This is a genomic window from Streptomyces sp. NPDC002669, from assembly GCF_042889165.1.
Lineage (GTDB): Bacteria > Actinomycetota > Actinomycetes > Streptomycetales > Streptomycetaceae > Streptomyces.
Genome location: NZ_JBIAQQ010000040.1, coordinates 1 through 57,671 on the forward strand (window position 1 = coordinate 1; position 57,671 = coordinate 57,671).

46 protein-coding genes and 1 pseudogene (1 of these 47 running past the window's edge) are annotated in these 57,671 nt (G+C 72.2%); 25 read left to right on the forward strand and 22 right to left on the reverse strand.

Features of this window, described 5'->3' with window-relative positions:
• Positions 1-293 precede the first annotated feature (293 nt).
• The 3 genes from ACFYW1_RS35870 to thyX all read right to left on the reverse strand — a co-directional run bounded on the left by ACFYW1_RS35870 (position 294) and on the right by thyX (position 3,898).
• Entirely contained in the window at positions 294-1,979 is a 1,686-nt protein-coding gene (locus ACFYW1_RS35870) for a ribonuclease J (protein ID WP_389003215.1), read from the reverse strand.
• 129 nt (positions 1,980-2,108) lie between these two features.
• Complete coding sequence (gene dapA / locus ACFYW1_RS35875) at positions 2,109-3,008, reverse strand: 4-hydroxy-tetrahydrodipicolinate synthase (protein WP_389003218.1); 900 nt, start codon at positions 3,006-3,008, stop codon at positions 2,109-2,111.
• A gap of 152 nt (positions 3,009-3,160) precedes the next feature.
• Positions 3,161-3,898, reverse strand: coding sequence for an FAD-dependent thymidylate synthase (thyX, locus tag ACFYW1_RS35880; protein ID WP_389003221.1), 738 nt, complete (start codon positions 3,896-3,898; stop codon positions 3,161-3,163).
• 186 nt (positions 3,899-4,084) lie between these two features.
• On the opposite strand from thyX, the gene ACFYW1_RS35885 reads away from it, so the two are divergent.
• Positions 4,085-4,324 (forward strand): hypothetical protein, encoded by a 240-nt coding sequence (locus ACFYW1_RS35885; RefSeq protein WP_389003224.1) that lies wholly within the window; start codon positions 4,085-4,087, stop codon positions 4,322-4,324.
• Positions 4,325-4,418: 94 nt separating this feature from the next.
• Positions 4,419-4,970 carry a hypothetical protein gene (locus tag ACFYW1_RS35890; protein WP_389003227.1) on the forward strand — a complete coding sequence of 184 codons (552 nt, stop codon included), beginning with the start codon at positions 4,419-4,421 and terminating at the stop codon, positions 4,968-4,970.
• Between the two features lie 112 nt (positions 4,971-5,082).
• Here ACFYW1_RS35890 and ACFYW1_RS35895 read toward each other — a convergent pair whose 3' ends face one another.
• The 6 genes from ACFYW1_RS35895 to eccD all read right to left on the reverse strand — a co-directional run bounded on the left by ACFYW1_RS35895 (position 5,083) and on the right by eccD (position 12,240).
• The gene (locus tag ACFYW1_RS35895) at positions 5,083-5,541 is read right to left on the reverse strand and encodes a tetratricopeptide repeat protein (RefSeq protein WP_356936673.1); all 459 of its coding nucleotides are present in this window, start codon (positions 5,539-5,541) and stop codon (positions 5,083-5,085) included.
• A gap of 12 nt (positions 5,542-5,553) precedes the next feature.
• Positions 5,554-6,306 (reverse strand): 4-hydroxy-tetrahydrodipicolinate reductase, encoded by a 753-nt coding sequence (dapB, locus tag ACFYW1_RS35900; protein WP_389003230.1) that lies wholly within the window; start codon positions 6,304-6,306, stop codon positions 5,554-5,556.
• Positions 6,307-6,331: 25 nt separating this feature from the next.
• Positions 6,332-7,711, reverse strand: coding sequence for a M16 family metallopeptidase (locus tag ACFYW1_RS35905; RefSeq protein WP_389003233.1), 1,380 nt, complete (start codon positions 7,709-7,711; stop codon positions 6,332-6,334).
• Entirely contained in the window at positions 7,708-9,921 is a 2,214-nt protein-coding gene (locus ACFYW1_RS35910; RefSeq protein WP_389003236.1) for a polyribonucleotide nucleotidyltransferase, read from the reverse strand. Before ACFYW1_RS35910 ends, ACFYW1_RS35905 begins: the two co-directional genes overlap by 4 nt.
• 332 nt (positions 9,922-10,253) lie before the next feature.
• Positions 10,254-10,544: a 30S ribosomal protein S15 gene (gene rpsO / locus ACFYW1_RS35915; protein WP_093548425.1), complete on the reverse strand. Its 291-nt coding sequence runs from the start codon at positions 10,542-10,544 to the stop codon at positions 10,254-10,256.
• A gap of 193 nt (positions 10,545-10,737) precedes the next feature.
• Positions 10,738-12,240, reverse strand: a complete 1,503-nt coding sequence (gene eccD / locus ACFYW1_RS35920; RefSeq protein WP_389003241.1) for a type VII secretion integral membrane protein EccD — start codon at positions 12,238-12,240, stop codon at positions 10,738-10,740.
• Between the two features lie 233 nt (positions 12,241-12,473).
• On the opposite strand from eccD, the gene eccCa reads away from it, so the two are divergent.
• Complete coding sequence (eccCa, locus tag ACFYW1_RS35925) at positions 12,474-16,448, forward strand: type VII secretion protein EccCa (RefSeq protein WP_389003244.1); 3,975 nt, start codon at positions 12,474-12,476, stop codon at positions 16,446-16,448.
• Positions 16,449-16,605: 157 nt separating this feature from the next.
• On the opposite strand, the gene ACFYW1_RS35930 is transcribed toward eccCa, so the two are convergent.
• Positions 16,606-19,944 carry a S8 family serine peptidase gene (locus ACFYW1_RS35930; RefSeq protein WP_389003247.1) on the reverse strand — a complete coding sequence of 1,113 codons (3,339 nt, stop codon included), beginning with the start codon at positions 19,942-19,944 and terminating at the stop codon, positions 16,606-16,608.
• A 268-nt stretch (positions 19,945-20,212) separates the two neighbouring features.
• The gene (locus ACFYW1_RS35935; RefSeq protein ID WP_389003250.1) at positions 20,213-20,830 is read right to left on the reverse strand and encodes a CGNR zinc finger domain-containing protein; all 618 of its coding nucleotides are present in this window, start codon (positions 20,828-20,830) and stop codon (positions 20,213-20,215) included.
• A 178-nt stretch (positions 20,831-21,008) separates the two neighbouring features.
• Between ACFYW1_RS35935 and ACFYW1_RS35940 the strand changes: the two genes are divergently transcribed.
• Positions 21,009-21,752 carry a metallophosphoesterase gene (locus ACFYW1_RS35940; RefSeq protein WP_389003253.1) on the forward strand — a complete coding sequence of 248 codons (744 nt, stop codon included), beginning with the start codon at positions 21,009-21,011 and terminating at the stop codon, positions 21,750-21,752.
• A gap of 22 nt (positions 21,753-21,774) precedes the next feature.
• Entirely contained in the window at positions 21,775-22,395 is a 621-nt protein-coding gene (locus tag ACFYW1_RS35945; RefSeq protein ID WP_389003256.1) for a LysE family translocator, read from the forward strand.
• A 59-nt stretch (positions 22,396-22,454) separates the two neighbouring features.
• On the opposite strand, the pseudogene ACFYW1_RS35950 reads toward ACFYW1_RS35945, so the two are convergent.
• Together ACFYW1_RS35950 and ACFYW1_RS35955 are read right to left on the reverse strand one after the other, a co-directional pair.
• Positions 22,455-22,967 (reverse strand): annotated as a pseudogene (locus ACFYW1_RS35950) (DinB family protein); the annotation flags it as partial.
• A 146-nt stretch (positions 22,968-23,113) separates the two neighbouring features.
• Positions 23,114-23,863 carry a type 1 glutamine amidotransferase gene (locus ACFYW1_RS35955; RefSeq protein WP_389003259.1) on the reverse strand — a complete coding sequence of 250 codons (750 nt, stop codon included), beginning with the start codon at positions 23,861-23,863 and terminating at the stop codon, positions 23,114-23,116.
• 312 nt (positions 23,864-24,175) lie between these two features.
• Between ACFYW1_RS35955 and ACFYW1_RS35960 the strand changes: the two genes are divergently transcribed.
• The gene (locus ACFYW1_RS35960; protein WP_389003262.1) at positions 24,176-25,720 is read left to right on the forward strand and encodes an FMN-binding glutamate synthase family protein; all 1,545 of its coding nucleotides are present in this window, start codon (positions 24,176-24,178) and stop codon (positions 25,718-25,720) included.
• Between the two features lie 275 nt (positions 25,721-25,995).
• Here ACFYW1_RS35960 and ACFYW1_RS35965 read toward each other — a convergent pair whose 3' ends face one another.
• The 7 genes from ACFYW1_RS35965 to ACFYW1_RS35995 form a co-directional block, all read right to left on the reverse strand.
• Positions 25,996-26,898, reverse strand: a complete 903-nt coding sequence (locus ACFYW1_RS35965; RefSeq protein WP_389003265.1) for a MauE/DoxX family redox-associated membrane protein — start codon at positions 26,896-26,898, stop codon at positions 25,996-25,998.
• A gap of 29 nt (positions 26,899-26,927) precedes the next feature.
• Positions 26,928-27,542, reverse strand: coding sequence for a cell wall protein (locus tag ACFYW1_RS35970; protein ID WP_389003268.1), 615 nt, complete (start codon positions 27,540-27,542; stop codon positions 26,928-26,930).
• An 11-nt stretch (positions 27,543-27,553) separates the two neighbouring features.
• The gene (locus tag ACFYW1_RS35975) at positions 27,554-27,976 is read right to left on the reverse strand and encodes a hypothetical protein (protein WP_356935846.1); all 423 of its coding nucleotides are present in this window, start codon (positions 27,974-27,976) and stop codon (positions 27,554-27,556) included.
• A gap of 190 nt (positions 27,977-28,166) precedes the next feature.
• A complete protein-coding gene (locus ACFYW1_RS35980; RefSeq protein WP_389003273.1) occupies positions 28,167-30,305 on the reverse strand; it encodes an ATP-binding protein in 2,139 nt (712 codons plus the stop codon).
• A complete protein-coding gene (locus ACFYW1_RS35985) occupies positions 30,302-31,006 on the reverse strand; it encodes a DUF4255 domain-containing protein (RefSeq protein ID WP_389003276.1) in 705 nt (234 codons plus the stop codon). Before ACFYW1_RS35985 ends, ACFYW1_RS35980 begins: the two co-directional genes overlap by 4 nt.
• Positions 31,003-34,149 carry a hypothetical protein gene (locus ACFYW1_RS35990; protein WP_389003279.1) on the reverse strand — a complete coding sequence of 1,049 codons (3,147 nt, stop codon included), beginning with the start codon at positions 34,147-34,149 and terminating at the stop codon, positions 31,003-31,005. The genes ACFYW1_RS35985 and ACFYW1_RS35990 overlap by 4 nt, the downstream gene beginning before the upstream one ends.
• Positions 34,150-34,354: 205 nt before the next feature.
• The gene (locus ACFYW1_RS35995) at positions 34,355-35,080 is read right to left on the reverse strand and encodes a response regulator transcription factor (RefSeq protein ID WP_389003282.1); all 726 of its coding nucleotides are present in this window, start codon (positions 35,078-35,080) and stop codon (positions 34,355-34,357) included.
• A 226-nt stretch (positions 35,081-35,306) separates the two neighbouring features.
• Between ACFYW1_RS35995 and ACFYW1_RS36000 the strand changes: the two genes are divergently transcribed.
• From ACFYW1_RS36000 to ACFYW1_RS36020, 5 genes are all read left to right on the forward strand, one after another.
• Positions 35,307-36,593: a hydrolytic protein gene (locus ACFYW1_RS36000; RefSeq protein ID WP_389003326.1), complete on the forward strand. Its 1,287-nt coding sequence runs from the start codon at positions 35,307-35,309 to the stop codon at positions 36,591-36,593.
• Between the two features lie 846 nt (positions 36,594-37,439).
• Entirely contained in the window at positions 37,440-38,960 is a 1,521-nt protein-coding gene (locus tag ACFYW1_RS36005) for a phage tail sheath family protein (RefSeq protein WP_389003285.1), read from the forward strand.
• A 40-nt stretch (positions 38,961-39,000) separates the two neighbouring features.
• The gene (locus ACFYW1_RS36010) at positions 39,001-39,441 is read left to right on the forward strand and encodes a phage tail protein (RefSeq protein WP_148833111.1); all 441 of its coding nucleotides are present in this window, start codon (positions 39,001-39,003) and stop codon (positions 39,439-39,441) included.
• Entirely contained in the window at positions 39,438-39,932 is a 495-nt protein-coding gene (locus ACFYW1_RS36015; protein ID WP_148833113.1) for a hypothetical protein, read from the forward strand. The genes ACFYW1_RS36010 and ACFYW1_RS36015 overlap by 4 nt, the downstream gene beginning before the upstream one ends.
• Positions 39,929-40,087, forward strand: a complete 159-nt coding sequence (locus ACFYW1_RS36020) for a DUF6760 family protein (RefSeq protein WP_003966147.1) — start codon at positions 39,929-39,931, stop codon at positions 40,085-40,087. The genes ACFYW1_RS36015 and ACFYW1_RS36020 overlap by 4 nt, the downstream gene beginning before the upstream one ends.
• A 2,055-nt stretch (positions 40,088-42,142) precedes the next feature.
• On the opposite strand, the gene ACFYW1_RS36025 is transcribed toward ACFYW1_RS36020, so the two are convergent.
• Positions 42,143-42,610, reverse strand: a complete 468-nt coding sequence (locus ACFYW1_RS36025) for a hypothetical protein (protein ID WP_389003289.1) — start codon at positions 42,608-42,610, stop codon at positions 42,143-42,145.
• Between the two features lie 130 nt (positions 42,611-42,740).
• Between ACFYW1_RS36025 and ACFYW1_RS36030 the strand changes: the two genes are divergently transcribed.
• The 12 genes from ACFYW1_RS36030 (at position 42,741) to ACFYW1_RS36085 (ending at position 54,948) form a co-directional block, all read left to right on the forward strand.
• On the forward strand, positions 42,741-43,007 hold the full coding sequence (locus tag ACFYW1_RS36030; protein WP_389003292.1) for a hypothetical protein: 267 nt from the start codon (positions 42,741-42,743) through the stop codon (positions 43,005-43,007).
• Between the two features lie 49 nt (positions 43,008-43,056).
• A complete protein-coding gene (locus ACFYW1_RS36035; protein ID WP_148833125.1) occupies positions 43,057-43,482 on the forward strand; it encodes a phage tail protein in 426 nt (141 codons plus the stop codon).
• Between the two features lie 82 nt (positions 43,483-43,564).
• On the forward strand, positions 43,565-44,287 hold the full coding sequence (locus ACFYW1_RS36040) for a LysM peptidoglycan-binding domain-containing protein (protein ID WP_148833127.1): 723 nt from the start codon (positions 43,565-43,567) through the stop codon (positions 44,285-44,287).
• The gene (locus tag ACFYW1_RS36045; RefSeq protein WP_389003296.1) at positions 44,284-46,050 is read left to right on the forward strand and encodes a VgrG-related protein; all 1,767 of its coding nucleotides are present in this window, start codon (positions 44,284-44,286) and stop codon (positions 46,048-46,050) included. The genes ACFYW1_RS36040 and ACFYW1_RS36045 overlap by 4 nt, the downstream gene beginning before the upstream one ends.
• Positions 46,051-46,110: 60 nt before the next feature.
• Complete coding sequence (locus tag ACFYW1_RS36050; protein WP_148833130.1) at positions 46,111-46,428, forward strand: PAAR domain-containing protein; 318 nt, start codon at positions 46,111-46,113, stop codon at positions 46,426-46,428.
• Entirely contained in the window at positions 46,425-46,844 is a 420-nt protein-coding gene (locus ACFYW1_RS36055) for a GPW/gp25 family protein (protein WP_389003299.1), read from the forward strand. Before ACFYW1_RS36050 ends, ACFYW1_RS36055 begins: the two co-directional genes overlap by 4 nt.
• Complete coding sequence (locus ACFYW1_RS36060; protein ID WP_389003302.1) at positions 46,844-48,805, forward strand: putative baseplate assembly protein; 1,962 nt, start codon at positions 46,844-46,846, stop codon at positions 48,803-48,805. The genes ACFYW1_RS36055 and ACFYW1_RS36060 overlap by 1 nt, the downstream gene beginning before the upstream one ends.
• A complete protein-coding gene (locus tag ACFYW1_RS36065; RefSeq protein ID WP_389003305.1) occupies positions 48,802-49,365 on the forward strand; it encodes a phage tail protein in 564 nt (187 codons plus the stop codon). The genes ACFYW1_RS36060 and ACFYW1_RS36065 overlap by 4 nt, the downstream gene beginning before the upstream one ends.
• 4 nt (positions 49,366-49,369) lie before the next feature.
• On the forward strand, positions 49,370-50,545 hold the full coding sequence (locus tag ACFYW1_RS36070) for a zinc ribbon domain-containing protein (RefSeq protein ID WP_389003308.1): 1,176 nt from the start codon (positions 49,370-49,372) through the stop codon (positions 50,543-50,545).
• Positions 50,546-50,898: 353 nt separating this feature from the next.
• Complete coding sequence (locus ACFYW1_RS36075; RefSeq protein ID WP_389003329.1) at positions 50,899-52,245, forward strand: MFS transporter; 1,347 nt, start codon at positions 50,899-50,901, stop codon at positions 52,243-52,245.
• A 233-nt stretch (positions 52,246-52,478) separates the two neighbouring features.
• Positions 52,479-54,080, forward strand: a complete 1,602-nt coding sequence (locus ACFYW1_RS36080) for a Flp family type IVb pilin (RefSeq protein WP_389003311.1) — start codon at positions 52,479-52,481, stop codon at positions 54,078-54,080.
• A 100-nt stretch (positions 54,081-54,180) separates the two neighbouring features.
• Entirely contained in the window at positions 54,181-54,948 is a 768-nt protein-coding gene (locus ACFYW1_RS36085; RefSeq protein ID WP_389003314.1) for an N-acetyltransferase, read from the forward strand.
• A 12-nt stretch (positions 54,949-54,960) separates the two neighbouring features.
• Here the strand turns inward: ACFYW1_RS36085 and bla are convergent, their stop codons facing one another.
• Positions 54,961-55,911, reverse strand: a complete 951-nt coding sequence (gene bla, locus ACFYW1_RS36090) for a class A beta-lactamase (protein ID WP_389003317.1) — start codon at positions 55,909-55,911, stop codon at positions 54,961-54,963.
• Between the two features lie 173 nt (positions 55,912-56,084).
• On the opposite strand from bla, the gene ACFYW1_RS36095 reads away from it, so the two are divergent.
• Together ACFYW1_RS36095 and ACFYW1_RS36100 are read left to right on the forward strand one after the other, a co-directional pair.
• Positions 56,085-56,987: a LysR family transcriptional regulator gene (locus tag ACFYW1_RS36095; RefSeq protein ID WP_389003320.1), complete on the forward strand. Its 903-nt coding sequence runs from the start codon at positions 56,085-56,087 to the stop codon at positions 56,985-56,987.
• Positions 56,984-57,671, forward strand: partial view of a serine hydrolase gene (locus ACFYW1_RS36100; RefSeq protein ID WP_389003323.1) — the 5' portion only. It continues 215 nt past the right edge of the window; 688 of the gene's 903 nt are visible here — the first part of the coding sequence; it begins with the start codon at positions 56,984-56,986; its stop codon lies off the right edge, out of view. The genes ACFYW1_RS36095 and ACFYW1_RS36100 overlap by 4 nt, the downstream gene beginning before the upstream one ends.

Below are 57,671 nucleotides of genomic sequence, written 5' to 3' on the forward strand. Positions count from 1 at the left end.
CTTCCGCGTTTTCCCTTTCCGGCCCTTCCGACTCTACCAGAACCTTTTCCCGTTCCGTTTCCGGACCGGATTCCGAATTCTCGGTGACCGTCGAAGTGGTCTTTTGCCTTTCGGCGGGCCCGACTTTATCAGAAGTTCTGAGTCGGATTTCCGCCTCCTCCGGCACACTCGCAGCACATGGCTGTGCGCGGCGCTTCCCGGTCAGGCGGAGCCGTAAACGTACTGGAGCGGGGCCCCCGATGCAAATCGGGGGCCCCGCTCCTGAGTTCGCGCTGCCCGGGTCGGGCGGCGGGTCAGACCTCGACGACGACCGGAAGGATCATCGGGCGCCGGCGGTAGGTGTCGGAAACCCACTTGCCCACCGTGCGGCGGACCAACTGCTGGACCTGGTGGGGTTCCAGCACGCCGTCCTGGGCGGACCTGTTGATCGCTTCCTCGATCTTCGGCACGACGGAGACGAACGCCGAATCGTCGATGCCGGAACCGCGGGCGTGGATGTCCGGGCCGCCCGTGATCTTGCCGGAGGTGCTGTCGACCACGATGAAGACGGAGATGATGCCCTCTTCACCGAGGATCCGGCGGTCCTTGAGCGAGGTCTCGGTGACATCGCCGACCGAGAGGCCGTCGACGTAGACGTAACCCGCCTGGACCTTGCCGACGATCTTGGCCCGGCCGTCGACGAGGTCGACGACGACTCCGTCCTCGGCGATGACGATGTGGTCCTTCGGCACACCGGTGAGCGCGCCCAGTTCGGCGTTGGCCCGCAGGTGGCGCCACTCGCCGTGGACCGGCATCAGGTTCTTCGGCTTGCAGATGTTGTAGAAGTACAGCAGCTCGCCGGCCGAGGCGTGGCCCGAGACGTGGACCTTGGCGTTGCCCTTGTGGACGACGTTGGCGCCCCAGCGGGTCAGGCCGTTGATCACGCGGTAGACCGCGTTCTCGTTGCCCGGGATCAGGGACGACGCCAGGATCACCGTGTCGCCCTGGACGATCCGGATCTGGTGGTCGCGGTTGGCCATGCGGGACAGGGCCGCCATCGGCTCGCCCTGGGATCCCGTGCAGACCAGCACGACCTCGTCGTCCGGCAGGTCGTCGAGGGTCTTGACGTCGACGACCAGTCCCGCGGGGACGTTCAGATAGCCGAGATCACGGGCGATGCCCATGTTCCGGACCATCGACCGGCCGACGAAGGCCACCCGGCGGCCGTACTCGTGCGCCGCGTCGAGGATCTGCTGGATGCGGTGCACGTGGCTGGCGAAGCTCGCCACGATGATGCGCTTCTGCGCATTGGCGAAGACCGTGCGCAGGACGTTGGAGATGTCCCGCTCGGGCGGCACGAAGCCGGGGACCTCCGCGTTCGTCGAGTCGGCGAGAAGGAGGTCGATGCCCTCCTCGCTCAGCCGGGCGAAAGCGTGCAGGTCGGTGAGGCGGCCGTCCAGCGGAAGCTGGTCCATCTTGAAGTCACCGGTGGCGACGGCCAGGCCCGCGGGGGTACGGATGGCGACCGCGAGGGCGTCCGGGATGGAGTGGTTGACCGCGATGAATTCGCAGTCGAAGACGCCGATGCGCTCGCGCTGCCCCTCCTCGACCTCGAGGGTGTACGGGCGGATGCGGTGCTCCTGGAGCTTCGCCTCGATCAGCGCGAGGGTCAGCTTGGAGCCGATGAGGGGGATGTCCGGCTTCAGGCGCAGCAGGTACGGGACGCCACCGATGTGGTCCTCGTGCCCGTGCGTGAGGACGATGCCCTCGATGTCGTCGAGACGGTCCCGGATCGTGGTGAAGTCCGGCAGGATCAGGTCGATCCCGGGCTGTTCCTCCTCGGGGAAGAGGACTCCGCAGTCGACGATGAGCAGACGGCCGCCGTATTCGAAGACCGTCATGTTGCGGCCGATTTCGCCGAGGCCGCCGAGCGGGGTGACGCGGAGGCCGCCCTTCGGGAGCTTCGGTGGGGTGCCGAGTTCGGGGTGCGGATGACTCAAAAGACTCTCCTTACCACGCGCGCCACGTACCGCTTGGGCACGTGGCGCGCATGTCATTCGTGCACTTGCTGTTGTCTGTTTTTTCGCTCTTGCGAGTGTTCTTCGCGTATTCAGTTGTGAAGTCTGTGTTTAGAGCTCTACCCCGCCGGCTGCGAGATCGATCTTGAGCTGAGCCGTTTCCTGCTCGGTGAGCTCGACCAGGGGGAGGCGCAGCGGACCTGCGGGGAGTCCCTGGAGGGCCAGCGCGGCCTTGGTCGTGATCACACCCTGGGTGCGGAACATGCCGGTGAAGACGGGCAGGAGCTTCTGGTGGATCTCCGTGGCCTTCTGGACGTCGCCCCCGAGGTACGCCTCGATGAGGGCCCGCAGGTCGGGGGCGACCACGTGGCCGACGACGGAGACGAATCCGACGGCGCCGACCGAGAGCAGCGGCAGGTTCAGCATGTCGTCGCCGGAGTACCAGGCGAGGCCGGAGCGGGAGATCGCCCAGCTCGCGCGGCCGAGGTCGCCCTTGGCGTCCTTGTTGGCGACGATGCGCGGGTGCTCGGCGAGACGGACCATCGTCTCGGTGTTGATCGGCACCCCGCTGCGGCCCGGGATGTCGTAGAGCATCACCGGCAGGCCGGTGGCGTCCGCGATGGCCGTGAAGTGGCGGAAGAGGCCCTCCTGCGGCGGCTTGTTGTAGTACGGCGTCACCGCGAGGAGGCCGTGAGCGCCGGCGCGTTCGGCCGCGCGGGCGAGTTCGACGCTGTGCCGGGTGTCGTTGGTGCCGATGCCGGCGACGATGTGGGCCCGGTCCCCCACGGCTTCCAGTACCGCCCGTACGAGCTGGTCTTTCTCCGCGTCGCTGGTGGTCGGGGACTCGCCGGTGGTGCCGTTGATGATCAGGCCGTCATTGCCTGCGTCCACCAGGTGGGCGGCGAGCCGCTGGGCGCCGTCGAGGTCGAGTGCGCCGTCCGCCGTGAAGGGCGTGACCATGGCGGTGAGGACCCTCCCGAAGGGGGTCTGCGGAGTGGAGATCGGAGCCATGGGTAACACGCTACTCGCTGCTCAGCGCCCAATGCCCCCTCGGGGGGACAAGCGATAGGAGCCCGGCACTGCCTGCTCGGGGGTTCAAGCAGTGCCGGGTCCGTTTGATCAGCCTAGATGAACTTCACGAAACGCCGCAATACGGACACCGCTTACGGGGCGACGCGTCCGTTCTTGTTGAAGGCTGCATGGGTGAGCGGCATCAGCCGGGCCCAGTGCTCCTCCATCTGCTGGCCGACCATCTCGATCTCCCGCTGCGGGAAGGACGGCACCTTCGCCAGCTCGTGCTGGGTGCGCAGGCCGAGGAAGTGCATCAGCGAGCGGGCGTTGCACGTGGCGTACATCGAGGAGAAGAGGCCGACGGGGAGCACCGACCGGGCCACCTCACGGGCCACCCCCGCGTCGAGCATCTCCTGGTACGCCTCGTACGCCCGGCGGTACGAGTCCTCCATGACGCGGCCGGTGAGCTCCTGCTGGGCCGGGGTGCCCTCGACGAACTCGTACTTGCCGGGGCGGCCCTGCTGGACCAGCTTGCGGGAGGCGTCCGGGACGTAGAAGACCGGCTGGAGCTCCCGGTAGCGGCCCGACTCCTCGTTGTACGACCAGCCGACGCGGTGCCGCATGAACTCGCGGAACACGAAGATCGGGGCGCTGATGAAGAAGGTCATCGAGTTGTGCTCGAACGGGCTGCCGTGCCGGTCGCGCATCAGGAAGTTGATGAGGCCCTTGGAGCGCTCGGGGTCCTTGGTGACCTCCTCCAGGGACTGCTCGCCCGCCGTGGACACCCGGGCGGCGAACAGGACGTCGGAGTCGCCCGCCGCGTGTTTCACCAGTTCGACGGTGACATCGCTGCGGAAGCTGGGCTTTGCGGGCTCGGGGGTCTCGGTCACCGGCGGGGTCCTTCCAGTTGCGTCGCTCGGGCGGCGCCCACTCTACGGGCCGCCACCGACAAGCAGGACCGGAAGGTCCGTCGGGGGATTTCTTCGACGAATTCGGCGATTCGGGGCACCGATCGGACCCTTCGCACGTCTGACTCATTAGCAGCATCCGAAACAGAGTTCAAGGAGAGCTTCCTCATGTTCCGCCGGCGTGAATCCGTCCCGTTCTCGTTCGTGGCCGAGGCCGACCGATTCCGCAGCAACGTCACCCCGCCCCCGCGGGAGCGCGCCAGCGTCTCCCAGCTGGCCGGCCGGTCCCTCGTCGGGCTGACGGTCGTCGCCGGGCTCATCGGCTCGCTGATCCTCGGCCTGCCCGCGCTCAGCCCCGTCCAGAGCCCCTCGCACACCGAGCAGACCGAGGCCTTCGACGGGCGCTGACCCGTACGGGCCCCCTGGAGTGGTCGGGTCATGGCCTCCTCGGTAGCCTCACCGGGCACAGCAAATCGAGCGTGCTTGTGAGTGAGGATCAGTCGTGCCTTTGCCCTTCCTGACGGCCGACCGCGCGTTTGACGCGAGCGCTGAGGACCCCGCGCTCCCGTTCGACGACCACGACAGTTGGCGGCGCCCGTACCGTCCCGGCCCCTGGCGGGTCGCGGCCGGGGCGGGCCTGCTGCTGCTCGCGTCCTTCGTGCTGTTCGCCGGGATGATCATCGCGTTCGCCGGGGCACTGCCGGGCACCGTCGTGTGTCTGGGGGTGGCCCTCGCGATCATCGCCTGTGCCCTGCGGCTGCTCCGGATGGGTGCCTGGGTGAGCCGGCACGGCGTGCGCCGGGTGGGTTTCTTCTCCACGACGACCGTGCCGTGGAACCGGATCACCGCGATCCGCACGGTGCAGCAGCCGGTGCGGTGGCTCGGGTTCCCGCGCACGGTGCAGGGCCAGGCGCTGGTCGTCGTGCGTCAGGGGGGCGGGCCGATGGAACCGCTGCTCACCGACAACAACGCGGACTTCCTGAGCCGGGGAGAGGCGTTCGACCGGGCGGCGGACACCCTGGAGGCATGGGGGGACGAGTACCGCCGGGTCTGACCCGAGGGCGTACCGAAGCCGAAGCCGTCCGGGAGCTGTTCGCCGGACGGCTTCGGTCTTTTCGCATCCGCTCCGCGCCCACGGCGCGGCCGGGCCCGGCCCGGAACGCCGGTCAGGACGTGCCGGCCCCGGCGGATCCGGCGTGCAGGGCGATCGCCCTCTGCATGGCCTTCCGGGCCCGCGGGGTGTCCCTGGCGTCCTGGTACGCGACGGCCAGGCGGAACCAGCAGCGCCAGTCGTCCGGGGAGTCCTCGGTCTCCTCGCGGCGGCGGGTGAAGACGGCGTCGGCCGAGTCGCGGTCGATCCGGCCGGACGGCGTCCGGACCAGCTCGTCGACCGGCAGGCCGCCCTCCGCGTCGAGCTCCGCCGCCAGCGCGTTGGCCCGCGCCACGAACTGGGTGTTCTTCCAGAGGAACCAGACCCCGATCACCGGCAGGATCAGCACCGCGACCCCGAAGGCGACCGTCAGCAGGGTGCCGTGCTCGATGAGCATCACGCCGCGGCTGCCGACCAGGACGAAGTAGAAGACCAGGACGGCGGCGGTGACGAAGTAAGTGATCTTTGCGCGCATGGCAGGGCTCAGTCAGTTCAGGTCGAGGAAGTTTTCCAGGCCGAACGTGAGGCCCGGGGTGGTCACCACACGGCGGACGCCGAGCAGGATGCCCGGCATGAAGCTGCTGTGGTGCAGCGAGTCGTGGCGGATGGTGAGCGTCTCGCCCTCGCCGCCGAGCAGCACCTCCTGGTGGGCGAGCAGTCCCCGGAGCCGTACCGCGTGCACCGGGACGCCGTCGACGTCCGCGCCGCGGGCCCCGTCCAGGGCCGTGGTGGTGGCGTCCGGCTGATCGCCGAGGCCGGCCTTCCGGCGGGCCTCGGCGATCAGCTGCGCGGTGCGGGTGGCGGTGCCCGAGGGGGCGTCGACCTTGTTGGGGTGGTGCAGTTCGACGACCTCGACGGACTCGAAGTAGCGGGCGGCCCGCTCCGCGAACTTCATGGTGAGGACGGCGCCGATGGAGAAGTTCGGCGCGATGAGCACACCGGTCTCCGGGGAGCCGGAGAGCCAGGTGTTCAGCTGCGCGAGCCGTTCGTCGGTCCAGCCCGTGGTGCCGACGACGGCGTGGATGCCGTGCCGGACACAGAAGTCGAGGTTGCCCATCACCGATGCGGGGGTGGTGAGCTCTACGACGACCTGGGTGTCGGATTCCGCGAGGGTCTCCAGCTTGTCCCCGCGGCCGAGGGCGGCCACCAGCTCCATGTCGTCGGCGGTCTCGACGGCTCGTACCGCCTCGGACCCGATACGGCCCTGGGCACCGAGAACGGCCACGCGCAGCTTGCTCATTGCTCTGCTTCCTTACGGGTGGGGGTCAGGAGACCGCTTCGTCGAGGCGGTCGGCCTGCTTGTCCTTGAGCGGGCCGATGACGGAGAGCGAGGGGCGGTGTCCGAGGACCTCGCCCGCGACCTCGCGCACGTCGTCGGGAGTGACCTGCGCCATCCGGGCCAGCATGTCGTCGACCGACATCTGGTCGCCCCAGCACAGTTCGCTCTTGCCGATGCGGTTCATCAGCGCTCCGGTGTCCTCCAGGCCGAGGACCGTGGAACCGGAGAGCTGCCCGATGGCGCGGCCGATCTCCTCGTCGCTCAGTCCTTCGGACGCTACCCGGTCGAGTTCGTCCCGGCAGATCTTGAGGACGTCGTGGACCTGGCTGGGCCGGCAGCCCGCGTACACGCCGAACAGGCCGCAGTCGGCGAAGCCCGAGGTGTACGAGTAGACGCTGTAGGCGAGGCCGCGCTTCTCCCGTACCTCCTGGAAGAGGCGTGAGCTCATGCCGCCGCCGAGGGCCGTGCTGAGCACCCCGAGGGCCCAGCGCCGCTCGTCGGTGCGGGCCAGGCCGGGCATGCCGAGGACGACGTGGGCCTGTTCGGTCTTGCGGTTCAGCAGCTCCACCCGGCCCGCGGTGCGCAGGGTGCGGGAGCCGGTGCGCGGGGCGACCGGGACGGCGTCGGTGCGGGACAGCGCGCCCGCCCGGTCGAACGCCTTGCGGACCTGGCGCACGACCGTGGCGTGGTCGATGTTGCCCGCGGCTGCGACGACCAGGTGGGTGGGGTCGTAGTGCTTCTTGTAGAAACGGGCGATCCGGCCGCGGTCGAGCGCGTTGATGGTGTCGACGGTGCCGAGGACGGGGCGGCCGAGGGGGGTGTCGCCGAGCATGGTGTGCGCGAACAGGTCGTGCACGCAGTCGCCCGGGTCGTCCTCCGTCATCGCGATCTCCTCGAGGATGACGCCGCGCTCGGCGTCCACGTCCTCGGGGGCGATCAGCGAGCCGGTCAGCATGTCGCAGACGACGTCGATGGCCAGCGGCAGGTCGGTGTCCAGGACCCGCGCGTAGTAGCAGGTGTACTCCTTCGCCGTGAAGGCGTTCATCTCGCCGCCGACCGCGTCGATCGCGGCGGAGATGTCGAGGGCGCTGCGCCTGGCGGTGCCCTTGAAGAGGAGGTGTTCGAGGTAGTGCGTCGCGCCGTTCAGGGACGGGGTCTCGTCGCGCGAGCCGACGTTGACCCAGATGCCGAAGGTGGCGGAGCGTACGGAGGGCAGGGTCTCGGTGACGACCCGCAGACCGCCGGGCAGGACGGTACGGCGGACCGTACCGATGCCGTTGCTGCCCTTGAGAAGCGTTTGGGTACGGGCGACGGCCCGCGCCTTCGAGGAGGCACGGGCCGTCGTCACGGAACTACGGGACGTCACTTGGCGGCGTCGTCCTTCTTCTCGTCCTCTTCACCCTCGATGACCGGGATCAGGGAGAGCTTGCCGCGGGAGTCGATCTCGGCGATCTCGACCTGGACCTTGGTGCCGACACCGAGCACGTCCTCGACGTTCTCCACGCGCTTGCCACCGGCGAGCTTGCGGATCTGCGAGATGTGCAGCAGGCCGTCCTTGCCCGGCATGAGGGAGACGAAGGCGCCGAAGGTGGTGGTCTTGACGACCGTACCCAGGTAGCGCTCGCCGACCTCGGGCATGGTCGGGTTGGCGATCGAGTTGATCGTGGCGCGGGCGGCCTCGGCGGCCGGTCCGTCGGCGGCACCGATGTAGATGGTGCCGTCGTCCTCGATCGTGATGTCGGCGCCGGTGTCCTCCTGGATCTGGTTGATCATCTTGCCCTTGGGGCCGATGACCTCACCGATCTTGTCCACCGGGATCTTGACGGTGATGATCCGCGGGGCGTTCGGGGACATCTCGTCCGGGACGTCGATGGCCTCGTTCATCACGTCGAGGATGTGGAGGCGGGCGTCGCGGGCCTGCTTCAGCGCGGCGGCCAGGACCGAGGCGGGGATGCCGTCGAGCTTGGTGTCGAGCTGGAGCGCGGTGACGAACTGCTTGGTGCCGGCGACCTTGAAGTCCATGTCGCCGAAGGCGTCCTCCGCACCGAGGATGTCGGTGAGGGCGACGTAGTGGGTCTTGCCGTCGATCTCCTGGGAGATCAGGCCCATGGCGATGCCGGCGACGGCTGCCTTGAGCGGCACACCGGCGTTCAGCAGCGACATGGTGGAGGCGCAGACCGAGCCCATGGACGTCGAGCCGTTGGAGCCCAGCGCCTCGGAGACCTGGCGGATCGCGTAGGGGAACTCCTCGCGCGTCGGCAGCACCGGCACGATGGCGCGCTCGGCGAGCGCGCCGTGGCCGATCTCGCGGCGCTTGGGCGAGCCCACGCGGCCGGTCTCGCCGACGGAGTACGGCGGGAAGTTGTAGTTGTGCATGTAGCGCTTGCGGGTCACCGGGGAGAGGGTGTCCAGCTGCTGCTCCATGCGGAGCATGTTGAGGGTGGTGACGCCCAGGATCTGGGTCTCGCCACGCTCGAACAGCGCCGAGCCGTGCACCCGCGGGATGGCCTCGACCTCGGCGGCGAGCGTACGGATGTCCGTGACGCCGCGGCCGTCGATGCGGACCTTGTCCTTGATGACGCGCTCGCGGACCAGCTTCTTGGTCAGCGCGCGGTACGCGGCGGAGATCTCCTTCTCGCGGCCCTCGAAGGCCGGGAGGAGCTTCTCGGCGGCGAGCTCCTTGACCCGGTCCAGCTCGGCCTCGCGGTCCTGCTTGCCGGCGATGGTGAGCGCCTGGGCCAGCTCGGGGGTGATGGCGGCGGCGAGCGCCTCCAGCACGTCGTCCTGGTAGTCCAGGAAGACCGGGAACTCGCCGGTGGGCTTGGCGGCCTTGGCGGCGAGGTCCGACTGGGCCTTGCAGAGGGCCTTGATGAACGGCTTCGCGGCCTCCAGGCCGGCGGCGACGACCTCTTCGGTCGGGGCCTCGGCGCCGTCCTTGACGAGCTGGATGGTCTTCTCGGTGGCCTCGGCCTCGACCATCATGATCGCGACGTCGCCGTCCTCCAGGACGCGACCGGCGACGACCATGTCGAAGACGGCGTCCTCGAGCTCGGTGTGCGTCGGGAAGGCGACCCACTGGCCCTTGATCAGGGCGACACGGGTGCCGCCGACGGGGCCGGAGAAGGGCAGGCCGGCCAGCTGCGTGGAGCAGGAGGCGGCGTTGATCGCGACCACGTCGTACAGGTGGTCGGGGTTGAGCGCCATAATCGTCTCAACGATCTGGATCTCGTTGCGCAGGCCCTTCTTGAAGGAGGGGCGCAGCGGCCGGTCGATCAGGCGGCAGGTGAGGATCGCGTCCTCGGAGGGCCGGCCCTCACGGCGGAAGAAGGAGCCGGGGATCTTGCCGGCGGCGTACTGCCGCTCCTCGACGTCCACCGTGAGGGGGAAGAAGTCGAGCTGGTCCTTGGGCTTCTTGGAGGCGGTGGTGGCCGACAGCACCATGGTGTCGTCGTCCAGGTACGCGACGGCGGAGCCGGCGGCCTGCTTGGCCAGGCGGCCCGTCTCGAAGCGGATGGTGCGGGTGCCGAAGGTGCCGTTGTCGATGACAGCCTCGGCGTAGTGGGTCTCGTTCTCCACTAGCGTTTTCTCCGTTACATATCGTCTTCGCGCCCCCACGCCCGTGTGGCGGGGGACGGTAGCGGAGAAGCCCTCCATCGGCGGGCCGGTCTTCGATCGAAGCACCCGGGTCGATGAGTCCGGGGGCCACTACCGAGGACCGGCGGCGGGGAGGTCTGCTTCTCGCTCGTCTTCAGGTCGTTCTCCGACCAGGTTACTGAGATTCGGCTCAGCTTGGCATGCCGGTCGTACGGAGATCCGTCACTTCCCGTGCATGCCCGCATACGCACAATCGTACGTACAGCAAAGGGAGCGGCCCCCTCAGTGGTGGGAACCGCTCCCTTCACGGCGTCTTACTTGGCGCCGCCGGCCGCACCGCGGCGGATGCCGAGGCGGTCGACCAGGGCACGGAAGCGCTGGATGTCCTTCTTGGCCAGGTACTGCAGCAGGCGGCGACGCTGGCCGACCAGGATCAGCAGACCACGACGGGAGTGGTGGTCGTGCTTGTGGACCTTGAGGTGCTCGGTCAGGTCGGAGATGCGACGGGAGAGCATCGCGACCTGGACCTCGGGGGAGCCGGTGTCGCCTTCCTTCTGGGCGAACTCGGACATGATCTGCTTCTTCGTAGCGGCGTCGAGCGGCACGCGTACTCCTCTTTGATGTTCGATGCGCCCACGAGTGCCTCTGATCCTGAACGCAGAGGAGCTTCCGTGACTCGGAGGCGAAGGTCCGATGAGCGCAGATCCCAGGATGATCCGGAAGCGCGTACACAAACGGCCGTCACACAGCGTACCAGCCCCGCGGAGCCGGTCCGGGCGGCAGGGGCGCCGGGGCGGATCAGCCGGTGAGGGACCGGATCGAGCGGTAGAGGTCGAAGACGGCGAGGCACAGCGGGATCAGGGTCAGGAGCACGAACGTCTCGGCGATCTCCAGGAAGCGTCCCCAGAAGGGGGTGACTCCCTTGCGCGGCACGATCAGCCCGACGGCGGTGATCAGCGCGGCGCCGCCCGCGACGGCCGCGGCGAGCCAGATCGTACGGATGTCGAGCGCGGAGCCGTCCCCCGCGGCGGCCTCGCGCAGCAGGTCGGCCGGGGGGTCGAGGGACAGACCGAGCCCCAGGAGGACGAGTGAGCCGAGGCCCGCCGCCAGGGCGCAGCCGACCTGGGCCGTGTAGCGGAACAGGTGGGAGCGCATCAGCATGGCGACCCCGGTGGCGAGTGCCAGCAGCCGGGCCCAGGTGTTGTCCGAGAATCCCAGGACGGCCGCGGCGCCCACGGCCACCAGGGCGCAGCCGCCGACCAGGCCGACGAGCAGTTCGTGGCCGCGCCGCGCGCGGGCGGCGATGCGGTCGGCGTCGACCGGGCCCGATGCCGCCGGTTCGGACGTCCCGTAGTCACCGACGGTGGTGCGGGGCGGTTCGAAGCCGATGGGGAGGCGGGCGAAGCGGGTGGAGAGACCGGGCAGGAAGGCGAGGGCGCCCACGGAGAGCGGGGCGCACACCGCGGCGGCCTCGGCGGGCTCCATGCCGGTCGTGATCGCGGCGAAGGTGACCAGCAGGCCGATGGCCGCGGCGAACACGAACGCGACGAAGACGCCGTCCCCGGCGGGGGCGGCGATCATGAGGATCACCGCCGCCACCAGCACGGCGGCGCAGGCGAGCAGGAACTGGAGCCGGCCGATGCCCTGGCCCGCGGCGAGCGGCAGCAGCCCGGCGCCGGCGACCGCCGCGTTCGCGAGCGCGCCGACCCCCAGGGCCGTGCACGATCCCGGGTCGTCGTAGACCCGTGCGCGTACGCAGGCCAGGGCGAGGGCGAGCAGGGCGACGACGGCGGCGAGGACGCCGGGCAGGCCGTGCGTGTCGTGCCGGGCGTCGGAGGTCCACAGCACGAAGCCCAGCAGGACCAGCAGGACCGACCCGCCGAGGAGTCCGGCCGCGCGCGTGAGGCCGTCGCCCCAGAGGGTGCGGTCCCGGGCGACGGCGGTGGCGACGGCGTCGGAGACGTCGTCGAAGACGGCGGGCGGCAGGGACTCGGAGAAGGGGCGCAGGGAGAGCAGTTCCCCGTCGAGGATCCGCTGCCCGGCCAGGGTGCGGCCGCCGTCGAGGACGGTGCCGTCGCGGCGCACCAGGTGGTAGCCGACCGGGGCGCCCCGGTCGGGGCTCTGTCCCGAGAGCCGGAGGATCTCCGGGTACAGGTCGGCGACGGCGATGTCCTCGGGCAGTGCCACGTCGACACGGCCGTCGGGCGCGACGACCGTGATCCGGCAGAAACCGGTTCCGTTGCCGGCCGGGGCTCCGGGTCCCGGCCCGCCGTGTCCGGTGGCTGCCGTTCGGGCCGTCATGGTCACCTGCTGCTCCCCTCGTGGTTCCGCGAAACGGCTCCCGGGTGCACGGTCCCGCGCCCTCGCCGGAACTGGCCGTTTTCTTGCGGTCGTTAGCAAATGCTTACAAGCGTCGCGCCACCCTACCGCCCTCCGGTGACCCCGTACGCCAGTAGGATCCTCCCTCGGACAGGGCCCGTCGCCACGGGGGCGGCGATACGAACAGCTCTTTCCGGCAAGGGAATTGGTGATCCGTGAGTCAGATCGTCGTCAAGCGCCCGCCCCGGGCCCTGCCCTCCGAGGTCCCGGATGCGCAGGTGCAATTGCAACCCCCGCCCGAGCTGCCCCGCGGTCAGCAGGAGGGGATGCTGATGCAGCTGCTGCCGATGCTCGGCATGGGCGGTTCCGTCGTCTTCTTCTTCATGACCCCGAACCCGATCATGCGCATCATGGGCATGATCATGATCGCGTCGACGGTCGCCATGGCCATCGCGATGATCGTCCGTCTCCGGCGGGGCACCCAGGGTCAACTCGCGGACTTACGACGTGACTACCTCAAATATCTGACTCAAACCAGACGGTCCGTGCTGGAGACGGCGCGCAAGCAGCGCGACGCGCAGTTCTATCTCCACCCGTCCCCGGACCAGTTGTGGGCGCTCGTCGCCGAGGGCAGCCGGGTGTGGGAACGCCGCGTCGGTGACGCCGACTTCGCGCAGGTGCGCATCGGCCTGGGCAGCCAGGAGCTCGCCACTGCGCTCATCGCTCCCGAGACCGCGCCGGTCGACGAGCTGGAGCCGCTGACCGCCGGGGCGATGCGGCGGTTCCTGAGCGCCCACAGCACGCTGGACGGCCTGCCCATGGCGGTCTCGCTGCGCGCCTTCTACCACCTGACCGTCAGCGGCGAGGCGGAGTCCGTCCGTTCCACGGCCCGTGCGGTGGTCGGCGCGCTCGCCTCCCTGCACTCCCCCGAGGACCTGGTCGTCGCCGTCGCGACCGGGCGGAACGCCGCCCCGCACTGGGACTGGGCGAAGTGGCTCCCGCACGTCCAGGTGCCGGGGCTCGTCGACGGGGCCGGCAGCCGCCGGCTGATCACCACCGACGTCACGGAGCTGGAGGAGCTGCTCGCGGGCCAACTGGAGGGCCGGCCGCGCTTCCAGCCCGACGGCCAGCCGCTCATGGACCGGCCCCATGTCGTCGTCGTGCTCGACGGCCGGTCCGTGTCGCCGGTCTCCGCCCTCGCCGCGGCCGAGGGGCTCCAGGGCGTGACGGTCATCGAGCTCGTGCCGGGCGAGATCGACGGGGGACGCGGTGGCCTGTCCGTCGTGGTGCACCCGCATTCGCTGCGGCTGGAGTCCGGGCACGGACTGGTCTACGACGGCCTCCCCGACCTGCTCGGCCTCCAGGCCGCCGAGGCGCTGGCCCGGCAGCTGGCGCCGCTTCGCGCGGCCCGGGGCGGGGACGACGACGAACCGCTGCTCGCCGACCTGGAGTTCACCGATCTGCTGAACCTCGGTGACGCGGCCTCGATCGACGTCGGCCGGACCTGGCGGGCCCGTTCCCGTACGGAGCGGCTGCGCGTCCCGATCGGCGTCGGCGAGGACGGCAGCCCGGTGATGCTGGACCTGAAGGAAGCGGCGCAGGAGGGCATGGGGCCGCACGGCCTGTGCGTCGGTGCCACCGGTTCCGGCAAGTCCGAGCTGCTGCGCACGCTCGTGCTCGGTCTCGCCGTCACCCACACCTCGGAGACGCTCAACTTCGTCCTCGCGGACTTCAAGGGCGGTGCCACCTTCGCCGGCATGGCCCGGATGCCCCACGTCGCGGCGGTGATCACCAACCTCGCGGACGATCTGACGCTGGTCGACCGCATGGGCGACTCCATCGGCGGCGAGCTCAACCGCCGGCAGGAGATGCTGCGCGACGCGGGCAACTACGCCAACATCCACGACTACGAGAAGGCGCGCGCGGCGGGCGCCCCGTTGCAGCCGATCCCCTCCCTCGTCCTGGTCATCGACGAGTTCAGCGAACTCCTCACCGCCAAGCCCGACTTCATCGAGATGTTCGTGCAGATCGGGCGCATCGGCCGTTCGCTGGGCGTCCATCTGCTGCTGGCCTCGCAGCGTCTGGAGGAGGGGCGGCTGCGCGGACTGGAGACCTATCTGTCGTACCGGGTCGGGCTGCGCACCTTCTCGGCGGGCGAGTCCCGGGCGGCGCTGGGCGTGCCCGACGCCTACCACCTGCCCAACGTGCCCGGTTCCGGCTATCTGAAGTACGGCACGGACGAGATGGTGCGTTTCAAGGCCGCGTACGTCTCCGGGGTGTACCGCTCGGGTGCCCGGGCGTCCGCGCCCTCCGGGCCGTTGCCGGTGGACCGCAGGCCGGTGGTGTTCACGGCGGCTCCGGTGCCGGTGCGGTACGTGCAGCCGGATCCGGCGGGCGGGGCCGGGGTGCCCGACGCGCGCACACCGGAGGACGACGCCCTGGCGGACACGGTGCTCGACGTGATCGTGGGCCGGCTGGAGGGCCGGGGCGCCTCCGCGCACCAGGTGTGGCTCCCGCCGCTGGACAACCCACCGTCGCTGGACGAGCTCCTGCCGGGGCTCTCCCCGGTCGAGGGCCGCGGGCTGACCCGGCCCGGTTTCGAGGGCGCGGGGCGTCTCGTCGTGCCGCTCGGTGTGGTCGACAAGCCGTACGAGCAGCGGCGCGACACGCTCTACCGGGACTTCTCCGGGGCGGCGGGCCACATGCAGATCACCGGTGGTCCGCAGTCCGGAAAGTCCACGCTGCTGCGCACCCTCGTCGCGGGCTTCGCGCTCACCCACACGCCCCAGGAGGTCCAGTTCTACGGGCTGGACTTCGGCGGTGGCGGCATGGCCTCGGTCTCCGGGCTGCCGCACGTCGGCGGGATCGCCTCCCGGCTCGACCCGGAGCGGGTGCGGCGCACGGTCTCCGAGGTGTACGGGATCATGGCGCGGCGCGAGGAGTACTTCCGCAGCGCGGGCATCGACTCCATCGCCACCTTCCGCAGGCTGCGGGCGCGCGGCGACATCCCGGTCACGGACCAGCCGTGGGGCGACGTCTTCCTGCTCATCGACGGCTGGGGCAGCTTCCGTACGGACTACGAGGGGCTGGAGGCGGCGGCCGTGGACATCGCGGCGCGCGGCCTCGGGTACGGCATCCACCTGGTCGTCACGGCGCCGCGTTCCATGGAGGTCCGGGCCAACCTCAAGGACCACCTGATGAACCGGCTCGAACTGCGGCTCGGTGACGTCATGGACTCCGAGCTGGACCGCAGGGCCGCGGCCAATGTGCCGGCCGGAGTGCCCGGTCGTGGCCTCACACCGGAGAAGCTGCACTTCATGGCCGCGGTGCCGCGGATCGACGGCATCAACTCCGACAGCGACCTCTCCGAGGCGACGGCGGCCATGAACCGGGAGGTCGCCCGGCACTGGACCGCGGCGCCCGCCCCGGCGGTCCGGCTGCTGCCCCGCGAGCTCCCGGCGCGCGAGCTGCCCCCGGGCCACGCGCATCCGGAGCGGGGCGTCGCGTTCGGCATCGACGAGAACAACCTGGAGCCGGTCTTCCTCGACTTCGAGCGCGACCCGTTCTTCCTGGTGTTCGGCGAGAGCGAGTCCGGCAAGTCCAACCTGCTGCGCCTGCTCATCAAGCAGCTGAGCGAGAGGTACGACGGGAACGTCTGCAAGTTCTTCGTCATCGACAACCGGCGCACGCTCCTGGACGTCACCCCCGCGACGCACCTGGCGGAGTACGTGCCCATGTCCAACAACATGGAGCACCACATGGACGCGCTGTACAACCTGATGGAACGCCGCACGCCGTCGCCCGACGTCACCGCGCAGGAGCTGCGCGAACGCAGCTGGTGGAGCGGCCCGACGGTGTACGTGGTCATCGACGACTACGACCTGGTCTCCACGGCCGCGGGGAACCCGCTGGCCAGGCTGACGGAGATGCTGCCGTTCTCACGTGACGTCGGTGTCCGGTTCATCATCGCCCGCAGCACGGCGGGGGCCGGACGGGCCCTGTACGAGCCGTTCATGCAGCGCGTCATGGAGCTGGGCGCGCAGGGCCTGATGCTCTCGGGCGACCCCATCGAGGGGGACGTACTCGGCAACGTGCGGCCACGCCCGATGCCTCCGGGGCGCGGGGTGTTCGTCACGCGGCGGCGGGGGAATCCGCTGGTGCAGTCGGGGCTCATGGACGGGGAGCGGTAGTGCGGGATGGTGGGGGGGGGGGGGGGGGGGGGGCCCCCCCCCCCCCCCCCCCCCCCCCCCCCCCCCCCCCCTCCTTCCGGTTCACCCGGGACCGTGCCCCGCCCGCCGGGGTCTCACCCGGTCGTGCGCCGCTCGTGGGCTCCGGTCCCGGGCCGTCTCACTTGCCGAAGAAGGCGTTGTGGATCGCGACCGTCGACCGGTTGCCGTCCTTGTCGGTGACGACGGCCTTCAGCGAGATCGCCTTGTCCTTCTTCGGGGCGTTCACCGTGATCCTGCCCGCCGTGACCGGGACGGGCAGCCACGTCGTGTCGTCGTACGACACCAGGACCCGCAGGGACTTCAGGCCGGTGCCGGCCGCGGCGCCCTGCACCTCGACGGGGAAGGTCTGCCGACTGCCTGCCGGAACAGTGGAGTCCGGTGCGAGTCGCGGCAGGAAACGGGCCATGGAGACCGGGAGTCGGGTGGAGCTCTCGGTGCGGGCCGAGTCGAAGGTCCACGAGGCGTCGATCCGGGTTCCGGTGCGGTTGATCTCGGTGTCGCGGTGGATCGTGGTCGACACCTCGTACGCGGCGGCTTCCGACGGCAGGGTGAAGGCGCCCTGGTCGATGGCGGCGTCCTTCTGCGCGTACAGCTCGCCGTTGCGGCGGATGGTGGTGCTCGCTTCCGTGTACCGGACGGACCCGAAGTGGCCCGCCCCGTCGCTGACCAGCGGCAACGAGCCGTAGATGTCGTCGCCGTCGCGCACGAGTCCCTCGTTCGCGTTCATCCGCGGGCCCGGCACGCCGATGTTGTACTCCTCGGTGTACGTCTTCCCCGCCTCGAACCGCCGCGGCTCGTCGAAGCCGTACAGCGAATCGAAGCTCCGGTAGCCCGTGGAGTCCGCCTCGCCCAGCACGCCCGCGGCGACGTTCCAGAGGGCCCCGTGGTCCGTGGACAGGTACACGTCGCGCGTTCCCGGTGCCGACTGCACGGAGTAGGGGGCGTCGACGCCGCCGCCGTAGTCCAATATGCCGTGTGCCGCGAGGGCGCCTTCGAGGCCGGGCACGGACGACCCGATCTTCGCCTTGACCAGGGCCAGTTCCTCGGGCCGGTAGGTCTTGCTGTAGCCGGTGGCCAGCTTCTGGACCGGGCCGCCGGTGATGACGTTGTATTCGGTGGTGCCCCGCTGCCAGTTCGCGGACCACTGCTGGACGAGGGAGCCGTCGTCCAGCCCGGGGCCCTGGTGCGCGGTGCGCAGGTTGTCGAAGCTGCCGAACTCGCCCCCCTCGATGATGAAGGTCTCGGGTGTGCTCAGGGTGTACATCATTCCGGCGCGCGTGAAGCGAGCGGCGGTGTCCGGCACTTCGACGTTCACGGGCCGGGTGGTCCGGGCGTCGAGGGTGACGGTGGTGGGGCCGGTCACCGAGAACTGCGGGTTGTTGATCAGGTCGATGCCCTTGGCCGGGGCTGCGGGGTCGACCATCATGTCGGCCGCGAGGCTGTAGGTGCCGCGCGGCAGCCTGACCGTGGTGGAGCCGGACGACAGGTCGGGGAAGAACCGCAGGCCCGCGGCGGACTCGCGGTAGCCCTTCAGGTCGGCCTGCCAGGTGGTACTGGCCGCGCCGTCCCGTCCGAGGGTCTTGAAGGTGACGTCGTACGACTCGCTCTCGCGGTCCACCGCTGCCGCGGTGCGCACGGTCCGGCCGTCCGCGGACGCGACGACCGTGGTCGAGTACGAGCCGTCGACCGTACCGCCGAGCCGGGTGTCGGCCGTCAGGTCCACGGTGGCGGTGCCACCCGCCGGGACCGTGACCCGCTGTGCCCCGAGGGTGAAGAACCCCGCCGGGGCGGGCTTTCCGTCCCCGCCGGTGGGCTCCTCCAGCGACAGGTCCAGCGTCACGTCGGCGGTGCCGCCGTTCCGGTACTTCATCTGCTTGGTGACGGGGGTGTCGTCGGTGTGGGGCCACTGCTGGACGCCCAGATCGACCGAGCCCGGTTCGGAGACGACGGTCTGGTCGATCGCCTTGTCGACGGCGAGCCGGCCCGCGCCCTGCTGGAAGACCGAGTGGGAGCCGCCCTTGGCCGAGCCCGTCAGGACGGCCTTGATCTGTGCGCCCGTCCAGGTGGGGTTCTTCTGCTTGAGGATCGCCGCGGCGCCCGCGACGTGCGGGGTCGCCATCGACGTACCGCTCATGCTGACGTACCCGGCGGGGTTCTGTTCCGGGGTGCCGGTCGCCGCGGCCGCCGTGATCTCCACGCCCGGCGCGGTGATGTCGGGCTTGACGGCGCCGTCCCCGATGCGGGGTCCGACGCTGGAGAAGTCGGCGATCAGGTCGTTGTCGTCGACGGCGCCGACGGTCAGGGCGGCGTCGGCGCTGCCCGGCGACCCCACCGTGCCCCGGCCCGGCCCGCTGTTGCCCGCGGCCACCGCGAACAGGACGCCCTTCTCCGCGGAGAGCTTGTTGACCTGGGCTTCCAACGGGTCGATCCCGGAGGTGTCGGGGCTGCCCAGGCTCATGTTGACGATGTCGGCGCCCTGGGCGACGGCCCAGTCGACCCCGGCGAGGATGCCGGAGTCCTCCCCGGAACCCTGGTCGTCCAGCACCTTGGCGTTGATCAACTGGGCCCCGGGGGCCACGCCCTTGAACCGGGCGTCCTTCGCTCCCGTGCCGGCCGCGGTGGAGGCCACGTGCGTACCGTGCCCGACCCGGTCCCGGGCGTCCGGGGAGCCGCTGAAGTTCCGCTCCGCCACCACCTTGCCCGCCAGGTCCGGGTGGGTGGCGTCGATCCCGGTGTCCACGACGGCGATCTTCACACCGGTGCCGTCGTAGGAGCGGGCCCAGGCCGCCGGGGCACCGATCCGGCCGGTGCTGTGGTCGAGGGACGCCTTCCGTACGCCGTCCAGCCAGATCTGTGCGATGCCGGAGGTCATGGCCGCCGAACCGTCGCCCCGGGGGCGGGTCAGGGCGTCCCACAGCGAGCCCGCGCCGTCGGTGGTGCTGGTGACGGCATCGGCGCCGAGGGCCGACAGGGTCCGGCGGACGGTGGTGCCGTCGGAGGACCGCACCCCGGAGCGGGCGGACCCGGCCGCCGATCCGCGGTAGCCGACGATCACCTTGAGTCCGTCCCGGTTGGCCCTGCGGCTCTCCGGCCGGGCGAGTCCGGTGACGTCGAACAGCCGCTGGTCCAGCGTGCCGTCGGCGATCAGCCGCCGGGCGTCACGCGGCACCACGTAGGTACGGCCGTTGTGGGTCCGGGTGAAGAAGGGCATGTTCTCCCGGCCCTTCGCCCGCTGGATACCGCCGACCCGGCCGCGGGAGTCCACGAGGACCCGGTCGCCGGTGATCAGTGCGACGGTGTGCACGGTCCGGCCGGACGCCCTCAAGTCCTTTGCCGTTACCGGGTGTTCCTTGTCCGGGCCGCTGCTCTTCGCCATGGCCGGGCCGGTCGTGCCCGCGGCCAGGACGACGGCGGCCGCAGCGACGACGGCGTACGCCTGTTTCGATCGTTTACGCAAGATTGCCCCTGCTCAGGAGTGGATCGGGCGGGCGAGGGCCCGGCCCGTGCGGGGCTCGGCTCGAATGCACTCACGGCCCCGGGCTCCGAACTATTCCAGGGGCGTTCGAAAGCACTCAATGATCGTTGTGTAACAGCCGTCCGGCACGATCGTGCCGGTCGACCGGGCAGGACGGGGCGGCCGTCGGTGTGCGTCCCGCCGCAGGTCCGGAGGCATGCGGACCGGTGATACCGGCCCGCCCGGCCCCCGACGTCACACCGAACGGCGGTCAGGACGAAGCGGGATCGTGACCGGTCGTCACGTGCCGGCGCCGGTAGTGCCGCGCCGCCCGTGCCCGGTTTCCGCACGACGGCTTGCACCACTCCTGCCGTCCGTGGCTCTTGACGAAGTAGCGCACGCAGCGGGGAGCGGTGCAGGCGCGCAACCGCTCGCGCTGCGGACCGCTCAGGAAGTCGATGGCCGCGCGCGCCAGGGCCGCCAGGAGGCGTACCTCCGCGTCGTCCTGCGCCGACAGCAGACGGGCCCGGGGGGCGTCTTCCTGGGGCCAGTCCAGCTGCGGGACGACCGGTTCGCGGGCGGCGACCGCGTTGATGTGGGCCAGCGCCTGATCGGCCGGCATCAGCCGCCGGACGTCCGCCGGGCTGGGAGGAGCGGGACCGACCGCCCGGGCGAACAGCGTCCGGACCGCCCGCCGCAGTTCGGTGATCTCGGCCCTGAGGTCCTCGTCCGCCGTGATCCCCCCGGCCGGAAGGCAGTCGGCCAACAGGTCGGCCCGGGCCAGGATCCAGCGGGTCGTCCCGTGTGTCGTGGCGAGGTCGTCGGCGACACCGCCCTCCCCGTCGTGGCGGATCGTGCTCGCCAGTTCCAGCGCGGGCCAGCGTTCCATCGGCGTCTCCCTTCCCGTCCCTGCCGGGTCGTCGACCACTTGATCACATTCCCGTGCGCACCCTAGAGTCTCTAACGGTAAAAAAAATAATTTCCGTTAGACAGTGGGTGGGGCGACGAGCCGCGCCTCACGGTGAACCGGTGGTCGCGACCGCGACCGCCATGGGAGGGGACGGACGATGACGGTGCTGCTTGCCCAGATCAGTGACCTGCACCTGGACGGCAGTGAGCGGGCCACCGAACGTGCGGTCCGCGTCATGGACCATCTGCGCGCCCTGCCCCGCCCGGTCGACGCGGTCCTGGTCACGGGGGACATCGCCGATCACGGCGAGGAGGCCGAATACGAGGAGGCGGCCCGCATCCTGACGGCCCCTTTCCCGGTGCTCACCTGCCCCGGCAACCACGACGTACGTCCGGCCTACCGCAAGGCCCTGCTCGGCGAGGCCCCCGGCCACGGGCCCGTCAACCGGATCCACCACGTCGCCGGGACCGCCGTCCTGATGTGCGACTCCACCGTCCCCGGCCGCGACGAGGGGCGCCTCGATGCCGAAACGCTCGACTGGATCGACGCCCGGCTCGCCGCACTCCCCCGGGACACCCCGGCGCTGATCGCCTTCCACCAGCCACCGGTCGCCCTCCACCACCCGCTGCCCGACTCCAGCCTGCTCGAACAGCCGGGAGACCTGGCCCAGTTGCTGGACGCGCACCCCCAGGTCGTCGCCGTCCTGACCGGACACGCCCACACCGCGGCCGCCTCGACCTTCGCCGGCCGTCCCCTGATCGTCGGCCCGGCCGTCACCTGGACCCTGCGCATGCCCTGGGAGGGCGACCGCCCCGCGGACCGCGACCAGCCGCCCGGTCTCGCCTTCCACGTCCTGGCCGACGACCGGCGCCTGACCACCCATTACCGCGTCGTGCTCTGACCCCGCCCACCACGGAGGCATCATGGTCCACCCCTGTGCCGTCCTCGGGTTCCTGGCGGCGGTCCTTCCCCTGGTCGCCACCCCCGGAGCAAGCCTGGCCCTTCTGGTCCAGCACGTCACCGACAACGGGCGCCGCCGGGCCCTTCCCGTCATCCTCGGCACGGCCACCGGCCTGTACGTCCACGCCGCCCTCGCCGTGGCCGGACTGTCGGCCCTGGTCATGCACTCCGGCCGGGCCTTCACGACCGTCAAGGTCGTCGGCGCGGTCTATCTCGTCGGCCTGGGCCTGTGGACCTGGCGGTCCGCCTCGGCCCCGGCGCGCACTCCCGCCCGCCGGCGGCTGCCGGCGCGGCCGGACTCCGTCTATGTCCAGGCCCTGCTCGCCAACGTCCTCAACCCGAAGGCGGCCTCCATCTACCTGACCCTCGCTCCCCAGTTCATCGACGCCGACGCCGCCTTCGGCAGCCAGGTCCTCGCCCTGGCCACCGCCCACGCGCTGCTGATGACGCTCTGGCTCCTCGCCTGGACCGGCCTCGTCCGGCGTGCCTCGCACGTCCTGCGCAAACCCCGATTCAAGCGCCTGGCCGCCCGGGCCACGGCCGTGATGCTCCTCGCCCTCGGGGTCCGGACCGTCGCGACGTAGACCGGCGGCCGGCCCCGGGCACCTGCGGATCCGGCCGGGCCGGGAGGGTACCTCAGTCCCCCGTCGGTCCGCTCCCGGAGGAAGTCGGCGTGGCCGTTGTGGCGGGCGTACTCCTGGATCATCAGCAGGTAGACCCAGCGCGGGCTGAGGGCGACCCCGTAGGAGGACATGAAGGTCTCGTCGAGGTCGTGCCCGGCCGCTGCCGCGTCGCAGGCGTCGACCTCGTTCCGAAACAGCGCGAAGTCCCTCTCCGCGTCGGCCGCGCGCACCCCGTCGAACCCCTCGTCGCCGTCCGACGGGCCGGTGAAGACATCACCGATGTCCTCGCCGGCGAAGGAGCGCCGGAACCACCACCGCTCCACCTCCGCCATGTGCCGGACCAGGCCCAGGAGGGTGAGGTTCGACGGCTCCACGGCCGTCCGCACCAGCTGGGCCGGTTCCAGCCCGGCGCATTTGGCCAGCAGCGTCTCCCGGTGCCGACGCAGCCAGCCCTCCAGCATCCGACGCTCCGTCACGGTACCCAGATCGCCCAGCTGTCCGGTGCGCTCGACCGGTGGCGCCGTCCATGTCAGGGGCCCACCCTGCCCTGCCGTCCGGGAGGGATCAAGGGGGCGTTCCGACGACCTCGCGCGGGCCGCGGGGCCGACCGCTCCGACGCGGCCGGGTGGGGTCGGAGCAGCCGGCCGGCGGAAGAAGTCGCCGACGACGCACGGGCTCGTCACCGGGCCCGCGGCCCCGGCCGCCGGACTCTCGCGGTCACGATGTCCGCGAAGCGGTGAGCGACGGTGCGCCAGGCTTCGGTGGCTTCCGGTTCGTCCCGCAGTGCCAGGGCGTGCAGGGTCTCCGGGGGCGGCGCGCCGTTCCGGTCCAGCCGGTCGCGGTTCCAGCCGCGGATCCGCTCGGCCGTGGTCTCCGGATGGAACTGCACGCCCCACGCCGCGGAACCGATTCGGAACGCCTGGTAGGGGCAGCGCTCGCTGCGGACCAGCCAGTGGGCGTCGGCGGGAAGCGCGGTGATGGCGTCGACGTGGTTCTCGATGGCCGGAGGGTGTGCGGGCAGCCCGTGGAACAGCGGGTCCCCGGCCGCCTCGGGGCGCAGGCTGAGCCGGGTGCTGCCGAACTCGGGCGGTCCGTGTTGCCCGCGCACCTCACCGCCGGCGACGTGGGCGAGCAGCTGGCCCCCGAGGCAGATGCCGAACATCGGTGTCCCCTCGTCGATCGCCTGACGCACGAGGGCCCGGGTCGCGGGCAGCCAGGGCGCGCGGGCGTCGTCGTCGGGAAGGCGGGCGCCGCCGAGGACGACGAGTCCGGGATGCTCCAGCCTGCCGGGAAGCGGGGCGCCCTCGTACGCCCGGACCACGCGCATCGTCACGCCCCGCTCCTCCAGCCAGGCCGCCCAACGGCCCGGTCCCCCTCCGGGCTCGTGCTGGACCACCAGTGCCGTGGCCGTCACGCCGTCGGTACTCATCCCTGTGCCCCTTGTCGCCGTCCGCGTTTCCTGTCCGCCGGTGCCGGGCAGCTCCCGCCCGGCCTCCGCGGGACCACACTGCCCCGGGGCGGCACCGACGACACCGGCGAAGAACGCCCCGCCGGGCCGGTGGGGGCGCCGGGGCGACCGGCCGCCACACCCCGGCCCGTCCGTCCGCGCGGCCTCTGGCATCATGTGACGTTCTGCCGACGGACACCGGTGCCCACCGGCCCGTGTCCGTCGCCCGACATCCACGACATCTGCCGCACAGCACCGGATTCGGGTAACGAGCAGTCGAGGAGAGGAACGTTCATGCGTGCTCGGAACATCGGCGCGGCCGCCGCGACGGCACTGGCCCTGGTGGCTGCCCGCGACCTCGTCCAGAAGAAGCACGCGCTGCTCAGAAACTTCCCCGTGATCGGGCACGCCCGGTACCTGCTGGAGACGATCGGGCCGGAGCTGCGGCAGTACGTCGTGACCTCCAACGAGGAGGAGCGCCCGTTCAGCCGTGACCAGCGCACCTGGATCTACGCGTCGGCGAAGGAGGAGAACAACTACTTCGGCTTCGGAACCGACGTCGACGTCGAGCACGTGCAGGGGCACGCGTACATAAAGCAGCGCACGTTCGCCGGCACACTGCCCGACCTGCACGACCCGCAGTCCCCGCTGCCCTCGGCGAAGGTGCTGGGCGGTCCGCGCGGACGCGCCAAGGCGTTCCGGCCGGCGAGCGTCGTGAACATCTCGGCGATGAGCTTCGGGTCGCTGTCCGGTGCGGCCGTCACGGCGCTCAACAAGGGCGCGGCGCTGGCCGGCGCGATGCAGAACACGGGCGAGGGCGGCCTCTCGCCGTACCACCGCAACGGTGGTGACCTCGTCCTCCAGATCGGGACGTCGTACTTCGGCTGCCGCAACGAGGACGGCACCTTCAACCTCGACAAGCTCAAGGACGTGGTCGCCGGCGCCCCGGTCAGGGCGATCGAGATCAAGCTCTCCCAGGGGGCCAAGCCGGGGCTCGGCGGGATGCTGCCGGGCGCGAAGGTGACCCCCGAGATCGCCGAGATCCGCGGCATCCCGGTCGGCGTGGACTGCGCCTCGCCCTCGCGGCACACCGCGTTCCACGACGTCGACTCGATGCTCGACTTCGTGGAGCTGCTCGCCGCCGAGACCGGGCTGCCGGTCGGGATCAAGAGCGCCGTGGGAGAGATGGAGTTCTGGCAGGAGCTGGCCACGCTGATGGCGCGTGGTGACCGCGGGGTCGACTTCGTGACCGTCGACGGCGGCGAGGGCGGCACCGGGGCGGCCCCCCTGATCTTCAGCGACTCGGTGTCGCTGCCGTTCCGGATGGGCTTCTCCCGCGTCTACGGCACCTTCGCCGAACGGGGCCTGACCGACGACCTCACCTTCATCGGCTCCGGCAAGCTCGGCCTGCCCGAGAACGCCGCCGTGGCCTTCGCCCTGGGCGTCGACATGATCAACGTCGCCCGCGAGGCGATGCTGTCCATCGGCTGCATCCAGGCGCAGAAGTGCCACACCGACAAGTGCCCCACCGGCATCGCCACCCAGAACCCGTGGCTGGTCCGCGGCGTCGACGCACCCTCGAAGGCCACCCGGGCCGCCGTCTACCTGCGCACCCTGCGCAAGGAACTGCTGAAGGTCTCGGGAGCGGTCGGCGTCGCCCACCCGGCGCTCATCACCACCACCGACATCGAGATCCTGAACGGCGACTACGACGCCCGCACCCTGGCGAGCGTCTACGGCTACAAGGAGGGCTGGGGCGAACTCGGCCCGGAGCTCGCCCGGGAAATCACCACGCTGCTCACCACCGGCCCGGCCCCGCTCCACGGGCCGACCGCCTGACGCGCGACGAGTCACCGGGGGCAGCCGGAGGGCCGGGCTCGGGCCTGCGATCGTCGGGGGCGGACGCCGCGCCTTCATGAATGGTGGGCACACCTCGGCGCCGGTCTCCGGCGTGCCGGCCGTCGTCGGTGCGCTGGTCGCGGCCGTCCGTGTACGGCGTGGTCCCGAGGCGGCCCGGCGCTGGAGGGTGCGGGCCGGCCCGCACGGGCCGTCGTGGGGCGGCCCGTGCGGGGGTCCTTCCGTCCCGGCCGCCTCGCGGTGGCCGGGACGTGGTGTCAGCCCGCCATCGGCAGGCTCCTGCGCGACGGCACCGCGTTGAGTTCGTCCACGGCCACCGCCTCCCCGCTCTCCGCGTCGACGTAGCCGACCCGGACGACCGGGTCTTTCCCGGCGTCGCGCACGGCCGTGGCGTCGAGCGCGAACAGCACCGCCACCGGGCGTGCGTCCGCCCGGTTCCCGTACACCCCCGAGTACTGGAGGATGCGCCAGCCGCCGTCCTCCCAGTGGTCCAGGAGGGCGGACCTGACCACGGGTGCGGCGGCCTGCCAGGCCAGGGAGTTCTCCAGGAGTTCGACGCTCGCCGCGACCGGCACCCGGTCCCTCCCCGCGGTGCCGAGGAGCGGGTGGCCGAGGAGTCGCAGTCTCGTCCGGCGCAGCGGCAGCAGCCACCACCGGTCGAGGTCGGCCGAGAGCCCGACCAGCACCGCCGCCGCCCCGGCCAGGAGGGCGAGGGCGGCGACGGGCCGGTCCCGGAGCGTCGGCCACCAGGGGTCCTGCGCCACCGCGACGGTCGCACCGCCGGCCAGTACCACGGCCGCCCGTGCGAACGCCCGCCAACCGATGGGGGTGTCGTCACTGGCCGAGCAGCCGCAGGAGGACTCCGGTGCCACGGCCCGGCCGTAGCCGAGGTATCCGAGGAAGCCCGCCCCGAGGAGCGCGGTCGCGGCCCCCGGCAGCGGGTTCGTGGGGACCGCCAGCAGGCCCGCGGCGATCAGGAGTTCGGCCGCCCCGGTCAGGCGCAGCACCGTGGTGGCCCGTTCGCTGCTGCGCAGCATGCGGGCCAGTGCCGTCTTCGGCGCCTGCCGTGCGGTGTCCCGGCCGAACGCCTTGACCGCCCCGGTCCACCCGAGCAGGCCCGCGAGGACCAGCGGGGCGAGGCTCGTTGTCAGTGACAGCATCTCTTCCTCTCCGTTTCCTCGGGACCGTGTCAGTGACCGACGGAGATGCGGACGACGTCCACGGAGTCGTCGGACGGCCGCCAGGCGCCGAGCACCTGGGCGCTCTGCCCGATGCGCAGCCGGGACAGGTCGGACGTCAGGGCGCGGCCTGCGTAGGAGGCGCTGGTGTCCGGGGCGACGTGGCCGACCAGTTCGTGCTGTCCGTGGGCGAGGTGCAGCCGGTTCTTCGCGATGCCCCGGATCTGCGTGTCCAGGTTCACTATGTTCACCCAGACCGCGTCGGCGGCCACCGTGCCGTCGGGCATCTCGACGCCGCGCGCGTAGAGCCCGTCGCCGATGTCGATCGCCTCGGCCGTGGTGGCGCGCACCTTCCACACGCTGGTCACGTTGGTCATCTGCACCCGGGAGTGGCCGCCGTTGGATCCGGCCACCTCCAGGACGCTGCCGGTGATGCCCGTGATGCGGCCTTCCACGAAGGCGGATTCGGCTATCGCGGGGTCGAGCGAGGGTTCCGCGGCGAACGCGGCGTCCGCGTCGAAGCCGCCGAGCGCGGACGCGCCGATGATGGTCGCGCCGCCGAGGGCGGCGTTGGTGAGGAAGCGGCGACGGCGCATCCCGTCGGTCCGGTCGTTGCGTGCGTTCATGCCGATGCTCCTCACTCGTAGATGTAGACCGGCAGCTTGCCCGAGCTCAGGTTGCCGATCGCCGAGAAGGCGGCCGGGGTCAGGTCGAGGACGCGGTTGGTGCGGCAGGTGCCGTTGCAGCAGGTCGCCTCGCCGCACCACTCCTTGGTGCGCGGGCCGCAGTCGGTGATCGTGATGCACACCGTCGCGCCCGAGCACTGGTGCCGGACGTTCATCACCGCGCCGCAGCCGCGTCTGGGGATGTTCTCGCCGCAGAGGTCGGGCCGGGTGATGTCCCAGCATGCCTGTGAGGCGTTGGGCCACGCGCCGTGGCGCGCGCCGGACTGGCAGTTGCCGCAGGCGCCGCCGCCGGCACTGGAGCAAGGTCCCCAGGAGTTGCCGCAGCAGAACCAGCTGGTCTCGCCGGCCCACAGGCTGGTCGATCCGCAAGCCATCGTTTTCCCTTTCTCGGAGATTGACACGTACATGACAATTCCGGAATCGGGTGTCACCCCGGAGCCAAGGGGGGACGCCCGCGTTCCGGCCGAGGATGGTTCGTTCGTTCGAAGCACCTCAATGATGCGCGTAGACAAGCCTGTTGTATAGACGGCGGCGTTCCGCCCGGCGCGGTCCGAACGGGATGACCTATCCTCTGCCGTGCCCCTGCGCCCGGCTCAGCCACGGGCCGAACTCGCTCTCCATGACCAGTCGGCCGAGCTTGCGGTACTCCTGGAGCACGGCCGAGACGATCTGCTCCATGCCGAGCGGTCCCCCCGCTTCCGCCGCCCGGTAGGCGGCGGTCACCGCGCAGGAGCGGATCGATCCTCCCGCCAGTTCGAAGCGCTGCGCGCAGAATTCCAGGTCGAGGTCGGCGGCGCGCGGGATCTCCGCCCCCAGGCAGCGGTCCCACAGGGCCAGTCGCTGCCGGGCGTCCGGCATGGGGAAATCCGCGATCACGTCGAGGCGGCGGGTGAACGCCTCGTCGAGGTTGGCCCGCAGGTTGGTGGTGAGCACCGCGATCCCGTCGAAGGACTCGATGCGCTGCAGCAGGTAGGCCGACTCCACGTTGGCGTGGCGGTCGTGCGCGTCCTTGACCTGCGAACGCTTCCCGAAGATGGCGTCCGCCTCGTCGAACAGCAGGATGCCGTTGACGTCGGACGCCTCGACGAAGATCCTTTCGAGGTTCTTCTCGGTCTCGCCGATGTACTTGTCCACCACGATGGACAGGTCCACGACGTAGAGTTCCATGCCGAGCTCCGACGCCACCACCTCGGCGGACATGGTCTTTCCGGTGCCGGACTCACCGGCGAACAGCGCGACGACCCCTCTCCCCCGGCCGCCTCCCGGCCGCATCCGCCACTCGCCGAGCACCTGCCCGCGGTGGCGTGCGCGCAGGGCGAGTTCGGACAGCTGGCGGTGGGTCGCGGGAGGCAGTACGAGGTCGTCCCAGCCGACCGCGGGCTCGATGCGACGGGCGAGGCGTTCGAGCCCCGCGCCGTTCTGCGCCCGGACCGCCGTGCGCAGGTCCCGCACGCCCACCGGACGCTCCTCCAGGGCGGCCAGCCGGGAGGCGACGGCGGCGGCCCTGCGCACCTGTTCGGAGTCGAGCCGGTAGGCGGTGGTGGCCTCCACGACCCCCGCCTCGACCCGCGCCTCCCCGGCGGGCAGGCCGACGGACGCGCCGGCCCGGTCGAGCGCCCGGCGCCACTGCCGTGCCACGTCCGCGGGGCCGGGCGGCGGGACGTGGACCGGAACCGGACTCTCCTCGGCCCACAGGGGGTCCCAGTTCTTCGTCCCGTACACGACCAGCGGGGTGCCGCGGAGCGCCGCGCACAGGTCGCCGAGCAGCCGGGCCCCCTCGGGCCGTTCGGGGGCCAGCGTTTCGAGCGGCCCGAGGACGACACCGCCGCGGCTCAGCCGGGCCTCGGCCGCCAGGGTCCGTGCGAGGTCCGCCGGGCCGGGGGCGGCGGCGAACGCCGCGATGTCGACCACCAGCGGCCGGCGTCCCGCGGCGAGGAGCGCCTGCACCGCCAGCCCGCCCGGGTCGCCACCCCGGTCGAGCAGATGCACCAGGCCGCTGCCCGTGCCCAGGGCCGCCGCGACCCTCGGTGTCCCGGGCGCCGGGTCGGGCTGCTCGTCCCCGGGCCCGGCCACCCGGACCAGTCCGCGCAGCCTCCCGTCGGGTTCGTCGTCGCCGAGCAGATGGGCGGTGACCCGGTCCGGCGCCCGCAGCACCCGGGAGAGCAGCGGGCGGTCGGCCTCCAGGACGGTCAGCAGCCCGCCCGCGACCAGAGGGGCGGACGGCGAGAACCGGAAGCGGCCGGAGCTCGCGGCGGGCAGCCCGCAGAGTTCGAGGGCCAGGCCGATGGTCGGTCTGCGCCGGTTGAGGTCGTCGTTGAGGTAGCCGTAGAGCCGCTCGAACCGGGCGTCGATGTCCGGCGCCGTCGCGACCATCAGCAGGTCGACGTCGAGCGGGGTCAGACCGAAGTCCTCGACGAGCCGGCCGAGCCGGCTCCCGGGGCGCGGCCGTGCGGGGGGCTCGGACGCGTACTGCGGTACGGGCCCGAACGCGTCGCGGGCCGCCAGGATCCGCTCGACCCCCTCGGGGGTGAGGTACTGCCCCCGGTAGGGGTCGTCGGGTTGCGGGTCGACGGCCCGCCGGGCCGCGACGGCGTTCCTGACCCGCTGCTCGACGTGGCCCAGCCGCTCCCAGAGCTCCTCGACGGCCGTCGGGACGCCGGACGGTTCCGCGGTGGTCCGGGGGGCGTCCTGCGCGGTGGTCACCGGGCCGCGCCCCCGCGTCGGCGCCGGCCGGGCGGCAGTTGCCGTTCGCGTTGCGCGGCGAAGCCCTCCCCGCCGGGGTCGGATGCCCCGTCGTAACGCAGCCGGCGCCCGGGGCCCGCCCCGTCGCCGTCGCGGGCGGGCGCGGCCCGCACCACCAGTCCTTCGGTGACCGGCGGCCCGGCGGGCTCCTGTTCGCCGGCCAGCGGTGCCCACACCCGCAGGTCGATCGCGGCCTTGAGCTCCCCGCCGAGCGCGGACCACACCTCGGCGGTGGACTGCCGGTCGGTGCTCGGGCCCGCCGCCTCGATGTCCACGGTCAGCCCCAGTTCGGCGAGGCTGCCGGTGAGCATCCCGGCGGGCAGCGCGTCCGCCCGCACCAGGCAGCGCAACACCTCGGAGAGCAGCCGGTGTTCGTCCTGCGGGCGGTTGGTCCAGGCGGTCACCAGATAGGTCAGCTCGAACCAGCGCGGCGGGGTCCGCCTCCCGACCACCAGGCCCTGGTCGTCGTGCTCCTCGGCGGTGCCGGTGCGGCGCCGGGTCGCGTCCTCGCGGATGCCGTGCAGGAAGACGCTGACCGTGGGTGCGTTGCGCCGGGCGGACCACTCCTTGGTCGGCGCGTCGAAGACCAGGTCGACGCCGCTCTCCTGGAGGCCCGCCCCGACCAGCAGCAGCCGCAACCCCTCGTCGACTTCGTGGATCACCGGCGTCCCACCTCGTCCGGCGGGACCATGGTGCCGTCGACCACCAGGAAGCGGGTGGTGACCGGTCCGAACCCGGGCCCCGTGGCGGTGATGGTGCGCGGGCCCGTCCGGTCCTTCACCAGGATCAGCAGCTGTGCGATGAACGTGCGGTCCGCCCCCGGGACGGTGGGCGGCGTGGCCGCCGTGATCCCCGGTCTCCAGGTGAGCCGTACCGGGGCCCCCGGCGGGAAGTCCTTGCCCCGTACGGAGGTGACGAACCCGGGTTTGCCGACGGCGGGCACCGCGACGATGCGGGGCTGGAGGATGCGCAGCGCGGTCCTGGCGACGTTGTCGCGGGGGTCGGCGTCGGTGCCGGTCGTGGTCAGTCTGCCGGTGATGGTCGTTCTCAGCGCCCGGTCGGGTTCGAGGACGACCCTGATCACCGTGGAGGCCCGGGGAGCCAGGTCGGGCAGGGTGCACACCCCGGCCGCGCAGCCCGCCGGGAGCGGGCCCGTCGGGACGCGCGCGGGCAGACCGAGCCGCAGCCGCAGCCCGGTGGCGAGGGCGTTGCGTCCGTTGCGCACGGTGTACGTCACCACCACCCGGCCGCCGACGAAACCGGGGCTGGGCTGGGCCCGTACGACGACGCCGGGGCCCGCCTCGGGCTCGGGCGGCGTGGGGGTCGGGGTGGGCGTCGGAGTCGGGGTGGGAGTGGGTGCCGGTGCGTCCCGGACCGGGACGACGGTTGCGGTGGCGTTGTCCGTGGGGGTCGGGTCCACCACGGCCCCGGCGACCGACCAGCCGATCCGCTGGTCCCCCGTCGTCACGCCGGTGAGCCGGGCGGTGACCGTCACGCTCCGGCCCGGCCGGAGCACCCCCAGGTCGCACTGGGGCGAGGCGGCGACGCAGGTCCCGGCCGGGGTGGTGAGTTCCTCCAGGCGCACCCCGGGCGGGGCGTCGATGGTGAACACGGTGCCGGGCGAGGGAGCGGGCCCCCGGTTGGTGACGGTGACCGCCACCTCCCCGGTGTCGCCGACCTCGATCGAGGGGGCGGTGGGCGGCGCGGTCAGGGACAGGTCGACGGACTGCTGGAAGGCGGGCTCCTTCTGCCGCCCGGCGAGCCGCCCGCCGAACGGCGTCAGGGCGCCGGAGGCGAGGTCCAGCACGGACAGTTGCTCCGGTGAGGCGGAGCCGGCCTCCCGGCGCGAACTCATCACGATCCGTCCGCCGTCCGGCGACCAGGCCACGTCACGGGGCTGGAAGGGGCCGTTCGGCGGGGTGTCCGGGAGGTCCTGGCCGCAGGCCCCGGGGTCGTCCCGCCGGGTGCCGGGGAGCACCACCCGGCACTCGTCACCGTTCGGCGAGGTGATCAGGATGCCGCCGCGCCCGCTGTTCTGGTCGTTGCCGCCGTCCTTGCGGTTGAAGGCGATGCGGGTGCCGTCGGGGGAGAAGGCGGGACTGTCGTCGATCTTCTTGCACTCGCCGGGGCAGATCCTGGCGCTGAGGTCGTGCTGCCGGTCGAGCTCGTCCACCGGCGCGGTCCAGATGTGTTTGATGCCGCCCAGGCCCCGGATCACGTGATTGCGGGTGAAGGCGAGGGTGGTGCCGTCGGGCGACCAGGCGGGCTGTGCGTCCTGTCCCGTCAACTGCCCGGCCGGCGGCACGACCCTGCCGATGATCCTGCCCGTCGCGACGTCCGCGACGAGGACGCTGCTGGGCCCCGCGTTCTCGCCGACCCCGCCGGGCGAGGTCCTGGTGAACGCCAGTTTGGTGCCGTCCGGGGAGAACGCGGGGTCGGTGTCCCAGTCACCGGGGTTGCGCCCGGCGAGCGGCAGCACGGCCGCGTTGCCGCCGTCGGCGTCGGCCAGCCAGATCCGTTGGGTGCGCGAGCCCTTGTCGCCCTCGAAACGGGTCACGACGATGCGTCGGCCGTCCGGGGTGTAGCTCTGCCGCTCGGTCCACGGGTCGTAGTCCTTCCCGGGGTTGAACAGCAGGTCCGCGTTGTCGGCGGCGCCCGGGTCCTCCCACAGGACGGGAACCCCGAGGTCGCGCGGGTCCGAGCCGTCCTGCCGGACGTCCTGGAGCGTCGCGACCACCGCCGTTTCCTCGTTCTTGTTGCCCGGTCTGCGCGAGGTCTGGCGGGAGACGATGACGGTCCCGGTGTCCAGCGGGCCGGTCCAGGTGGGCGAATCGACCTTGCGGTTCTCGTCCAGTACGGTCGTCGGCGCGGCCGTGTCGAAGGCGGTTCCCCGGTAGACGCGTTCGTACTCGCACGTGCAGTCGCGTCCGAGGAAGACCAGACCCGTTCCGTCCGCCAGCCAGGCGGCCGAGCGGGTGCGCCAGGTCGCCTGCCCGCCGGCGAGCAGTTCGCGGTCGGTGCCGGGGCGTCCCTCGGTCACCCACAGCCTCGGATCGTCCTCCTTCACACCGGGGGTGAGGGTATAGGCGATCTGGTCGCGGTGGGCGTCGTCGTCCACCGGGTTCCACGCCGGTTCGGTCGCGTTGCCGGTCACATGGCTGACGACCCTCGCCGCTCCGCCGGAGACGGCCTGCTCGTAGATGATCCCGGCGCCCCCGTCGCCGGAGTCGCAGGAGAACGCGACGCGGGTGCCGTCCGGGGAGAAGGTCGGGGAGGTCTCGTTGTTGGGGGTGTCCATCAGCCGCCGCAGACCGGTGCCGTCGACCCCGACGACCCACAGGTCGCGCTGGACCGTGCCGTCCGCGCCCCGCTCCTCGGAGTCGAACACCACGGTCCGTCCGTCCGGGGAGAGTTCGGGGTGCGCGGCGTCCCGGTCGTCGGTGAGCTTGCGCACCGCTCCGTCCGCTCCGCGCACGTACACCTGCGGGCGCACGCTGTCGCGCAGGCTGGTGAAGACCATCACGTCGCCGCGGACGAACGGGTCCTGGTCGTAGTGGGCCGGTCCGGGCCCGAACAGCGGGTCGGAACCGGTCGTGCCGACGGCCCTGCCGATGCTGCGGTGCTCGGTCCCGGCGTAGGTGATGCGTCCGGCGTCGACCGGGGTCTCGTCCGCCGCCGCGGCCATCCGTGGTGCTTCCCGCGGCCCGGCCGCGGAGCCCGCCACCAGCAGCGGCGCCAACAGCACCACGACGCCCGCCAGTCGGTGCAGCCGGTTTCGCCTCGCCGGGCCAGCAGTGCCGGTCACGGCCCACCTCACAGTCTGGTTGATGACGCTCCCCTCGCCAGCATCCCGCCCGGCCCGGGCCGGGAACAGGCCCCGAGTACCCCTGCCGGGGGAAGGAACCGCTGCCCTTTGCGTCCGCCCCGCGGCTCCCCTCCCCCGAGCACCCCGGCGCGCTCCCGTGCGGCGGCGTCGGCACACCGTCCGCACGGGAGCCCGGGGGCGGGACTCAGATGAGCCCGTGCCGCATGGCGTAGCCGACGGCGTGCGCCCGGTTGCGCAGTTCGAGCCGGGTCGCCATCTCGTGCAGCACGTTCTTGACGGTGCGTTCGGAGTACGAGGTCTTCTGCGCGATCTCCGCCGTGCCGAAGCCCTCCGACACCAGCCTGATCATCTCCGCCTCCCGTGCCGTGAGGGTGGAGAGCGAGAGCCCCCGGGGGTCGAGGACCGTGCGCTGGAGGCTGCTGACGTGGTCGAGGAGTTTTCCGAGCAGGTCGCCCGGGAGCACGCCCTCGCCGTTGGCTATCGCCGTGACCAGGTGGACGAGGCGGTCCTGGTCGGCCTCCCCGCGCCTCAGTACGGCGGCCACGCCGCACTCGATCAGGGTCTGGAGCGCGCCCGATTCGAAGAAGCCGACGACGAGTCCGGTGCGGGTCGCGGTGTTGCGCTGGAGTCTGGAGAGGAGCCGGACGGTGGGTTCGTCCACCATGTCCACCACCACTAAGGAGACCTGGGCCCGGTCGGCCTCGGCCTCCGTCGTCAGTTCTATCTCGGGGCGCGGGCGCAACTGGTGTATCACGCCGGTCTGGAGTATCAGGTCCTCCGCGTACACCGCCACGGAGACCCTGCCCGCGGGGGTGTTCCGCGCGCCGCGCTGGGCGGAGCGTTCCGAGGCGGTGGGCCTGCGGAACTGTCCGCGCACCGTCGCCTCGCTCTTCACGTCTGTCGTCGTCATCGTTCCGTGCTCGTCTTCCTCAGGTGCTCTTGTGCCGATGTGCCGGTCGCCTTGCCCGTTCACGCCGGGCCCGTCAGGGGGACCTGGCGCGGGAGAGGGGCTCGGGGAGACCGTGCCGCGGGGCTCCGGGGGCATGAGCCCTGCCCGTACGTTGCCCTCCCGTCTCTGCTGCGCCACCGCGTCCTCGGCTTAACGTCGCATCGTGACCACATCTGCCGAATTCGAAATGTCCACGGTGACGGTGTCGCCCGGCGCCGAGGCGACGACGGCCCTGACCGTGCGCAACGACGGCGACATCGTCGAGGCCTACACGCTCGAAGTGGTCGGCGACTGCGCCACGTGGAGCACCGTGGAGCCGGCGCGCGTCTCGCTCTACCCGGGCACCTCCGAGGTGGTGACCGTGCGGCTCGCGCCGCCCCGTTCCCACGAGGTCCGGGCCGGGGAGACGCCCCTGGGGGTACGTGTCCTGCCCGCGGAGCGCCCCGAGTCGGTGGCGGTCCCCGAGACCACGGTGGTCGTCGAGCCCTTCCACGAGCTCCGGGGGCAGCTCGAACCCCGTCGGCGGCGCGGGTGGCGGGGAGCCCGGTTCCAAACCTCGGTGCAGAACCGGGGGAACACCCCGGTCGGCGTCGTGTTCACCGGAACCCAGGACGGGGAGGAGCTCCGGCTGGCCTTCTCCCCCGACCAACGGCGCCTGGAACCGGGCGAGTCCGCCGAGGTGGGTCTGCGGGTGCGGGCGCAGAAGCTGATCTGGTTCGGCACGCCGGCCACCTGGCCGTTCGAGGTGGAGATCGCCGAGAAGACCGAGGGGGAGAGCGAGGACGAGCAGCCCCACCGGCCGGAGACCCTGTCCGGCGAGTTCGCCCAGATACCGATACTGCCCCGATGGCTGCTGATCGTGCTGGCCGCGCTGCTCGCCCTGCTGCTCGCGTGGTTCGCGCTGGTCAGGCCCGCGGTGAAGAGCACCGCGGAACAGGCGGTGACCGATGCCGCGGAGAAGGAACGGCAGGGCGGCGGTCAGCAGGGCGGTGCCTCGTCCGGCGGCTCGGGCGACGCCTCCGGCGGCCAGGGGCAGGACGGGAACCAGAAGCCCCGACCCGGCCGGTCCTCCGGTGGCTCGGGCGGTTCCGGCTCGACCTCGGGCGGGGGCGGCGACCAGCAGATGTCGGAGACGATCGACGTACAGGTCGGCGCCGGGGGCACGAAGAAGAAGCCGTACCAGGTGCCCGAGGGGAAGGTGTTCGGCGTCACGGACCTCGTGGTGGCGAACTTCCAGGGCGACGAAGGGGTACTGACCATCACGTTCGGGAACCGGAAGATCACCACCATCGCCCTGGAGACCTTCCGCAACCAGGACTATCACTGGGTCACCCCCATCGAGGTTCCGGAGAACGAGACGGTCACCGCTTCCGTGACGTGCAACAAACCGGGTACTCCGGCCACCGGAACCCAGGCAGCCGGATGCCACCAAGTACTCAACGTCAGCGGCATCCTGCGCGACCTCGCACCGTAGAACAAAGCACTGAGCCCCTCTTCCCCCCGGGCGGGAAGAGAACAGCAGAAATTCCGCCCCGGGGAAACCCGGCTTGCCGAGTGTTGGCGAAACTCTTTCCCTGTACACCCTGATGAAACGGACCCGTCACGGTCCGCGAAACGGCGGCGGGCGGAGAACGTCCGGTGCCCGGCCGCCCGCGGCCCCTCCGCCACCGGCCGGGCGGGGCTCGTGCGGGCGCCCGCACGGCCCGTGGGGTCCTCCGGTCGTGCGGGGCCGACCGGTCGACCGGGCCCGCAACGCATTCTGGCCGATAGTGGCCACTCCTCGATCAAGCTTTGACCATGGGTTGTCCCCTCGGCGGCAAAGACGGGCGGGCCCGTCGGACGGTACGCGGTACGGCGACGGGGCGGCCCCGCCCGGAGCGCACGGGTTCCCTCGGCGGACACCGTGACACGGCGGCGGCCCACGGCCCGTACGTCCGCCGGGGACGGCCGGACAGGCCGGCAGGAAGGTGTTCGCGAGTGGTTCCGCGGCCCCTTCGGACCGGATTCCCCCGCCTTCATTCCTCGTCATTCTCCGGGTCCGGGCATCCGTATTCCGGGCGCTCGGACGCCCGGCGGGCCATCACGCGCCTTCCTCGGCACCGGAGTTCATCCCGCGTTCATCGAATGGGACAAAAGAATTGCTACGGGCAGGGCCCGGGAAGCCCGTCGCGAATGCCCTCGCGGGGAAGAATTCCCTGCCCCCGGGGGCGCCCGGAAAGGCAGTGGTCCTGCCCCGTGCCCAGGACTCCGGGGCCTACTTTCCGCCGGGGCGACCCGACAAGACTGGACGGCGACCGGACGACCACCCGAAGGAGCGAGTATGCCGTCGTACCTCACCCCCGGCGTATACGTGGAGGAGGTGCAGTCCGGAGCACGGCCCATCGAAGGAGTCGGCACGGCGATCGCAGCCTTCGTCGGTTTCTCGGAGACCGGCCCCTTCCATCGGCCGACCCTGGTGACCAACTGGGACCAGTACGTCCAGACCTTCGGCACCCACGCCCCCGGCACGTACCTGACGCGCGCTGTCCACGGCTACTTCGCCAATGGCGGCGGCGCGGCCTACGTCGTGCGGGTGGGCGGCGCGGCGCAGGATGCGGCCGCCGGCGGGGCGGCCCCGTCCGTCGCACTCGGGGGTTTCCAGGTGTCCGCACGGCCCGGCACGGGTGGTGACCTCTCGGTGGAGGTCGCCGACGCCGAGGGGGAGAACCCTCCGGAGGACCGGTTCCGGCTGCTGGTGCGACAGGCCGGCAAGGTGGTGGAGACCTTCGACGTCTCCATCCGCAAGAGCGTCAAGGGCTACCTGGTCACCCAGGCCCGCCAGTCCAAGCTGATCGAGGTCGTCGAGCAGCCCGGCGCGGCCCAGAGCCGGCCCGCGAACCAGGTCCTCCCGCTCTCGCCCGCCGCCGCGGGCCCGGGGGCCGGTGCCGCGCCCGTCGACCTGGCCGAGTTCGTCGGCGACTCCTCGCAGCGCACCGGGATCGCGGGACTCGAAGCGATCGACGAGATCACCATGGTCGCCGTTCCGGACCTGATGAGCGCCCACCAGCGCGGGGCCGTGGACGACGAGGGCGTCAAGACCGTCCAGCTCGCGCTGATCTCGCACTGCGAGCAGATGGGCGACCGGGTCGCCGTACTGGACACCCCGCCGGGCATGAACGCGCAGCGGGTCCGTGCCTGGCGCAACGACGACGCCGGGTTCGATTCGCGCTACGCGACCGTGTACTACCCGTGGATCAGCGTCTTCGACCCGGAGGCCGGGCGCAACTCCCTGATGCCGCCGAGCGGTCACGTCTCCGGCGTGTGGGCGCGCAGCGACGGCGAGCGCGGTGTGCACAAGGCCCCCGCCAACGAGGTCATCCGCGGGGCGCTGGACCTGGAGATCCGGCTCAGCAAGGGCGAGCAGGACCTGCTGAACCCGATCGGCGTCAACTGCGTGCGCGCCTTCCCCGGCCGCGGCATCCGGATCTGGGGCGCCCGCACGCTCTCGTCCGACCCGGCCTGGCGCTACCTCAATGTGCGCCGGCTCTTCAACTACCTGGAGGAGTCGATCCTCCTGGGCACCCAGTGGGTGGTGTTCGAGCCGAACGACGACCGCCTGTGGTCGAGCATCCGGCGCAACGTGACCGCCTTCCTCACCGAGGAATGGCGCCGGGGCGCCCTCTTCGGCCGTACGGCCGAGGAGGCGTTCTACGTCAAGTGCGACCGCGACAACAACCCGCAGGAGTCGATCGACCTCGGCCAGGTCGTGTGCGAGATCGGCGTGGCACCGGTGAAGCCCGCGGAGTTCGTGGTCTTCCGCCTCTCGCAGTTCTCCGACAGCACCAGCCTCGTCAACGAGTGACCCGGCAGGGTCCGCGAAACGGAACAGGTGACACAGAGTCATGGCAGAGGGCGACGCTCTTTCCACCCACGTCTTCGGCGTGCAGCTCGGCGGCTATCTCGTCGAGTCGATCCAGGAGGTCAGCGGTCTGACCGTCGAGGAAGAAGTCGTCGAGGTCCGTCAGGTGACCGCCGAGGGCAAACAGATCATCCGCAAGCAGCCCGGCGCGCGCCAGGCGGGCGAGGTGACGATCACCCGCGGGCTCGACAAGAGCAGCGAGTTCACCAAGTGGATCAAGGAAACGCTCAACAACGGGGCCGTCGACACCGCGCGCCAGAACCTGACCATCGAGATCAAGGACTCGAAGGGTGACACGGTCCGGCGCATCCAGTTGATGCAGGGCTGGGCCAGCAAGTGGGAGGGTCCGTCCCTGAAGGCCGGCGAGTCCAGCCCGGCCACCGAGACGGTCACCATCACCTTCGAGGAGATCGTGGTCGAATGAGGCGCAGGACCGTTACGTCGGGCGGACTCGACGAAGTCCTCGACACCCTGGCGTCCGCCCGGTCCGCCACCCGCGAGGAAGCTCCCGCGCCGCCCGCGGCCCGGGAGCGGGAACGCCAGGACCTGCGGACGGAGTTCGAGTTCGAGCTGCCGCGCGGTTACGTCGACGACGAGGGCCAGGTGCACCGGCAGGGCTCGATGCGGCTCGCGACGGCGCGGGACGAACTGCGCCCGCAGATCGACCTGCGGGTGAAGGAGAACCCGGCGTACCTGAGCGTGGTGCTGCTGAGCCAGGTGATCACCCGGCTCGGCACCATCACCGATGTGCACGCCGGGGTGGTGGAGCGGATGTACGCCACCGACGTGGCGTTCCTCCAGGACTTCTACCGGCGGATCAACAGCGAGGGCCATACGCACGCCGCGGTGACGTGTCCGTTGTGCCACGGCTCGTTCGAAGTGGACCTCTCGGGTGGGCGCCTGGGGGAATCGTGACGTACGCGCTTCCCCGTCTGCGGGAGGAGATCGCGTACGTCGCCTACCACTTCCACTGGCAGCGTGAGGACATTCTCGACCTCACCCACGGCGAACGTCAGCAGTGGGTCCGGGAGATAGCGCGGATCAACACCCGCGTCAACGAAGGCGGGTGATCGTATGGGGTTCGGCGACTGGTTCCGCCGGGCGGACCGGACGCCGTCCGACGCCCCCTCAGGGGGCGGGGACGGGTCCGGTGCCGGGCCGACGGCCGGTGCCGCCCCGGACGCCGGCCGGACCGACGGTGACTGGGACGGCGGCTGGCGGCAGGTCGCACCGCCCGCGGTGACCGTCGCCCGGGCCTCGATCGGGGTGAGCGACGGGCTGCGGTTCCGGTCCGGCCTCGCCTCGTGGCAGAACGTCGCGTTCGGCGGCGAACTCGGCCATGCCGTGATGCCGTCCGCGCCGGTGGGCCTCATCCGCGGGGTCACCCGTCCCGCGGGCGCGCGTGAGGTGTCCGCCGGCGGGCCGCTGCTGCTTCGGGCCGCCCGGCCCGAAGCGGACGGGGGCACCGAACCCGTCGCCGGTCCGTCGCCCGCGGCGGAGGGCACGGGGCGGGGTCCCGCGGTGGTCCAGCGGTCGAGCGCTCCGGGGCGGCCCGGGGCTTCGGTACGGGAGACACCGCGACGGGCCGTTCGCGACAGTGGTACGGCCGTGCCCGCAACCGCGGCGGCCCCGTCGGGGACGTCTCCGGTCGGGAGCACGGCAGCGGTGGCGGGGCGGTCCGGCGGGGACGACATGCCGGTACCGGCCGCCCGTCCCGCCCCAGTACGTCCCCGGCGGACCGCGCCGCCGCTGATCGTCGCCCGGCGTCCGGCGATGCCGCTGCGGCACATCACCGGGCTCGTACCGGCCGCGGCAGCCGCCCCGGCCGTACCCGCGCCCGTCGCCGACGGCGGCGCGGCACGGCGGATCACGTCCGAGCAACCGGCCGCGTCCGTGCCCGCATCCGCCCCGGCGCCCGAAACCGCGCCCGAGCCGACCGGCTCCGCCGGGCCTCCCGAGGTCACGGCGGTACGGCCCGCTCTGGGCAGGCCGCTGCGGGAACTGCCCGCCGGGGCCGTGCCCGCCGACCCGGCGGGACGACGCGGGGCGGTCGTACCGTCCGGCCCCACGGGGCAGCCCGGACCCGGCATGCCCGTACTCCAGCGGCAGGAAGCGGAGGCACCGGCCCCGGCGACCTCGCGACCGCCGGAGGCGACGGCACCGCCCGCGCGCCCGCAGCCGTCCGCTCATCCGCGGCCTCAGCCACCCGCTCGCCCGCAGCCGTCCGCGCGTGCCGGGGCCGCGGAGCCCTCCAGGCCGTCCTCGTCCCCGTCGGCTCCGGAGCGGCACCGGGCCCAAGGGACCGTCGGGCACGGGCCGTCGAGCCCTCCATCGGCGCCGCCGCCGGCCGACCGGGCGAGGCCCGCCCGGGGCGGGATCGGTGCCCCGCTGCCCTCGCTCCCCCCGACCGCCAGGCGTCAGGACGGCGCTCCCCTGTTCGGTGACCGCCGTCGGCCGCGGCCGGGAGCCATGGGCCCCGGGCAGGACGCGCCGTCGGGACGTGCGTCCTCCTCCCCGTCGTCCGTACCGTCCGGCCCCGCTGGGGCACCGGCGCACCCGGGCGGGCCCACCGCGATGCCCGTGCTCTCGTCCCCCATGGCCGGCTCTCCCGCCCCGGCCGTGCCGGGGCCCTCGACGGTCCAGCGCGCGGCAGACGCTCCTCCGTCCACGAGCATGCCCGCCACCGGCTCCTCTTCCCCTGCCGCGTCCTCGGCTCCCCCGGCTCCCACCGCTCCGGTGCGGGTCCGGCGGATCGCCCCGGAACGGGCCCCGGCAGCCATGTACGGACCCGCCCCCGTCGTCCGGCATTCGCGTGCCCTGCTGCCGAGCAGGGCGCTGGAGATCAGCACCGGCGCGGCCGAGGGATTCTCGGCCCCGGTCGCGGCGGCGGGCGGCGGTTCGGCCCGACCGGTCGTGACGGCCACCTGGCGCCGTGACGTACCGCAACCGGAGGCCCCCGTACCGGCGTCGGGGCACGGGAGCACATCCCCCGGACCGCATCGGCCGTCCTCCGGTGCGTCGCCCCGGCCGACAACCGCTCCTCCCCCGCCCGACGGGCCCGCCCCGTCGGAGCGGCCGGTGCGCACGGGGCGGGCCGCTGAAGGGCCGGGCGCCGGCGGGACCGTTCAGCGCTCGGTGCCGGGCGGTGCTCCGGGCGCGGCCCCGTCGGGCCGGGCACCGGCCGGTGGTTCCGCTGGTGCCGCCCGTTCCGCCCGGCCCACCTCGGACGGCAGCAGGGCGCGGACCGCGGCCGGTACCGGCCGGGCGGGGCGCGGGGTGTCGATCGGTGCCTCCCTCCTGCGGCTCGTGCAGCGTTCGGCGCGTGGTGGGCCGGTCGTGCCGGCCGGGCCCGATGTCCCCCCGCCGGCACGGGGCCCCGGGGAGTCCCGTCCGGGCCGCGTCCCCGCACCGGCACTCCCGTACGCGTCGGCGTCCCCCTCCGGAGGGTCCGGGTCCGCGCCGGCCGCCACCCGGCCGGTCCCGGTGGTGCGCCCGCATCCGCCCGGGGCGACCGGCACCGGCACCGGCCCGGCCGTGCAGCGGACGGCGCTGCCGGTGGTGCCCGAGTCCATCGGGCCCCTGTTCACCGGCACGGCGCCAGGGGACGGCGTCGTGCCGGGTGGAGCACCGCCCCTCTCGGTGCGGGTGCCACCGCGTCCCTCCCCGGGACCGGGAGCCGGCCCGGGAGTCGGTTCAGGCGCCGGGGCGAGCGGTCCGGGGGCTGTGGCCCCGGCCGTGCAGCGCGCGGCGGCCGCGGCCGGGATCACCGGCGTCCCGGTCAGGGCGGCCCCGGCGAAGCCCGCCGGTCCGCCGGCGAGGAAGGGGCCGGCCGCCCCGCCCGACGCGGCGGCTCCGGCCGCGCACCGGGTGACCGGTGCGGAGATCGAGGAACTGGCACGCCGCCTGATCGATCCGGTGAGCCGGCTGATCCGCGCGGATCTGCGCCGGGGCCGGGAACGCACCGGCCGGTTGTACGACAACCGCCGCTGACGACGGCTCCGCCCGGCGGGGCACTGGGAAACGGCAGAGAAGAAGAGCAATGACGGACAACATCTTCGCGACGAGCGTGTTCTTCAAACTGGTGATCGGGGGCAACGACCTGGGCGCCTTCCACACCTGCTCGGGCCTGGGCGCCGAGGTGGAGCTGGAGCAGTACGCCGAGGGCGGGAACAACGGCTTCACCTGGCAGTTGCCGGGACGGATCACCTGGACCAACATCACGCTGACCCGCCCGGTGACCGCCGACACGCTCAAGATCACGCGGTGGCTGAACGACACGATCCAGCGGGTCGAGCGCAAGGACGGCGAGATCGTCGCGCTCCGTCCCGACCTCAGCCGCATCATCAGCTGGCAGGTGCAGGGCATCGTGCCGGTGCGCTGGCAGGGCCCCTCCTTCGATCCCGCCAGTTCCCAGCCGGCGATCGAGACGCTGGAGATCGCGCACGAGGGCCTGGAGCCCTCCTGAGGGTTCGTCGAACCGCTCCGGAAAGCCCGGCGGCCCAGCAGCCCGTCACCCTTGAAGTCCCGGTCCCGGAAGGAGGAATGCGATGTCACCCGTTGCCCGTACGAGCCGTGCTCGCGCCCAGCTGACCATCATGGAGCCGCCCGCGGAGGTCGGCGCCAAGCCGGGCGGGAGGATCGCCCAGCTCACGTTGCAGTTCAACCCGTCGCAGCTGTCGTTGAACAAGAGCACCGAGTGGCGGCGCACCCCGTCCCGGATGGCCGAGCAGTCCGCGCTGCCCGAGTTCGTGGGCAGTGGGCCCCGGACCCTGTCCATGGAGGTCTTCCTCGACGCCACGGCCACCCATGACAACTCGGTGGAGAAGGCGGTGGAACAGCTGATGCTGGCGTGTGCGCCCACCCCGAAGAGCCTGGCCCGCAAGACCCCGGCCAGCCCCTGGGTGCGCTTCGACTGGGGCACGTCCCGGACGACCTCGTTCGACGGTGTGATGTCCAGCCTGTCCATCTCGTACACCCTCTTCGACGTCGACGGGAAACCGCTGCGCGCCACCTGTTCCCTCTCGATCGAGGAGGCGAGCGGCGAACGGCTCGGGCAGAACCCGACGTCGGGTTCGCGGGAGGCGCGGCGCACCCATCGGGTCGTCGTCGGCGACAGCCTGCCGCTGCTCGCGTGGCGGGAGTACGGCGACGCCACCGCGTGGCGCACCATCGCCCACGCCAACGACATCGACGACCCGATGCAGTTGGTCCCGGGCAGGGAGCTGGTCGTGCCCGGCCTGGAGGCCCCCGCGGCGGAGGGCGGCCGATGACCGCCCCGGGCCGTTCCTTCGCCGCCGATCCGATCGTCGAGGCCCCCGGCGAGCTGCCTCCCGTCTGGGCGACCCAGTTGGTGAGCTGTGTGGTCGACGAGAACGTCGGCCTGCCGGACACCGCCGTGCTGACGTACCGGGACCCCGACCACAAGCTGCTCACCGCCACCGGGCTCACCATCGGCACGCCGCTGAACATCTCCGTGGTCACCGTGCAGGAGCGGGCGCGCGAGCGGCTGTTCACCGGCGAGGTCACGGCGCTCGAACTGGACAGCGACACCACCGGTTCGTTCACCGTCGTGCGGGCCTTCTCCAGGGCCCACCGGCTGCAGCGCGGCCGGAAGGTGGTGGCCTACCGCAACATGCGGGCCGCGGACATCGTCCGCAAGGTCGCCGCGGGCGCCGGGATCGCCTGCGGGAGGATCGAGGCCGCGCCCGTCACGTACAAGCAGCTGACCCAGCCCAACGTCTCCGACTGGGAGTTCCTCCAGTACCTCGCGGGCGAGAGCGGCGCGCACGTGCGGGTGGACGACAAGGGCCTGTTGCAGTTCGTGAAGCCGAAACCCGCCGCGTCGGCGCCCTCGCCCGACACCTCCGCCGCCCGGAACCCGATGGTGCTGGAGTACGGGCGCAATCTGCTGGCCCTGCGGGCCGTGCTGACCGGTGCGGACGGGGCGGACGACGTGGAGGTGCGCGGCTGGGACGTCGAGACCAAGCGGCGGCTGGTGGCCCGTGAGCCGTCCGTGCGCAGCGACACGGTGTCCCCGGGGATGAGTCCGTCGAAGGCGGCCGGGGCGTTCGGGTCGCGCGCCCGGCTGACGGTCGCCGACACCCCGTACCGGACCCAGGCCGAGGCCACGGCCGTCGCCGGTTCCCTGGCCGCATCGGTGAGCTCCGGTTTCGGGGAGATCGAGGCGGTCGCCGAGGGCAATCCCCAGTTGCGGGCCGGTGAGCCGGTGGCGCTCGGCAACGTCGGGCCCGCGTTCTCCGGCCGCTACACGGCGACCGCGGCGCACCACGTCCTGGAGCCGGACGGCGGATACCGCACGACGGTGCTGGTGAGCGCCGCGCCCGACCGTTCCCTGGCGGGGCTGGCCGGTGGTGCGAACGCGCCGGCGCGCGGTCCCCGCGTGCCGGGCCTCGCGATCGGTGTGGTCACCGACATCCGGGAGGGCAAGGACGAACGGGGCTGGGTGCGGCTGAAGTTCCCCTGGCTCGACGACACCTATGTGACCGACTGGGTCCGTACCGTGCAGTGGGGCGGCCGGGGCGGCGGCGGTGTGTTCAGTCCCGAGGTAAACGACGAGGTGCTGGTCGGGTTCGAGCAGGGCCTGCTGGACAGCCCCTATGTGCTGGGCGGTCTCTACAACGGGGTCGACAAGCCCTCGCCCCACGACGTGCCGCTGGTCGACCCGACCAGCGGCAAGGTCAACCGCCGTTCTCTGGTGTCCCGTTCGGGGCACCGGCTGGAGCTGCTGGACAGTCCGCGCGGGCCGTCCGGCGTCCGGCTGACCAGTGGTGACAAGCAGCTCGACGTCACGCTGGACGAGCGGCGCGACGAGATCGCGCTGAAGGTCCTCGCGCCCGGCGGCAGCCGGGTGCTGAGCTCCGTGGTCCTCTCCAAGTCCGGCATCACGCTCGACGCCGGTACGGGCGAGGTCAACGTGAAGGGGCGTTCGGTGACCATCAACGGCAGAACGGGGGTCACCGTCGACGGCGGACTGCTCGCCGTCCTCAAGGCCAAGCTCATCCGGATCAACTGACGCCCCGACCCGGCCCGTACGGCGGCCGAAGTCCCTTTCGCAGCAAGGAGAACAGCGACCATGCCCCCTGCAGCCCGGACGGGCGACTCCACCGTTCACGGCGGCCTCATCGGGACCCCGCCACCGGGTGCCGTGGCCGTGGCCACCGTGCTGATCGGCGGCAGGCCGGCGGCCGTCGCCGGCAGCCTGCACGTGTGCGTGGTCCCCCCGCACGCCGCGCTCGGGCCCGGGAACGTCGTCCTGCCCAACCCCGCCGCCGCGGTCGGCGGCCAGGTGCTGATCGGCGGGCTGCCCGCCGCCCGGATGCGGGACACCACCAGCTGCGGCGCACAGATCATCACCGGCGCGATGAACGTCCTGATCGGGGGTCCGGTGTGAGCGGCTTCATCGGGCGCGGCTGGGGATTCCCGCTGCGGGTCGGTCCCACGGGCGGCATCGGCATGGTCGAGCGGGACCAGGAGATCGAGGAGGCGATCGGGCTGATCCTCGGCACGGCGCCGGGCGAGCGGCCGATGCGGCCGGAGTTCGGCTGCGGCATCCACGACCACGTCTTCGCCCCCGGCGACGGCGCCACCGCGGGCCGCATCGCGCACGAGGTCCGCACGTCGCTGGAGCGCTGGGAGCCGCGCATCGAGGTCACCGACGTGGTGATCGCGTTCGACGCCGTCGAGGAGGGCACCTTGTACATCGACGTGCACTACGCCGTGCGCGCCACGAACGACCTGCGCAACCTCGTCTTCCCCTTCTACACCATCCCCTCCTCCGAAGGCTCCGCGGAAGCGGGGGTGCGCTGATGGCCCTGCCCTCCCCCAACCTGGACGACCGGCGCTTCCAGCAACTCGTCGACGAGGCCAAGCGGTACGTCCAGCAGCGCACCCCGGAGTGGACCGACCACAACGTGTCGGACCCCGGCGTCACGCTCATCGAGACGTTCGCGTACATGGTCGATCAGTTGCTGTACCGGCTGAACCGGGTGCCGGACAAGAACTACTCGGCCTTCCTCGACCTGCTGGGCGTCACGTTGTTCCCGCCGACGGCGGCACGGGCGGAGGTCGACTTCTGGCTGTCGGCCCCGCAGCCGGAGACCGTTCTGCTCCCGGCGGGGACGGAGGTCGCCACCTCGCGCGGCGAGGCCGAGGAGGAGGTGGTGTTCTCCACCTCCGACGACCTCTCGATCGTGCCGAGTTCGCTGGCCCGGCTGGTCACCGCGCCGGTGTCGGGAGAGCAGACCGACCGGACCGCGCCGCTCGGCGCGGGCCAGGACGTCCCGTGCTTCCAGGCCCGGCCGGAGCCGGGCGACGCGGTGCTGTTCGGGCTGCCGACCGCCGTTCCCCGGTGCATCGTCGCCGTGCGCCTGGACAGCCGGGTGGAGGGCGTGGGCGTCGACCCGCGTCAGCCGCCGCTGGTGTGGGAGGCGTGGGACGGTGCCCGCTGGGTGACCTGCCGGACCGGCACCGACAGCACCGGCGGGCTGAACCGGCCGGGCGAGATCACCGTGTTCGTCCCCGCCGGGCACACCACGTCGGTGGCGGCGGGGACCCGGGCGGGGTGGCTGCGCTGCCGGGTCACCGCTCCGGAGCCGGGCCAGCCGTTCTACTCCGAGTCGCCGACGATCCGGGAGGCCGAGGTGTTCACCGTCGGCGGCACCGCGGACGTGGAGCACGCGGAGACCGTCCTGGACGTTCCGCTGGGCGTCTCGGAGGGGGTCGCCGGTCAGCGGTTCCTCGTGGACCGGGCGCCGCTGCTGCTGGACGGGGAGCCGCCGGTGGTGCAGGTGTCGTCCGCGGAGGGCTGGCAGGTGTGGACCGCCGTGGAGCACTTCGGCGCCTCCCTGCCGGAGGACCGCCATGTGCGGATCGACGCCGTCACCGGCGAGTTCGCTTTTCCGCCCGAGGTGCGCGAGCCCGACGGGACGATGCGTTCCTGCGGCGCCGTGCCCGAGAAGGGCGCGCAGCTGCGGATCCCCCGCTGCCGGACGGGCGGTGGCGCGGCCGGGAACGTCGCCCGGGGCGCCATCAACGTGCTGCGCAGCTCGGTGCCGTACGTGGCGAGCGTGCACAACCGTGAGGCGGCCCGGGGCGGGGTCGACGGCGAGACGGTGGAGAACGCGAAGGTCCGGGCGCCCAACATCCTCAGGGTCCAGGAGCGGGCCGTCACGGCTGCGGACCACGAGGTCATCGCCCGTGAGGCGGCGCCCTCCCTGCGCAGGGTCCGGTGCCTGCCCGCCGTCGCGGGCGAGGGCGGGGCGGTGCGGGTCCTGGTGGTTCCCGACGCGGTCCCGGACGAGGGCGGGAACCTGCGGTTCGAGCAGCTGATCCCGTCGGATTCGGTGCTCTCGGCGGTCGCGGCCCGGCTCGACGAGCGGCGGCTGGTCGGGACCCGGCTGGTGGTGGAACCGCCCGCGTACCAGGGCGTCACCGTGGTCGCCAGGCTGGTGGCGTCCGGCGGGGACGTGGACCGGGTCCGTACGGAGGCGCTCGCGGCGCTGTTCCGTCACATCGACCCCCTGCGGGGCGGGGCGGAGGGGGCCGGCTGGCCGTTCGGCCGGCCGGTGCAGTACGGCGAGGTCTTCGCGGTGCTCCAGAACGTGCCGGGGGTGGGTCTGGTGGAGGAGGTGCGGCTGTTCCCGGCGGACCCGATCACCGGCCGGCGCGGGGCGGCGCAGGAGCGGATCGACGTCGCCGCGGGCGCCCTGGTCTTCTCGCACCAGCACCAGGTCGTGGTCACCGCTGGTGGGCGGGGTGAGGGCTCATGACCAGAGCCGCGGTGCCGGGGCTCCCCAGCCGCTACCCGATCGGCGGGCTGCTGCCCGCGCTGTACGCCGACGACGACCTGGCCCAGCGGTTCACGGCGGGGCTGGACACCGTGCTGGCCCCCGTCCTGTCCACCCTGGACAACCTTCCGGCCTACTTCGATCCGGCGCTCGCCCCGGCCGACTTCCTGCCCTGGCTGGCGTCCTGGGTGGGGGCCGACCTCGATCCGGGGCTGCCGCCGGAGCTGCGCCGGGCCGTCGTCGCCCACGCCGTCGAACTGCACCGGTGGCGGGGCACCCGCCGGGGGCTGGTGGAGCAGTTGCGGCTCTGCTTCGGTGTCCACGCCGACATCCGTGACGGCGGGGGCGTCGTGTGGTCGCCGGAGCCGGGAACCGCGCTGCCCCCGGCTCCGACCGGCGAACTGCTGGTGCGGGTCTGGGCGCCACATGGGGGTCCGGTGGACGCGGACCGCGTCCTGGAGGTCGTCGCGGCGTCGTGCCCCGTGCACCTCACGTGCCGGGTGGAGATCCTGCCGGGTCCGCCGGCGGAGACAGGAGGCTGACGCGATGCGCCCATGTCCGGCGTGCGGTGCGGGCAACCGCGAGGACGACGAATTCTGCGGGAACTGCGGTTCCTATCTGGGCTGGTCCTCCCGGCCGCCGCAGTCCCCTCCCGCCGCCGCGGAACCCACGGGTCCGGAGGAGCCCGCCGGCCCGCCGGAACCGGCTGCCGGGCCGACCGGCCGGGCTCCGGACGCTCCCGCGGCCGGTGCCGCCCCGCAGGCCGCAGGGGCCGCGCCCGCCCCGCGCCCCGAGCCGCCGGTGGCACCCGCGCGGGCGGCGTCGCCGGAGCCCGCCGGGCCGCCCCCGGCGGCGCCGCCCGCCCCGGCCCCGGAACCACCCCCGCCCCCGCAGCCGGTGCGGCCCGCCCCCGCCCGGCCGGAACCACCGGCGGAGGAGGAGGCACCCGTGGTCGCGGTGCAGCCGGCCGAGCCGATCGCCCGGCGCCCCGTCGTCCGGCCGGTGGCCGCGGAGGAGAGCCCGGACGGGCCGCCGTGCCCGGCGTGCGGCACCCCGAACCTTCCGGAACGCCGGTTCTGCCGGCGCTGCGCCGCGCCGCTGCGGACCCGGGAGCAGCCGAAGCCGCTGCCGTGGTGGCGCACGGTGTGGCCGCTGCGCCGTCGTGCGGGGGGCGGGTCGGGCCGGATGCTGCGGCGGATCCTGTTGGTGCTGGTGGTCCTCGGGCTGCTGTTCACGGGCTTCCTCTTCCTGCCCGTCGGGCGCTATCTCTTCGAGGACGTGCGGGACAAGCTCGGCGGAACGGCGGAGATCGGCCCGTCGCGGACCACCGCGAGCGCCCAGGTCCCCGGCCATCCGCCGGCCGACGCCGTCGACGGGGTGACCAACACCTACTGGGGGGCGCCCGCGCTCGGCTCGTCCTTGACCTGTGCCTTCGACAAGCCGTTCCGGCTGGTGGGTGTCACGGTGCACACCGGGGTGTCGAAGGATCCCCGGGAGTTCCGGCGGGGGGCCAGGCCCACGCGGGCCGATCTGTTCATCACCACGGCGGACGGCGAGGTCCGCAGGAAGGCGATGCCGCTCGCCGACAAGCCGGGCCCGCAGACGGTACGGACCGGCATCAGCGACGTCGTCTCCGTCCGGATCGTGCTGCGGGACGCGTCGGGACAGGGCGAGGGGCGTCCCGTCGCGGTCGGGGAGGTCGAGTTCTACAAGCGCACCTGAGCCGACGGGGAGGACCTCGGGCCGCAGTTTCCTCCCTCTTCCCCGTACGACGGGAGCGGGTGCCCGGAAGGCGGTCCTTCCGGGCACCCCGCCCTGCTAACGTTCATGGCATGTCTGCTGCTTCGTGCGCGGCCGCTTGCGCCGCGGTGACCAGGACGCCCCGCTAGCGGCGGGGCGTTCGACGCACACTCCCCCGGACGTCCGGCCGCTTCGTGATCAGACCGGAGCGGCACATTCGTGCTGCTCGGAACCTCTTCTGAGCAACGGAGCACCTGATGTTCCCCGACGTTCTCTCCTCATCCGGGCACGGCCCGTCCCCCGTACGCGCGTGGCTGGTGCTGTGCGCGGTTTCCATGCTGCAGTTCTTCATCGCGGTCGACGTGACCGTGGTCAACATCGCCCTGCCCTCGATCGGCGCCGCCTTCGGTGTCGGCGGGCACTCCCTGACCTGGGTCGTGGTCGGCTACACCGTCACCGGCGGCGGGTTGCTGATGCTCGGTGGCCGACTGGGCGACCTGTTCGGGCGGCGGCGCGTACTGCTGCTCGGCACCGGTCTGTTCGGCGCCGCGTCGCTGCTGGCGGGCCTGGCCCCCACTTTTTCCCTGCTGGTGGTCGCGCGCCTGCTGCAGGGTGCCGGTGAGGCCGTCGCGCTGCCCGCCGCGATGGCCGCCGTCGTCCTGATGTTCCCCGAGGGTCCGCGCCGGTCGCGGGCCCTGGGCGTGTGGGCGGCGGTGGCCAGTTGTGGTCTCGTGCTCGGCTTCGTCCTGTCCGGAGTCATCACCGCCCGTCTGGGGTGGCGGTGGGTCTTCCTGGTTCCGGTCCCGTTCCTCGTGGTCGTGCTGCTGGCGGCCGTCCTCCTGGTCGAGGGCGACCGGGCCGTGGCCGGGGGCACCCCGCCGCCGGACCTTCCCGGCGCGCTGCTGCTGACCGCCTGCCCGTTGCTGTTCACCTTCGGCGTGGTCGGGGCCGGTGAACCCGGAACGCCCGCGTGGGTGGTGTCGGGGGCGCTGGCAGGGGCGGGGGCGGCCGGGATCGGGTTCGTGCGGGTCGAGGCACGCTCGCGCGATCCGTTGCTGCCGCCGCGATTCTTCGCCGACCGCATGCGGGTGGCGGCCAATCTGGCCACGATGTTGCTGAGCGGGGCACTGTCGACCTCGTTCCTGCTGTTCACCTTCTACCTTCAGGACCGGCTGGGCATCGGCCCGTTGGGGGCGGGCCTGGCGATGCTGCCCCTGGCGGTCTCGCTGATCGTGTTCTCCGTGCTCGTGCCGCGTCTGCTGGGCCGTTGGGGAGCACGTGCGTGCGTGCTCACCGGCATCGGGTTCACCGCGGCCGCGATGGTGGCGATCACGCTCGCCTCCGCCCTGCGGGCGGGCGGGGCGGCGCTGGTCCCGGCCATGCTCCTGATCGCGGCCGGAATGGGCTTCGGCCTCGTGGGACTGCAGTACGTCGCGGTCAGCGGCGTCACCGAGGCCGACGCCGGGATCGCCTCGGGCGTCCAGCGCGCGGCCGACCAGCTGGGCGGTGCGACCGGGGTGGCGGTCTTCGTCGGGATCGGGTTCGCCCCGGGCCTGCACTCCTTCGACCCGTTCCCGGTCGCCGCCCTGTCGGCCGCCGTCGGGCTCGTGATCGGCGCGGTCGTGGCCTGGCGCATGCCCGTGCCCGCCGATGCCGCGGCCCCGCAGGAACGGGCCGGGTGACCTCCGTCCCACCGGGCACGCCGCCCGACGGCCGGACGGCGTGCCCGGTGGGGCCCAAGGGGCGCGGGCCGTGTGCCCGCGCCCGTCCGTCGTCCGCCCCGTCGTGGGACTCCTTGTGGGGCCCGCGGACAGGCCCTCGGGCCCTGTCCGTGGGCCCGGGGGCCGTCGGTACAGTCCGAGCCCCGGCGGGCGGACGGCCCCGGTGACACGAGAGAACCATGACGAGGTGACCCATGAGACGAAGCGACCGGATACGCGCCGCGGTGCGCTCGGGTGCGGGACAGACGGCGATCGAGTACCTGGCCCTGCTGGGGGGCGTCGCCGTCGTGATCGGCGCGATCGCCGCCACCACCATCGGGGGCGAGATCTCCCGTTCCGCACACCGCCAGGTGTGCCGCATCGGTGTGTCCCTGGGCAGCTCCTGCCCGGAAGACAACGATGTCATAAGTAACGGGCCGACCGACTCCCACGATCCCGTCAAGCCGGGCACCCTCCTGCGCGGCAGCACCGACGGCCCCGCCGGCAGGGCGGTCGCCAAGTCCGCCGATGCACCCCCCGACAAGACGGTGAACGCGCTCCCCGACATGTGCTTCGAGGCGCGGGAATCGGAGTCCTCGGTGTCCGTTCCGGGCAACGGCGTGCTCGGTGAGGCAGCCGCCTGGGGGTACTCCTGGCTGGTCAACTTCGTCATCGACAAGATCGACAACGAGAAGAACAAGGAGAAACGGGTCAAGCAGGCGCTCGACGATCTCGCCTGGTGCCTCCCCGGCTACAACATCGTCATCGCGCAGCCCCACGAGGGCAATCTGCAGGAGATGGACGGCACTGCGATGGTCGAGACCGTTTCGATCAGCGGCACGACCTACCGTGTCTACGCGTTCAAGTCCGGCAGGTTCACCTGGGCGGACGACGCCGAACTCGGCTGGAAGAACCGGGGGTTCCGCGGCGTGTTCGACGTCAGCGAGGACCGCCGCACCGTCACGTTCGAGGAGCCGCCGAAGCCCAGGCGCAAGGAGGGCTGGAAGCCCGGCGACGAGGGCTGCCAGGTCGAGGGGCAGGAACCGCCCGACCGGAACCGGTACTACGACACGTACTCCCCGCTGCACCCCGAGGCATCCACCCAGGCGGTACGGATGCTGGTGAACGACATGCGCCGCTGCTACCCCGACTACAACGTGGTCGCGATGCACTCGGAACAGAAGTCGCACTGGATCGAGAAACCGGATGCGTTCGTCCACGAGGGCAGGTACCGGCTGAACTCCAACGAGTACCACGGCGAGGAGCAGGGGGACGACATCGCCTCGGGCCGGGCCGTCTTCGACATCTACGTCTTCGAGAAGGGCGAGTTCAGCAACGACGGCGACGGCGGCTACACCAACTGGGCGTGGTACGGCGACTTCGACCGCGACGGCTCGAAGGTCCGCTTCGACACCCCGGACCCCGCGGACCTGGACGCCGATCCCTACCCCGTCGGGTCGGGCACGGTGAACTTCGACGACGAGACACCGAAGTACACGGACGGCGGCCCGTACCCCGGCACCGACTACTCCGGCAAGGTGCCGGGCGACGCCTCCGAACTGACCCGTTCGCTGATCGAGGAGTACGGCCGCGCCTTCCCCGGCAAGAACATCATCACGGCGAAGTCGTTCAACGACCTCTCCTTCACCAAGGTCTCCGGACTTGAGCACCTCGCGGTGGTGAACGGTGTCGACGTGTTCGCCATCGACGAGGGAACCGTCACCAACAAGGGCGACGGCGGATGGAGGAACTGGGGCTTCACCGGCAACTACGACTACGAGGAGGGCGGAAAGGAAGTGACCTTCGCCAAGCGGTGAGGGCGTCCCGGATCCGGCGTCCCCGACGGCTTCGAAGGGGCGGGCTCCCGCAGAACAATTGGCTTGGTTCCGGCATGGGCCTGTGGCAGGGTGCTCCGTCGTGACAGAGAAAGACAGCATCCGGATCGTCCCGCTCCACGAGAATCCGTCGTTGATCGCCCGTGTCTACGAGATCGACGACGCATGGCCCGCCTTCATCTCCCACGAACCGGTCGCCAACGCCTTGTTGAGCCGGGTTCCCGAGGAGTTCCCGCAGTACTGCGTGGTGGCGACGGACGGCGACCGGATCGTCGCGCGGGGGTTCGCCGTCCCGTTCGACGCCGAGCTCGACGGGCGCGAGGAGATGCCCGACCAGGGCTGGGACCGGGTGCTGGTGTGGGCGTTCCAGGACCGGCAGTACGGGAACGCCCCGACGGCGGTCAGCGCGCTCGAAATCTCGGTGGACGTCGATTATCTGGGGCGCGGTCTGTCCCCGCGCATGCTGACGGCGATGCGGCAGGCGGCCGGCCGCCAGGGGCACGACGCCCTGCTGGCGCCGGTCCGCCCGACGGCCAAGCACCTGGAACCCCGCGTCCCCATGGCCGAATACCTCCGCCGGCTGCGGGACGACGGGCTGCCCGCCGACCCGTGGGTGCGGGTGCACGTCAGGGCCGGCGGAACCATCGAGAAGGTCGCCCCCGCCTCGATGACGGTCAGTGCCTCGCCGGCCCAGTGGCGGGAGTGGACCGGGCTGCCCTTCGACCGGGACGGCGACGTCGAGGTACCCGGCGCCCTGGCACCGGTGCACTGCGACACCGCGCGCGACCACGCCGTCTACGTCGAGCCCAACGTCTGGATCCGGCACGGCATCCGGCCCCGTACCGACTGAGGGCGGGGACCGCTACGACAGCGTGCCGGCGACCACGGAGGCCGCCCGCGCGACGAGTTCGTTGTCGTACTCGGCGTCCGGCTCGCCCCGGTTCGACAGGATCGCCATGACGATCGGGGCGGCGTTGGGACGCCACACCACGGCGATGTCGTTGCGGGTGCCGTAGAAACCACCGGCTCCGGTCTTGTCGCCGACCACCCAGTTCCCGGGCACCCCGGCCCTGATGAGCTCTTCCCCGGTGGTGTTGGTCCGCAACCACTGCGCCAGCTGCGCGCGTTCGTCCTTGCCGAGGACGTCTCCGAGAACGAACGCGCGCAGGTCCTTCGCGAGTGCCCGGGGCGTGCTGGTGTCGGCCGTGGCGCCCGGGGACCACTCGTTGAGCTGCGGTTCGTAGCGTTCCATCCGGGTCACGTCGTCACCGAGCCCGGCGAGCACGGCCTGCAGTCCCCGGGGGCCGCCCAGCCGGTCGAGGAGCAGATTGCCCGCGGTGTTGTCGCTGAAGCGGACGGCGGCGTCGCACAGGGCCTTCAGGGTCATCCCGGTGTCGACGTGCTTCTCGGTCACCGGGGAGTCGCTGACCAGGTCGTCGCGGGAGTACTCGACCACCTCGTCCAGCCCGTCCAGGGAGTACTCGCGCAGCACGGCGGCGGCGGCCAGCGCCTTGAACGTGGAGGCGTGGGCGAAGCGCTCGTCGGCGTTGTGGGTGACTTCGCGGCCGGTGCCGGTGTCGATGGCGTACACGCCCAACCGTGCGTCGAACTCGCGCTCCAGCTGCTTGAATCGATGGGTGAACGGCTCGGGTTTCCCGTCCGGGCCCACGGTCCCGGCAGGTGAGGAGTACGCCGCCGGGGAGACGGCGGACGAGGCGCGGGGCTCCTCGCCTCCGCAGGCCGCGAGCGGTACGAGGGCGAGGGCGGTCAGCGCGGCGAGAAGGGTGCGCCGGACACGGCTGTGCTGCTGCATGGGTCCGAACCTCCACAGGGCGCCCTTCGGGCAGGGCGCATGAGGGGACGGGGCGGCACGGCCCCGTCCCGGAACGTGGTCATGAGTGCCGGTACCACCCTCACCGTTCGGCGGTCATGCGGTCCAATACGCTCACGTGCCGTTCCATGCGGATCTGGCATAGGGTGCGGGGCGTGGATCTGGTCGGAGCGTGTCGGGCATTCGTCAGCGTCAGCGAGCACAGCAGTTTCACCGTCGGGGCCGCCGCGGCCCGGATGTCGCAGCCGGTTGCCAGTCGCCGTGTCGCCGCCCTGGAGGAGCTCTTCGGGGAGCAGTTGTTCGAGCGCATGTCGCGGCGGGCCGTGCTCACGTCCTTCGGCCGGGACATGCTGCCGGCGGCCAGGCAGCTCGTGCAGACGGCCGATGTGCTGCTGCACGAGGCCGACACCGCGAAGTCCAAGCCCTGGCGGCTCGCGATGCCCGGTCTCTGCTCGACGGCCGGTCTGGCCCGGCTGGTCGCCGAGGCCCGGGAGCACGGCATCGTGCTCGACCTCCGGATCGCCGCGCCCGCGCAGCGCGTCGAGCTCATCCACTCGCAACTGGTGCGTGCCGCCCTGCTCGCGGTGCCCGCCGACGAGGCGACGTGGTCCGTGCCGCTCGGGCTGGCCGGGGTCCGGGATCCCGGCGTGCGGCGCGTCTACATCGAGACGTTACGGATGGGGCGGGCGTCGTCGGGCCCGGCCCGGCGCATCTGGATCCAGCCGGAGGACGACGTGCCGCACATCCGTGATCCGCTGACCCGGCTGCGGGACGCGGTCGGTCTGCGGCCCGCCCAGCTCGTCGCGGCGGCCGATCTGACGACGGCCGCGGCGGAGGTGTTCCGCACGCACGACCTGCTGCTGTGCTCCCCCGCGCAGGCCGAGGAGTTCTCCCTGGTCTGGCGGCCCATCGGTGAGATCGCGCTCGGCCGGGGGTTCGCCCTCGCCGCGTCGGCGGGCGGCAATCCACAGCACGTCGAGGCGCGGCTGGGCGGGGCCATCGGCCGCTGCCTGGGCGCGGACGCGGCGGCGGGCGGTACGGGAGGTGCGGCGGAATGAGCACCGAGGCACTGCTGAGCGGTCTGCGTCGGCAACTGCTCGACGGCGGACTGAACGGCTGTCTGCTCGTGCGGGATCTCCACACGGGCGAGGAGGTGGGGATCGACCCGGACACCCCGTTGCCCGCCGCGTCCCTGGCCAAGGTCCCGCTCGCACTGGCGACGGCGGAACGCATCCGGCTGGGCGAGCTCGACGGGGCCACGATGCTCGATGTGCTGCCCGGACGCACCGCGACGCCCGGCCCCACCGGGCTGAGCCGGTTCCGGCACCCCGCCCGGATAGCGATCGACGATCTGCTCTACCTGAGTACCTGTGTGAGTGACGGCGTGGCCGCCGACGTGTTGTTCGGCCTCACTCCGCCCGCCCGGGTCACCGCCGTGCTGCGCGGGTTCGGTCTTCTCGGCATCACCGTCCGGCACGGTCTGGACGAGCTCACCGACACTCCGCTGGAGCGCCTCGGTGCCTCCCAGGCCCATCTCGCGCTCTCGCTCGCCATCGACGCCGGCACCGACGGCCGGGGGCACCGGATGCCCCAGCTCGACACCACTCGTGCCAGCACCGGCAGCGCACGCGCCTACGTCGAACTGCTGCAGGCCCTGTGGAGGCCGTCGAAGATCCATCCCGAGGTGGCCGCGCGCGTGCGTGAGCTGATGTCCCACAACCTCCTGCGGCACCGGCTCGCGC

Coding starts and splice junctions, on each gene's coding strand:
- dapA (WP_389003218.1), bottom strand. CDS start 3,008: ATGGCTCCGATCTCCACTCCGCAGACCCCCTTCGGGAGGGTCCTCACC.
- ACFYW1_RS35885 (WP_389003224.1), top strand. CDS start 4,085: ATGTTCCGCCGGCGTGAATCCGTCCCGTTCTCGTTCGTGGCCGAGGCC.
- ACFYW1_RS35895 (WP_356936673.1), bottom strand. CDS start 5,541: ATGCGCGCAAAGATCACTTACTTCGTCACCGCCGCCGTCCTGGTCTTC.
- dapB (WP_389003230.1), bottom strand. CDS start 6,306: ATGAGCAAGCTGCGCGTGGCCGTTCTCGGTGCCCAGGGCCGTATCGGG.
- eccD (WP_389003241.1), bottom strand. CDS start 12,240: ATGACGGCCCGAACGGCAGCCACCGGACACGGCGGGCCGGGACCCGGA.
- ACFYW1_RS35935 (WP_389003250.1), bottom strand. CDS start 20,830: ATGGAACGCTGGCCCGCGCTGGAACTGGCGAGCACGATCCGCCACGAC.
- ACFYW1_RS35940 (WP_389003253.1), top strand. CDS start 21,009: ATGACGGTGCTGCTTGCCCAGATCAGTGACCTGCACCTGGACGGCAGT.
- ACFYW1_RS35945 (WP_389003256.1), top strand. CDS start 21,775: ATGGTCCACCCCTGTGCCGTCCTCGGGTTCCTGGCGGCGGTCCTTCCC.
- ACFYW1_RS35955 (WP_389003259.1), bottom strand. CDS start 23,863: ATGAGTACCGACGGCGTGACGGCCACGGCACTGGTGGTCCAGCACGAG.
- ACFYW1_RS35960 (WP_389003262.1), top strand. CDS start 24,176: ATGCGTGCTCGGAACATCGGCGCGGCCGCCGCGACGGCACTGGCCCTG.
- ACFYW1_RS35965 (WP_389003265.1), bottom strand. CDS start 26,898: ATGCTGTCACTGACAACGAGCCTCGCCCCGCTGGTCCTCGCGGGCCTG.
- ACFYW1_RS35970 (WP_389003268.1), bottom strand. CDS start 27,542: ATGAACGCACGCAACGACCGGACCGACGGGATGCGCCGTCGCCGCTTC.
- ACFYW1_RS35975 (WP_356935846.1), bottom strand. CDS start 27,976: ATGGCTTGCGGATCGACCAGCCTGTGGGCCGGCGAGACCAGCTGGTTC.
- ACFYW1_RS35995 (WP_389003282.1), bottom strand. CDS start 35,080: ATGACGACGACAGACGTGAAGAGCGAGGCGACGGTGCGCGGACAGTTC.
- ACFYW1_RS36000 (WP_389003326.1), top strand. CDS start 35,307: ATGTCCACGGTGACGGTGTCGCCCGGCGCCGAGGCGACGACGGCCCTG.
- ACFYW1_RS36005 (WP_389003285.1), top strand. CDS start 37,440: ATGCCGTCGTACCTCACCCCCGGCGTATACGTGGAGGAGGTGCAGTCC.
- ACFYW1_RS36010 (WP_148833111.1), top strand. CDS start 39,001: ATGGCAGAGGGCGACGCTCTTTCCACCCACGTCTTCGGCGTGCAGCTC.
- ACFYW1_RS36015 (WP_148833113.1), top strand. CDS start 39,438: ATGAGGCGCAGGACCGTTACGTCGGGCGGACTCGACGAAGTCCTCGAC.
- ACFYW1_RS36035 (WP_148833125.1), top strand. CDS start 43,057: ATGACGGACAACATCTTCGCGACGAGCGTGTTCTTCAAACTGGTGATC.
- ACFYW1_RS36040 (WP_148833127.1), top strand. CDS start 43,565: ATGTCACCCGTTGCCCGTACGAGCCGTGCTCGCGCCCAGCTGACCATC.
- ACFYW1_RS36045 (WP_389003296.1), top strand. CDS start 44,284: ATGACCGCCCCGGGCCGTTCCTTCGCCGCCGATCCGATCGTCGAGGCC.
- ACFYW1_RS36050 (WP_148833130.1), top strand. CDS start 46,111: ATGCCCCCTGCAGCCCGGACGGGCGACTCCACCGTTCACGGCGGCCTC.
- ACFYW1_RS36060 (WP_389003302.1), top strand. CDS start 46,844: ATGGCCCTGCCCTCCCCCAACCTGGACGACCGGCGCTTCCAGCAACTC.
- ACFYW1_RS36065 (WP_389003305.1), top strand. CDS start 48,802: ATGACCAGAGCCGCGGTGCCGGGGCTCCCCAGCCGCTACCCGATCGGC.
- ACFYW1_RS36070 (WP_389003308.1), top strand. CDS start 49,370: ATGCGCCCATGTCCGGCGTGCGGTGCGGGCAACCGCGAGGACGACGAA.
- ACFYW1_RS36075 (WP_389003329.1), top strand. CDS start 50,899: ATGCTGCAGTTCTTCATCGCGGTCGACGTGACCGTGGTCAACATCGCC.
- ACFYW1_RS36080 (WP_389003311.1), top strand. CDS start 52,479: ATGAGACGAAGCGACCGGATACGCGCCGCGGTGCGCTCGGGTGCGGGA.
- bla (WP_389003317.1), bottom strand. CDS start 55,911: ATGCAGCAGCACAGCCGTGTCCGGCGCACCCTTCTCGCCGCGCTGACC.